Source organism: Sorangium sp. So ce321, from assembly GCF_051530195.1.
In the GTDB taxonomy this organism is placed as follows: Bacteria; Myxococcota_A; Polyangia; order Polyangiales; family Polyangiaceae; genus Sorangium.
In genome coordinates this window covers 13252197-13309867 of sequence record NZ_CP150329.1, presented here as the reverse complement: position 1 = coordinate 13309867, position 57671 = coordinate 13252197, and the positions used below count along the sequence as shown (strand labels likewise).

40 protein-coding genes and 1 pseudogene (2 of these 41 cut by a window edge) are annotated in these 57671 nt (G+C 70.0%); 18 read left to right on the top strand and 23 right to left on the bottom strand.

Annotated elements, in window-relative coordinates; translation table 11 throughout:
- A protein-coding gene (locus WME89_RS49475) for a non-ribosomal peptide synthetase (protein ID WP_438006474.1) crosses the window boundary here: on the top strand, positions 1-2266 show its 3' portion. 1700 nt of this gene lie to the left of the window's left edge; only the last 2266 of its 3966 coding nucleotides appear in the window; its start codon lies off the left edge, out of view; the stop codon is at positions 2264-2266.
- A 10-nt stretch (positions 2267-2276) separates the two neighbouring features.
- A complete protein-coding gene (locus WME89_RS49470; protein ID WP_438006473.1) occupies positions 2277-3734 on the top strand; it encodes a diaminobutyrate--2-oxoglutarate transaminase in 1458 nt (485 codons plus the stop codon).
- 408 nt (positions 3735-4142) lie between these two features.
- On the opposite strand, the gene WME89_RS49465 is transcribed toward WME89_RS49470, so the two are convergent.
- From WME89_RS49465 to WME89_RS49440, 6 genes are all read right to left on the bottom strand, one after another.
- Positions 4143-5222: a hypothetical protein gene (locus WME89_RS49465; protein ID WP_438006472.1), complete on the bottom strand. Its 1080-nt coding sequence runs from the start codon at positions 5220-5222 to the stop codon at positions 4143-4145.
- 19 nt (positions 5223-5241) lie between these two features.
- Complete coding sequence (locus WME89_RS49460; RefSeq protein ID WP_438006471.1) at positions 5242-6792, bottom strand: glucuronyl esterase domain-containing protein; 1551 nt, start codon at positions 6790-6792, stop codon at positions 5242-5244.
- Positions 6793-7549: 757 nt separating this feature from the next.
- Positions 7550-8023 (bottom strand): nucleoside 2-deoxyribosyltransferase domain-containing protein, encoded by a 474-nt coding sequence (locus WME89_RS49455; protein WP_438006470.1) that lies wholly within the window; start codon positions 8021-8023, stop codon positions 7550-7552.
- A 57-nt stretch (positions 8024-8080) separates the two neighbouring features.
- Positions 8081-10732 (bottom strand): helicase HerA-like domain-containing protein, encoded by a 2652-nt coding sequence (locus WME89_RS49450; protein ID WP_438006469.1) that lies wholly within the window; start codon positions 10730-10732, stop codon positions 8081-8083.
- Positions 10729-12924, bottom strand: a complete 2196-nt coding sequence (locus tag WME89_RS49445) for a hypothetical protein (RefSeq protein WP_438006468.1) — start codon at positions 12922-12924, stop codon at positions 10729-10731. The genes WME89_RS49450 and WME89_RS49445 overlap by 4 nt, the downstream gene beginning before the upstream one ends.
- Positions 12921-13937, bottom strand: coding sequence for a hypothetical protein (locus WME89_RS49440; RefSeq protein ID WP_438006467.1), 1017 nt, complete (start codon positions 13935-13937; stop codon positions 12921-12923). Before WME89_RS49440 ends, WME89_RS49445 begins: the two co-directional genes overlap by 4 nt.
- A gap of 520 nt (positions 13938-14457) precedes the next feature.
- Here WME89_RS49440 and WME89_RS49435 point away from each other — a divergent pair.
- Together WME89_RS49435 and WME89_RS49430 are read left to right on the top strand one after the other, a co-directional pair.
- Positions 14458-14691, top strand: a pseudogene (locus WME89_RS49435) (transposase); the annotation flags it as partial.
- Positions 14628-14948, top strand: a complete 321-nt coding sequence (locus tag WME89_RS49430) for a tyrosine-type recombinase/integrase (RefSeq protein WP_438006466.1) — start codon at positions 14628-14630, stop codon at positions 14946-14948. The pseudogene WME89_RS49435 and the gene WME89_RS49430, both read left to right, overlap by 64 nt.
- A gap of 602 nt (positions 14949-15550) precedes the next feature.
- Here WME89_RS49430 and WME89_RS49425 read toward each other — a convergent pair.
- The gene (locus WME89_RS49425) at positions 15551-15688 is read right to left on the bottom strand and encodes a hypothetical protein (protein ID WP_438006465.1); all 138 of its coding nucleotides are present in this window, start codon (positions 15686-15688) and stop codon (positions 15551-15553) included.
- Between the two features lie 141 nt (positions 15689-15829).
- On the opposite strand from WME89_RS49425, the gene WME89_RS49420 reads away from it, so the two are divergent.
- The 6 genes from WME89_RS49420 (at position 15830) to WME89_RS49395 (ending at position 25539) form a co-directional block, all read left to right on the top strand.
- Positions 15830-19672 carry an RHS repeat-associated core domain-containing protein gene (locus WME89_RS49420; RefSeq protein WP_438006464.1) on the top strand — a complete coding sequence of 1281 codons (3843 nt, stop codon included), beginning with the start codon at positions 15830-15832 and terminating at the stop codon, positions 19670-19672.
- Positions 19673-19725: 53 nt separating this feature from the next.
- Entirely contained in the window at positions 19726-20064 is a 339-nt protein-coding gene (locus WME89_RS49415) for a hypothetical protein (RefSeq protein WP_438006463.1), read from the top strand.
- A gap of 463 nt (positions 20065-20527) precedes the next feature.
- On the top strand, positions 20528-21502 hold the full coding sequence (locus WME89_RS49410) for a hypothetical protein (RefSeq protein WP_438006462.1): 975 nt from the start codon (positions 20528-20530) through the stop codon (positions 21500-21502).
- A 131-nt stretch (positions 21503-21633) separates the two neighbouring features.
- Entirely contained in the window at positions 21634-22914 is a 1281-nt protein-coding gene (locus WME89_RS49405; protein WP_438006461.1) for a winged helix-turn-helix domain-containing protein, read from the top strand.
- Positions 22915-23081: 167 nt separating this feature from the next.
- The gene (locus WME89_RS49400) at positions 23082-24458 is read left to right on the top strand and encodes a glycoside hydrolase family 16 protein (RefSeq protein ID WP_438006460.1); all 1377 of its coding nucleotides are present in this window, start codon (positions 23082-23084) and stop codon (positions 24456-24458) included.
- A gap of 340 nt (positions 24459-24798) precedes the next feature.
- Positions 24799-25539, top strand: coding sequence for a hypothetical protein (locus tag WME89_RS49395; RefSeq protein WP_438006459.1), 741 nt, complete (start codon positions 24799-24801; stop codon positions 25537-25539).
- 329 nt (positions 25540-25868) lie between these two features.
- On the opposite strand, the gene WME89_RS49390 is transcribed toward WME89_RS49395, so the two are convergent.
- Complete coding sequence (locus WME89_RS49390) at positions 25869-26078, bottom strand: hypothetical protein (RefSeq protein WP_438006458.1); 210 nt, start codon at positions 26076-26078, stop codon at positions 25869-25871.
- An 830-nt stretch (positions 26079-26908) separates the two neighbouring features.
- On the opposite strand from WME89_RS49390, the gene WME89_RS49385 reads away from it, so the two are divergent.
- Complete coding sequence (locus WME89_RS49385) at positions 26909-27544, top strand: hypothetical protein (protein WP_438006457.1); 636 nt, start codon at positions 26909-26911, stop codon at positions 27542-27544.
- A 1054-nt stretch (positions 27545-28598) separates the two neighbouring features.
- Positions 28599-29009 (top strand): hypothetical protein, encoded by a 411-nt coding sequence (locus tag WME89_RS49380; protein ID WP_438006456.1) that lies wholly within the window; start codon positions 28599-28601, stop codon positions 29007-29009.
- A 378-nt stretch (positions 29010-29387) separates the two neighbouring features.
- On the opposite strand, the gene WME89_RS49375 is transcribed toward WME89_RS49380, so the two are convergent.
- Complete coding sequence (locus tag WME89_RS49375; protein WP_438006455.1) at positions 29388-31448, bottom strand: right-handed parallel beta-helix repeat-containing protein; 2061 nt, start codon at positions 31446-31448, stop codon at positions 29388-29390.
- Positions 31449-31992: 544 nt separating this feature from the next.
- Between WME89_RS49375 and WME89_RS49370 the strand changes: the two genes are divergently transcribed.
- The gene (locus tag WME89_RS49370; RefSeq protein WP_438006454.1) at positions 31993-32595 is read left to right on the top strand and encodes a hypothetical protein; all 603 of its coding nucleotides are present in this window, start codon (positions 31993-31995) and stop codon (positions 32593-32595) included.
- 12 nt (positions 32596-32607) lie between these two features.
- Here WME89_RS49370 and WME89_RS49365 read toward each other — a convergent pair whose 3' ends face one another.
- Complete coding sequence (locus WME89_RS49365) at positions 32608-32805, bottom strand: addiction module protein (protein ID WP_438012068.1); 198 nt, start codon at positions 32803-32805, stop codon at positions 32608-32610.
- A gap of 249 nt (positions 32806-33054) precedes the next feature.
- Here WME89_RS49365 and WME89_RS49360 point away from each other — a divergent pair, with 249 nt between their 5' ends.
- Positions 33055-34203 carry a hypothetical protein gene (locus WME89_RS49360; protein ID WP_438006453.1) on the top strand — a complete coding sequence of 383 codons (1149 nt, stop codon included), beginning with the start codon at positions 33055-33057 and terminating at the stop codon, positions 34201-34203.
- Between the two features lie 6 nt (positions 34204-34209).
- On the opposite strand, the gene WME89_RS49355 is transcribed toward WME89_RS49360, so the two are convergent.
- Entirely contained in the window at positions 34210-36522 is a 2313-nt protein-coding gene (locus WME89_RS49355) for a heavy metal translocating P-type ATPase (RefSeq protein WP_438006452.1), read from the bottom strand.
- A 239-nt stretch (positions 36523-36761) separates the two neighbouring features.
- Here WME89_RS49355 and WME89_RS49350 point away from each other — a divergent pair, with 239 nt between their 5' ends.
- The 3 genes from WME89_RS49350 to WME89_RS49340 all read left to right on the top strand — a co-directional run bounded on the left by WME89_RS49350 (position 36762) and on the right by WME89_RS49340 (position 38450).
- On the top strand, positions 36762-36980 hold the full coding sequence (locus WME89_RS49350; protein ID WP_438006451.1) for a heavy-metal-associated domain-containing protein: 219 nt from the start codon (positions 36762-36764) through the stop codon (positions 36978-36980).
- A gap of 203 nt (positions 36981-37183) precedes the next feature.
- The gene (locus WME89_RS49345; RefSeq protein WP_438006450.1) at positions 37184-37909 is read left to right on the top strand and encodes a tail fiber domain-containing protein; all 726 of its coding nucleotides are present in this window, start codon (positions 37184-37186) and stop codon (positions 37907-37909) included.
- A 70-nt stretch (positions 37910-37979) separates the two neighbouring features.
- Complete coding sequence (locus tag WME89_RS49340) at positions 37980-38450, top strand: DoxX family protein (protein ID WP_438006449.1); 471 nt, start codon at positions 37980-37982, stop codon at positions 38448-38450.
- A gap of 15 nt (positions 38451-38465) precedes the next feature.
- Here WME89_RS49340 and WME89_RS49335 read toward each other — a convergent pair whose 3' ends face one another.
- From WME89_RS49335 to WME89_RS49325, 3 genes are read right to left on the bottom strand one after another with little or no spacing between them, the layout of a single operon-like run.
- On the bottom strand, positions 38466-41633 hold the full coding sequence (locus tag WME89_RS49335) for an efflux RND transporter permease subunit (protein ID WP_438006448.1): 3168 nt from the start codon (positions 41631-41633) through the stop codon (positions 38466-38468).
- Positions 41634-41640: 7 nt separating this feature from the next.
- Positions 41641-42726, bottom strand: a complete 1086-nt coding sequence (locus WME89_RS49330; protein ID WP_438006447.1) for an efflux RND transporter periplasmic adaptor subunit — start codon at positions 42724-42726, stop codon at positions 41641-41643.
- Positions 42727-42748: 22 nt separating this feature from the next.
- Complete coding sequence (locus tag WME89_RS49325) at positions 42749-42940, bottom strand: hypothetical protein (protein WP_438006446.1); 192 nt, start codon at positions 42938-42940, stop codon at positions 42749-42751.
- Between the two features lie 146 nt (positions 42941-43086).
- Here WME89_RS49325 and WME89_RS49320 point away from each other — a divergent pair, with 146 nt between their 5' ends.
- Positions 43087-43719 (top strand): TetR/AcrR family transcriptional regulator, encoded by a 633-nt coding sequence (locus WME89_RS49320; RefSeq protein ID WP_438006445.1) that lies wholly within the window; start codon positions 43087-43089, stop codon positions 43717-43719.
- A 34-nt stretch (positions 43720-43753) separates the two neighbouring features.
- Here the strand turns inward: WME89_RS49320 and WME89_RS49315 are convergent, their stop codons facing one another.
- The 9 genes from WME89_RS49315 to WME89_RS49275 form a co-directional block, all read right to left on the bottom strand.
- Complete coding sequence (locus tag WME89_RS49315; RefSeq protein ID WP_438006444.1) at positions 43754-45172, bottom strand: MATE family efflux transporter; 1419 nt, start codon at positions 45170-45172, stop codon at positions 43754-43756.
- Between the two features lie 177 nt (positions 45173-45349).
- Entirely contained in the window at positions 45350-45910 is a 561-nt protein-coding gene (locus tag WME89_RS49310; protein WP_438006443.1) for an NADPH-dependent FMN reductase, read from the bottom strand.
- Between the two features lie 205 nt (positions 45911-46115).
- Entirely contained in the window at positions 46116-47588 is a 1473-nt protein-coding gene (locus WME89_RS49305) for a phospholipase D-like domain-containing protein (RefSeq protein ID WP_438006442.1), read from the bottom strand.
- Positions 47589-47967: 379 nt separating this feature from the next.
- The gene (locus WME89_RS49300; RefSeq protein ID WP_438006441.1) at positions 47968-48933 is read right to left on the bottom strand and encodes a hypothetical protein; all 966 of its coding nucleotides are present in this window, start codon (positions 48931-48933) and stop codon (positions 47968-47970) included.
- Entirely contained in the window at positions 48930-50294 is a 1365-nt protein-coding gene (locus WME89_RS49295; protein WP_438006440.1) for a restriction endonuclease, read from the bottom strand. Before WME89_RS49295 ends, WME89_RS49300 begins: the two co-directional genes overlap by 4 nt.
- Positions 50295-50346: 52 nt before the next feature.
- A complete protein-coding gene (locus tag WME89_RS49290) occupies positions 50347-51288 on the bottom strand; it encodes a phospholipase D family protein (protein ID WP_438006439.1) in 942 nt (313 codons plus the stop codon).
- A gap of 361 nt (positions 51289-51649) precedes the next feature.
- Complete coding sequence (locus tag WME89_RS49285) at positions 51650-55864, bottom strand: hypothetical protein (RefSeq protein WP_438006438.1); 4215 nt, start codon at positions 55862-55864, stop codon at positions 51650-51652.
- A gap of 465 nt (positions 55865-56329) precedes the next feature.
- Positions 56330-57106, bottom strand: coding sequence for a hypothetical protein (locus WME89_RS49280; protein WP_438006437.1), 777 nt, complete (start codon positions 57104-57106; stop codon positions 56330-56332).
- A gap of 155 nt (positions 57107-57261) precedes the next feature.
- Positions 57262-57671, bottom strand: partial view of a tyrosine-type recombinase/integrase gene (locus tag WME89_RS49275; protein ID WP_438006436.1) — the 3' portion only. Its footprint extends 667 nt past the window's final position; the window shows 410 of its 1077 coding nt (coding positions 668-1077); the start codon falls outside the window, past its right edge — the gene reads right to left on this strand; its stop codon occupies positions 57262-57264.

Sequence of the window (57671 nt, the reverse complement as noted above, 5' to 3'; positions counted from 1 at the left end):
CCTCTCGCTGGACGACGCGGCGCTGCTCGACGGGGAGCCCTCCGAGGACCCGGCCGCGCCGGTGCTGCTCGACGATCTCGCGTCGGTCGTCTTCACGTCGGGCTCGACGGGCGAGCCCAAGGGCGTCGCGGTCACGCACCGCGGGGTCGCCACCTACACCCGCTCGGTGTGCGAGGCGCTCGGGATCGAGGCCGGGCTGCACTTCGCGACCGTCTCGACGCTGAGCGCGGATCTCGGCAACACGAGCATCTTCGCCTCGCTCGCCACCGGCGGGTGCCTCCACGTGATCGGCTACGAGACGGCCACCGACGGCAGGCTCTTCTCGGAGTACTACCGGCGCTGGCCGATCGACGTGCTCAAGATCGTGCCGTCGCACCTGAGCGCGCTGCTCGAGACGGGCGAGGGCGCGGCGGTGCTGCCGCGGCGGCTGCTGGTGCTGGGCGGCGAGGCGCTGCCGTTCGCGCTCGTCGAGCGGATCGCGGCGCTGTCGAGCGGCTGCGCCGTGGCCAACCACTACGGGCCGACCGAGACGACGGTGGGCGCGCTGGTGATGCCGCTGCGCGCGCTCGGCGACCGGCGCGGGTGCGCCTCGGTGCCGATCGGCCGCCCGCTCGCCGACGCCGAGGCGTACGTCCTCGACGAGCGCCTGGAGCCGGCGCCGGCGGGCACGGTGGGCGAGCTGTACCTGGGCGGGGCCGGGATGGCGCGCGGGTACCTCGATCAGCCGGATCTGACCGCGGAGCGGTTCGTGCCGCACCCCTTCGGCGTGGGCGCGCGCCTCTACCGGACGGGTGATCGGGCGCGGTACCGGCCCGACGGCGCGATCGAGTTCATGGGCCGGCGCGACCATCAGGTGAAGATCCGCGGCTATCGCGTGGAGATCGGCGAGATCGAGGCGCGCGTCCGGGAGCACCCCGCGGTCGGGCAGGCGGTGGTCGTCGCCCGGGAGGACGGCGCGGGCGGGCGCGCGATCGTCGCCTACGTCGTCCCCCGCGAGGGAGCGCTCGACGAGGCCGCGCTGCGCGGGTTCCTCCGGGAGCGGCTCCCCGAGTACATGCACCCGAGCGCCTTCGTGCTGCTGCACGCGCTGCCGCTCACCGCCAACGGCAAGGTGGATCGAAGGGCGCTGCCCGCCCCTGCCGCGCGCCGGCGGCGGGAGTACGTCGCGCCGCGCACGCAGGTCGAGGAGGCGCTCGCGGCGATCTGGGCCGACGTCCTGGGGCGCCCGCAGGTGGGCGTCGAGGACGACTTCTTCGACCTCGGCGGGCACTCGCTGATGGCGATCCCGCTGATGCACCGGATCCAGCAGGCGCTCGGCGGCTCCTTGTCGTTGATGGCGATCTTCGAGGCGCCGACCGTGGCGGGGCTCGCCCGGCTCATCGACCCGGGGCGCCCGGCGTCGAGCGTCGTGGCGCTCCGCGCGGCCGGGTCGCGCCCGCCGCTCTTCTGCGTGGACCCCACGGGCCGGCACGTCACCGCCTACGAGGGCCTCGCCGGCGCCCTCGGCGACGACCAGCCCGTGCTCGGGCTCGAGCTCGGCCCGGCGCTCGCGCGCGAGGCCGGCGCGCCGTCGATCCGGCGGATCGCCGAGCACCTGGCGCGCGAGATCCGGGAGCGGCAGCCCCGCGGGCCTTACCGCCTCCTCGGGTGGTCTCTCGGCGGCGTGCTGGCGCTCGTCGTCGCGCGGGTGCTGGAGGAGCAGGGCGAGCCGGTCGCCTTCCTTGGCATCCTGGACACGCAGCCGCGCACGCGCGTCTACGCGGCGGGCGAGCCCGACGTCGTGGAGGAGCTCGCGGAGTATGTGGCGCCGGACCGCCGGGCGGCGCTCTTCGCGCTCTCGCCGGCGGAGCTGGACGCGCTGCGGGAGCGGCTGCGGGGGCTCTGCGATGTCGACCGGGTGAACGAGGCGGTGCGGTGGGCGCAGGCACACGGCCTCGTGCCGGGCGACCTGCCGCCCGCCGCGTTCCACCACCGGTATGCGCTGCTCCGGGACGCGGCCCTGCTCCTGAACGGCCTGCCGCCGCGGTGCCTCGGCGCGCCGATCCACGTGTGGTGGAGCGAGGAGACGATCGAGCGCCACGGCGGGCCGCCCGTGGACTGGCAGCAATACACGGCTGGAGCGGTCCATACAGCCATGGTTTCCGGCGATCACCTCGCCGCGGTGCAAGGGGCTGACGTGCATGTGCGCGTCCGCGAGACCCTGGAGGTCCTGGCCCTCGCGGAGCGCGCCTCGGAGCGCGCGGAGTCAACCCATCCTTCTCACTAGGGAGTACCCGATGAGCCTATCTGCAGTTTCCAGTTCGCCTGCATTGGACCAGTTCCCGGCGGCGTCCAGATCGCCTCTCCATGCGGGCCTCGCCATCGAGCTCGGCGAGCGCCACCGGCGGCGCGCGCTGTACGAGCTGGGGGATCACCCCTTGCTCGAGCGGCAGCGACAGCGCGAATCGAACGCCCGCTCGTATCCGCGGCGGCTGCCCCTGGCGCTCGCGCGCGCGCAGGGGGTGTACGTGGAGGACGTCGAGGGGCGCGTGTTCATCGATTGTCTGGCCGGGGCCGGCACCCTGGCGCTCGGGCACAACCACCCGGCGGTGCTCGATGTCATGGTGCGGACGCTGCACTCCGGTCTGCCGTTGCACACGCTCGACCTCACCACGCCCGTCAAGGATCGCTTCATGCAGGACGTGCTCGGCGCGCTGCCGGCGACCTTTGCCCGCCATGCGCGCATCCAGTTCTGCGGCCCCACCGGGGCCGACGGCGTGGAAGCAGCGCTGAAGCTGGCCAGGACCGCGACCGGGCGCGGCACGGTGATCGCCTTCCAGGGCGCTTACCATGGCATGACGCAAGGCGCGCTCACCCTGATGGGCAATCTCGGGCCGAAGGTGGCGCTCGGCTCCAGCCTGCACGGCGTCCAGTTCATGCCGTATCCGTACGATTACCGCTGCCCGTTCGGTCTCGGCGGCGACGCCGGCGTCGCGGCCTCGCTCGCGTACATGGACAACCTGCTGTCCGACCCGGAGGGCGGCGTGCCCAGGCCTGCCGCCATCATCCTCGAAGCGGTGCAGGGCGAGGGGGGCGTGATCCCGGCGCCCGTGGCCTGGCTGAAGGGGCTGCGGGGGCTGGCGACGCGCCATGACATCCCGCTGATCCTCGACGAGGTGCAGACGGGCTTTGGCCGCACGGGGCGCATGTTCGCCTTCGAGCACGCCGGCATCGAGCCGGACGTGCTGGTCCTGTCGAAGGCGCTGGGCGGCGGACTGCCGCTCTCGGTGGTCGTGTATCACGAGCGACTCGACACCTGGCGCCCGGGCGCCCACGCGGGCACGTTCCGCGGCAACCAGCTGGCGATGGCGGCGGGCTCGGCCACGCTCGCGGTCCTGCGCGCCGAGCGCCTGGACGCGGCGGCCGCGGAGCTCGGCGCGCGGCTCCAGCTGGAGCTCGCGGCGCTCGCGAGGGAGTTTGCGTGCATCGGCGAGGTGCGCGGGCGCGGCCTGATGCTCGGCGTGGAGCTCGTGGACGCGGGGGCGATGCCCGACGCGCTCGGCGCGCGCCCTGCCCACCCCGAGCTCGCCGTGCGCGTGCAGCGCGAGTGCCTGCGGCGGGGGCTGATCGTGGAGCTCGGCGGGCGCCACGGGAGCGTGGTGCGGTTCCTGCCGCCGCTGATCATCACGGCGGCGCAGATCGACGAGGTGGCGCGGATCTTCGGGCAAGCGCTGGCGGCGGCCACGACGAACTGAGATCGCATGACCGGGCGGGCTGCGCGGCGCCAGATCGGCCCGGGGCGACTCCGTCCGCCTCGATCCGCTGGGCCAGGGTGACGAGGTCACTGTCGCGAGCGCTGTAGCGGGAGCCCAGCACCCGGGGCGCAACCACGAATGTCCACGCGGCTCCGCTTCATGTCCTCCTCGACCTCCGCCCGCCAGAGCCGTGCCGCCGAGTGGAAGCATGTCTCATGGGTATGACGGGCGAACAGCGTCCATTTCAGCAAGGATGCCTTGGCGTCGCAGGACGCATGCGGTCGTCGCCGCTGCCGGCCTGCGATTTCCGCGATGTAGCACCAAGCGGAAGGCGTCCTACCGTATAGCTGTACCCTGCTGAGCGTCAGCTGGGCGGCGGTTCGACGCGCGCGGCGAGGGAGGTCGCCATCACTGCCAGCCGGACACGCCGTTCGTGTCGCGCAGGATGGCGTGGACGGCGTGCACCTCACCGCCGGACATCTTGATCATATGCATGTCCAGATGCCCGTCCGTCATGAAGTCGAACATGGTGAGACCGATGGCGATGCCGCGCACCTCGTCGGCCAGGATGACGCGCGGGATGAAGGTGCCGCCGGACCCAGGATCGCCGGCGCTGCAGGATGCTCCGGTGCGGCAAGAGAAATTGCCGCCCCCGTTCTCCAGGCGCTTGCAGGCTGCCGTGACATCGCAGACGCCGGCGGGGAACGCGCGGAAGTACTTGTCGATCCAGCTCGTCAGCGCTTCCCGGGTGGCCCGCTCGGCCTCCGGGACCTCGTCGTGCCAACCGATGTCGTCCGAGATGGCGATGATCGCGGCGGGATCCGAAGCGACCGCGAAGGATGCCGTGTAGTCGCCCGGGCGGACGACGATCGTCTCGATCTCCGTGATCTCCGAACCTTCCACCTTGATGCGGAGGGCGACGGGAAGATCCTCCCCGCCTTCCGGAATCACCGCCTGAGCGCCGGCGCTGCACGCCTCGGTGTCCAGGGCACGCTGCGAATGCTTCACCTCGCCAGCGTTCCTCCAGAAGTCCGTCGTGCCGATCTCGGCCTGCATGGCGTTTTCGGTGAACTTCACGCCTTCTGCCAGGGGTAGGCTGGAAGGATCCCCGACGGCGAGGGCGGCGAAGTAGTCGTCCAGGAGGCCATCCAGGAGCTCGCGCGTGCAGTCGCCACCCGGAGCGCCGCCCGACCCCGACGCTCCGCCGGTGGTCGCGCCGGGTCCACCGCCGCTGGAGGTGCCGCCGCTCGGCCCCGCCCCGCCGGTCGGCGTCGCGCCGCCGCTGGCGCCGCCCGATGAGGCGCCGCCGGTCTCTTGCGGCGTGCCGCCGGCGCCTCCCGCGGGGCTCTGGCCGCCCGAGCCCACCGCGCTGCCCGAGGCTCCACCACCTCCGGTGCCGCCCGCGGCGTCGCTGTTTTGGCCAGGGCCGCAAGCGCCCAGCGTCAGGGCCAGAGCGACCCCGAGAGAGCGGAACGAGTTATGATTCATGTGCTACCTCCGCGCTGGATCAAAGCTCGCCGGTGAGCGTCGGCGGTGTCCAGTCGATGTGGTCCAGGTGGTTGGTCCGGTTGGGCAGGTCCGTGGCGAAATTGCCCGTCGCCGTAGCGTCGTTGCCCTTCAGAAACTTGTCGATCATGGCGTTGAGGGACGCAGTGTACTGCGAGCGCCAGCTGCAGTGGCCCCCACCTGCGCCCGTGTAGGCCATGTGATCTCCGACGCCGAGCGCCTCGAAGATCATCTTGCCGACGTTGGCGGTGACCCAGGCCGAGTTCCGATCGAGCCCGTTGTACGTGGTGCTCGGGTTGTCCACGATGTAGAGGCCGCGTGGAGCGATGAGGCCCATCATCTCGTGCATGTCGACGGGCAGCTTGTTCGTGTTGTCGGCCCCAGCGTTATTGCCCGTGGTGAACTGACCGAGCGCCGCCTCCGAAAGCCAGCGGACGTAGCTGATGCCATGATAGGGCCATTCGGCGCCGCTGTAGCTATCGAGCACCTCGACGAGGCGCAGGCCAACCGTGCCCCCGAGACCCGACTCCACCGGGATGGTCAAGGCGATGCGGTTGTCGAGCACGCCGGCGACGAAGGCACCCTTGCCCCAGCGTGAGCAACCCGTCACACCCACCCGGTACGGATCGATGACGCCGGGGTTCTGCTCCAAGACGTCGAGGACGCGGCTGATCTGCCAGGCCTGCGCCGTGAGGTAACCCGCGGGATGGTCCGGACCGTACACGCTGTAGAACGGCCCGTTCTTCGCGCCGCTGCCGCCCGTCGACTCGACCGCGGTGAAGGTGATCGTCGCGACGCCTCTCGGAACTGGCATGCCGCTCAGGCCGCCGTAGCCGATGATGGCCGGGGCGGGCGCCGTCGCCCCGTTCATGTTCACGGTGAGGTTGAACGAGGTGCTGCCGCCGCCATCGTTGACCTCGACCGTGATCCGGCTGTCGCTCACGGAACCCGACACGGATCCCTCGGCCGGGACGGGCTTGTCGCCGTAGATGAACTTGTAGGCTTGCTGGAGGATCTCTTCGCGCCGGCAAGCCCACTCGCTCTTGTCGGCGATGCGGGTGCCGTCCATCTTCTTGAAGGGGTCCGGCAGCTTCGCGTTCGCCGTGAGCGAAGCGACGCTCGGCATCGGTCCGACGGTGCACCCGGCTCCAGGGTTTTCTACCTGGCCCCACTCGCCGCTCGCGGCGCTGCCGCCGCCGCCACTGCCGTCGGTACCACCGGTTCCCGGCGCTCCGCCCGTTCCGACCGGGCCCCCACCACCGGTGCTGGCGCCCGTCGCCACGTCGCCGCCCGTCCCGGTCGGGGCACCGCCCGTCCCGGTCGGGGCACCGCCCGTCCCGGTCGGGGCACCGCCCGTGCCGGTCGGGGCACCGCCCGTCCCGGTCGAGGCACCGCCCGAAGAGGACGCTCCACCAGTGACCGACGGCGCCCCTCCGGTGCCGCTGCCGCCGACGCCCCCCGTGCCGGCTGCAGGGCTTCCTCCCGAACCGACAGGATCCGGTCCGCCTCCGGTGCCGCAGGCGGCGAGCGCCCAGGGCAGCGCTGCGAACAAGGCCAAAGAGATCGTGGGACGTGCAGTGCCTAGACGCATGTTGAGCGCTCCTCGTGAGGGGGTCGTGGAGCAGGATCCCGCCGGGACCGGGCAATGGGATGGCGGACGCCAGCGCCGAACGTCGGACAGCAATTCAGTGAATGCCCGCGCGGCGGCGCCATGATCACGAGCCCGTCAGAAATCCGACGACCGCCGGCGCGCGCGGTGTACCAGGCACGGGCTGCCCTCTTCGCCTCGCCTATCCTCTTCCGGTTCCGGTTCCGGTTCCGGTACCAGGGGCGGGCCTGGACGCGCCAGCGCCTCGGAGGTCCGGACGCTGTCGACGACGCCGACCCTCGGGAGCGTCAACACGCGATCTCAGACCTCGATGATGAGCGTCGAGAGGGCGCGAATGACCTGCTGCTGAGCGTTGATCATGTCGAGCTTCGCCCGGAGCTCGCGCTCTCGCTGCTCGACCATCCGTGACGTCGAAGGTCACCGTGACCGCGCCGTTCGGAGCGCCGCGCTCGTCCAGCGCGGGGAGCAGCCACCACGCCAGATCACGCCATGAGACTCGGTGCTGTTCTCCGGGGCCTCTCCCGCCAGCGCGCGCCGCATCGACTCCTCGCGGCCGGATCCTGCCCGTAGAGATCGAAGACGTTCTTTCCGATCAGCTGCCCAGGCTTCGCGCCCGAGCCCTGGAGCCCCTTGCCGTCATGGAAGGTGAAACGGATCGCGCCGGTTCGCTTCCGCAAATTCGCCCTTGGGCAACAACGTACTAGCCGCCAGCCTTGCGCTGGAGCGCGCCCCGCACCGCGCGCAGGCCCTCGGCCAGCGTCGCATAGCGCGGGATCGCGTACCGCTCACATACGACGTCCACGTTGCCTTTCCGCCAGAACCCCTCCGGACAGACGACATGCATCTTCCCGGAGCGGCCGAACAGGCCGAGCTCCAGCAGGCTGATCGGCGCCTTCGAGCCCGCCGCGAAGTACATCAGGATGACGTCCGCTTCCTCGAGCCCGCGGAGCTCCCACGTGACCTGCTCGACGAAGCTCGGGTTGTCGAGGCTCTGCGCCCAGTCAGGCTCCCACCGCTCGCGCCGCGGGTTGAGGATCACCACGTCGAGATCGGCGAGCTCCTGCGCGACGCTCGCCTGCCACATCTCGGCCTGGCCGTTGTCGATGGATCCGGCCAGGAAGAGCTTCGGACCTGTCGCGCCCTCGAACGGCCGCGGCGCCAGCACCTCGATCATGGGGAGACCCTCGCTGGTGAGATCACGTAACCTCGCCTCACCCCCGCCCTCGCTCCGTCACCCCCCCGCGCTCCGTCCCCCGCCCTCACCCGCGCCCCTCCCCTCACCCGCCGTCACCCCGCCCGTCCCGCGGAGCCCCGCCTCGGTGACGGCCCGCTCCACCCGGTCGGGCGACCACGCGCCGGCGTGCCGCGTGAACAGCGTCCTTCCCTTGAACGCGCGCCCCGAGAGCTCCGCGGGCATGTCGGGCCAGCGCGCCACGAAGCTCCCCTTCGGCGCCCCTTTGCGCGCGGCGACCCAGGAGGGGGCCCCGCCCTCGTTCGTGAACCAGTCGATCACGCGGTCCACGTCCTGGGCCGCCTCGAGCCGCCCGATGAGCTTCGTGCTCGTGTTGCCGAAGACGTTGTAGTCCACCGAGCGAGGGCTCTGGGTGCAGAGCAGGCAGCCCACGCCGTACTTCCTGCCCTGCGTGAAGAGCCGGATGAGCGGCTGCTTGGCGGGCGGCTTGCTGCCGCCGGCCGGGATCCAGTCGCGCGCCTCGTCGATGTAGAAGAGCAGGTTCACCCCGCCGCCGGTGCTCGCGTCGACCGTGGTGATCATCCAGCGGTACAGCTCGGTCGCGAGCGCCGCGAGGAAGAAGTGCTTCTCGTCGTCGTTGCTGAGCGCGTTCAGGTAAACGATGTTGAGCGGGACGCGCCCGGGCTTCGAAGGCCGGAGCAGCTCGGTGAAGTCGAGGCGCGTGCCCCCCGTGAACAGCCGCGCGGAAGGGCCCTGCACGAACGTGTTGAGGCGGCGCGCGAGCCGCTCGCGCTCGGACTTGCGGATCAAGGTATCCGCCTCGTCGATGCCCAGGTCCTCCGGGGCGGTGACGGCGGCGACGATGTCTCTCAGCCGGACCGGCGCCGCGCGCGGCAGCTGCCGCAGCACCTGGTAGAGGAACGTCCGCTGCGACTCCTCCTCGCCGCCGCACGCGCACAGGCTGACGAGGTTGGCCGCCACGGCGACGAGCAGGCCCTCCTCCTCCTCGGCGCGGAGCGCGGGGTTGGCGATGTGCGACAGCTCGCTCGCGCTCGGGAGCCGCAGCGGATCGAGGCAGAGCCGGAGGCCGTGCGAGGACCCCGGCGTGAGGATGCGCGGCTCCATCCGCTCCTGGAGCTCCTCCCACGCGCGGTGCAGCTCCGCCGGCATGTCCGCGCGCGGGCGCGCCTCCATCATCTGGACGAGATCGCCCTGCGGATCGATCGCGAGCACGGGGACGCCGGCGCGCAGCGCCTCCTCCGCGATGACCTTGGCCATCCAGGTCTTGCCGCTCCCCGCCGCGCCGACGACCGAGACGTGCGTCCGCAGCACCGCGGGATCCATGCAGACGGGCGCGCCGCCGTCGTCGAACCCGAGGAGCATGCCGGTGACGTTCGCGGTCCGGGCCTCCGGCGGCGTCGCTTTCGTGTCGCCCGCCGCGGGCGTCGAGGGCTCACCCGCCGGCGGCGCCTCCGCCGGCTTCGCGCGCGCAGCGCCCGGCGGCGCCTTCTGCCCACGGCTCGGCGGCGCCTCCGCCGGCTTCGCGCGCGCACCGCCCCGCGGCGCCTCCGCCGGCGCCTCCTGCCCCCGGCTCGGCCCCGCCGCCGGCCTCGCGCGCTCGGCGGCCGGCTTCACCACCGCCAGCGCCTCTTCGAGCTCGGGATCTTCGTCCACCATCGGCTCGTCCGCCACCGGCTCGCCGGTCGCCACCTGCGCGGCGGCCGCGACCCGCTCGCGCTCCCCCGGCGCGCCGCCGCCGCCGGTGGTCGCCTCGAGCGCCGTCCAGCGCCGGTCCCACGCGCCCCTGTCCTTGGGGCCGAGCTCCGCGACGCAGGCCCCGGAGCGCTCGTGCTTGCAGCCGTCGCAGTACGCGCGGTCGCCAGGCGGCAGCAGCCCCCCGGCCCCCAGCGCGTGGTCGGACCAGGCCACCATGCTGGCGATGAGCTCGTGGACCTTGCCGCGCTTCGCCTCGACCTCCTCCCAGCGCGCCTCCCGGACGCTGCGCGTGGGATGCAGATAGAACACCGCCACGTCCGGCCGGGTGCCGTGCTGGTGGTGGTGCATCAGCGCGTACGTGAAGACCTGGAACAGATCGCTGTTCGGGGAGGTCGCGGGCGTGAGCTTGTAGTCGACGATGCGGTGCTTCCCGAGCCGCGGATCGAAGTACACGTAGTCGATCGCGCCGGTCACGTGGACGTGGACGTCCTCCCCCACGTGGAACGTCACGTCGACCCGCTTGCGCGAGTCCCCGAAGAGCTGACCCCGCAGCTCCGCCGCGGGCAGGCCGGCCGCCCTCGCGTGCACCGCCAGCCGCGCGAGCTCCTCCATGTAGACCTGCACCGCCGAGATGAAGCCCAGCCGCAGCGGCACCGGGCGCGCCGCGAGCGCGTCGAGGTCCAGGCAGGAGGCGTTGAACCAGCGCATCAGCGCCTGCTGGAGGCCGGCGACGTCGCGGGCGGCCTCCAGCGCCGACAGCACCTCGTCCGAGCTCGCCGCGGCGGCGTTGAAGCGCTCCACCGCGGTGTGGAACAGCGCGCCGCAGCCGGGCGCCTCCCCGCCCTTGCGCCAGATGCGGCTCACGACCTTCTGCCCGTCGCGCCGCGCGGCCGTCGCGCGCGTGTCGAACCAGTGGAGCCTCGGGCACGTCGCCGCGACGCGGAGCTGGGTCACGTTGACGTGGACGAGCCTCACTTCCTGCCCCGCAGCTGCACGAAGAGGTCGTCGTCCGTCGCCGTCGCGTGGACGTGGCCCTCGTCATGGAGCGCCTGCGCCGTCTTCTTGATGTGCGCCCAGACCTCCGGGAAGCGCTTCTCCGACAGCTTCTTCCTGCTCGCGAAGATCTGCGCGAGCTCCCTCGTCATCATGCCGAGGCGCCACGACAGCTCGGCCATGATGTGCTCCCGCGTCTGCTGCGGATCCCACGCCGGGGGCGGCACCGTGTCCGTGCCGCTCTTCACGATCTCCTCGGTGAGCAGCTCGCGCAGCAGCGGGTGCGCGAGCAAGAGGCTCTGGCGCTGGAAGGACGCGATCACCTCGGCTTCGGTCACCTTGCGGTACTGCCCGCGCGGGTGCTCGATCTCGAGGTCCTGGCTCCTCGCGGCGCCGAGGAGCCCCACCAGCGAGTCGAGCTCCGCGTGCCCGGCGAAGTCGAGGTGGAGGTGGAGGAAGCGCTGGCGGCCCAGCTTGCAGAGCGCGTCGTACGCGGCCTTGCCGGCGCCGCCGAGGCGCAGCGGCCGGCGCTCCTCGTCGGTGACCAGGATGCGCTTGTCCGTGTGCTTCGTGTCCTCGGCCATGCGCTGGAGCGGCAGCCGGGCGCCGTGCCCGCTCGGCGCGCAGAGGAAGGTCACGCCCGTGGTCACGACCACGCCGTCCGCGCGCTTCTCCTTGGCGAGGAGGTGATACGCCGGGGTCTTGCCCCGCCTCTTCGCGGTGAGGTGCTCGATGCTCAGGAGCGTCGCGCCGCCCTGGCCGGCGCACCGCGCGAGCAGGTGGTACGTCAGGCTCGCGAGGTTGTCCTCGTCGGGCGGCAGCGACGCCTGCTGCAGCCGGCGGCGGGTCGTGCCCTCGACGAGCTTCTTCTTCACCTCGGCGTCGACGACGTCCTCGAGCTTCTCCCCGTCCGGCTTCGGTTCGACGCCGGGGCCGGGCCACTCCCGGAGCCAGCGCTTGCCGCCGGCGGCCGCGAGCCGGTCCTGCTGCGCTTCCCAGCGGTCGCGCGCCCAGAGGATCGCGTCGCGCGGCCGGAGCTCCTGCACGTCGTGGAGGCGGTGCGCGAGCCACCCGCTGCCGAGCGGGAACAGCTTGTCGAGCTTGCGCGCGGCGATGACCTCCTCGATCTCCTTCTCCTCGAAGCCGGAGAGCGCGGCGTCGAGCCGCCCCTCGAGGATGGCGCGGGCTTCCTCGGGCGAGATCATGTGCAGCTCGAGGATGCGCTCCGCGATCCGGTCCCACGCGGCCGCCGGGATCACCTCGCCGGTGCGCAGGGAGAGCATGGACTGCTTCACGCCGGAGACGATCAGGACGAGGTGCTTTGCCCGGTCGAGCAGCGCGTGCGCGTACGACATCAGGGCGCGCACGGCGTCCGGATCGAGGTTGTCGACCTGGTCGAGGCAGAGCACGAGCGGGAGCTCGGCGAGCGCGCACAGGTGCGCGAGGACGTGGAGGACGCGCTCCACGGCCGCGTCGTCCGCGAGGGCGAGGCCTTCCTCGCCGGCGGCCTGGTCGAGCAGGCGCGCCTCGTCGGGCCCGAGCGTCTCGCCGGAGAGCCAGAGCACCGCCGCGTCGGCGCGCTTCTCGGCGCTGGCGTCGCCGAGGCTCGCGTGCGACGTCCCGGTGAGGAACGCGTTGAGCACGGGGACGACGGTGTTCTGCGGGTCGATCTTGGCGCCGAGCCGGGTGAGGGCCTCCTTGCGCGCCTCGATCTCCTTGGGCCCTGTCATCATCTTGCGGCCCTTGAACGAGCCTGTCTTGATGAGGGCGCGGTTGAGGATGGTGTAGAGGCGCGACTGCGTGTAGTCGCTCCCGCGGTGCCCGGCGAGGTCGCTGACGGTCGCGTTGAGCACGTACCGGAGCATCCGCTCGGGCGAGGCGAGGATGTTGTGCAGGTAGACGACCGTGGCCTTGTCTTCGCCGGCCCACTGGAACAGCCGCGCGAGCAGGTGGCTCTTGCCGACGCCGGGCGCGCCGATGAGCAGCGCGCCGATGCTGACTGGCTCCTTCGCGGCGTCCTGCACGACGCGCGTGAGCCTGTTGAAGGCGTTCTTGTGGATCGACTCGACCGTGGCCTCGCCGCTCCCGACGTCGGTGATGCGGTGGCTGCGGAACGGGTTGGTGCCCCGGACCGCCGCGAGGAAGCGCTCGAACGTCGGCTCCTCGCTGCTCATGCGTCGTGCCTCCGCGCGACGTAGACGAGCAGGTTGCCTGCCTCCATGATGCCGGCCTCGCGCTCGGCGTCGGCCATCTGGTGGTGGCGGCCGTCGGACGGATCGAGCGAGTAGCGCCGCTGGCGACGGAGGGCGGCGAGCTCCGCGTCGAAGACGGCGCGCGGGACGTCGGGGAGCGCCGCGCGGAGGGCGCGGAGGGTGACGTAGTTGTGGCCGCCGGCGTCGCGGTCGAGGGCGGTGAAGGCGGCGTCGAAGCGATCGGCGAACGAGACGGCCGGGGCGGCAGCGGGGGCGGGGGTGGCGTCGCGGGAGGGGACGGGGGGCGGCTGGGCGGCGCCGTTGGAGGTAGTAGAGGCGCGGGCGCCGTTGGGGGATGCGGGGCGGGCGCCGTTGGGGGATGCGGGGCGGGCGCCGTTGGACGCCGTGTCGCGGGCGCCATGGGAGGCCGCGTCGGGTGCGCCATGGGAGGCCGTGTCGCGGGCGCCGTTGGAGGCCGAGGGGCGCGGAGCGCCGTCGGGCGCCGCCGCAGCGGGGAGCGCCGGCGCGCCGGCGGCCGGGAGGACGGCGTCTGCGATGAAGAAGAACAGCGGTTTCTTGCCGGTCAGGACGCCGATGGTCCGCGGAACCCGGCGCTCGGCGATGCGCTGCTCGAGCGCCGCCTTGAACGCGCGGCTCAGGGCAGGGAAGAGGCCCTTGGGGAGCTGCGCCAGATCGACCGCGGGCGCGTCGGCCTTGCGCGCTGACTGGAGCTGCAGCTCCAGGAGCCGATCGGACTGCGCGACCGCCTGGAGGTCGTCCGCGAGCAGCACGAGCGTGGTGCCGGGCGCTGGCTTCTTCTTGCCGCCTGCGGCGCGGGAGAGCAGCACGCGCCCCTTCGCGTCCTTGTGATTCAGCGCCTTGCTCGTCTCCGCGGGCTTCTCACCGGTCAGCTCCGCGAGCCGCTCGAGCGTCGGCGGGTACGACGCGCCGCCGAGCTGCCGCTGCGACTCGAGGACGCCGAGGAGCCTCGGCACCGGCGAGGGCGGCGGCTCCTTCTTGCGCGGCGCAGCTTTCGGCTTCGCGGCGGCCTTCGCCTTCGGCGCGGCGGCCTTTCGGGGCGCGGCGGCCTTCTTCGGCTCCTCGGCGCTGCTCTTCCTGGCTGCCGTGGACTTCGTTGTCGTCGCCCGCGCGCGCGGGCTCGATGCGCTGTTCTTGTTCGTGACCCACCTCCCGAGCGTCCGAGATTACCCAGGCGCCCAGCCATGGGAAGAGGCTCCGCGGCGCCGCGCCGCTGCCGAGGGCGAGCGCCTCGCGTGTCGCTGGCTCAGGGCGATGAGGTGTAAGGCCCCGGCACACTCCGCGACGGGAGCGGGCTCGTCCGTGGAAGCGCAACGGCTTTCGAGCAATGCAGGCCGCCCGGCTCACGCATCGTTCACCTCCTCGCGGGACCCGAGCGGGCTTGCCCGCGATCCGCGCAGCCGGTCCAGGCGCGATCCGGAATGGGCGGTCCCTGACGCTCGCCCGGCGCCGGCTTCATGTGCTCTTTCTGAGCTTGTGCAAGATGACGGTGTTGCCTTCGGTATCTTGCATGACCGCCGGCCGAAGCCGCAGGGGGACCGACCGAGTACGCCTGATGAAATCGCCCCAACCGGGACCTTGTTTGTTCTCAAAACAGAGATGCCTTGGGAATATCTCCCGCAGGAGCTCGGCGGCAGCGGCATGACGTGCTGGCGCAGGCTGCGCGACTGGCAGCAGGATGGCGTCTCGGATCGGCTCCACCAAGCCTTGCGCGACGAATCCTCTACCACCTGCACGAATCGGCATTGCAGAGGGTCGTGCACGGTGCCGGACGCGCGGCGGGGCTCGCCGAGGGCGCGACGTGCCATACCCTCCGCCACAGCTCCGCGACCCACTTGCTGGAGGCGGGCACCGACATCCGGACGATTCAGACGCTGCTCGGGCACAAAGATATGCGGATCACGATAATCTGCACCGACATCATCGATCGCGGTCCTCTCTCCGTCATTAGCCCCCCGGGCCGCTGACCGCCGCCCCAGCGTGGAGCGCCTTGAACTCCGACTCCACCACGTCTTACCGCCCCCACTCATCGTGGCAAAGTAGCGTATCTGACAGCTACCCCGCCGTGTCAAGGAGACCAGCGCAGGGGCGTGCCTGCTCCACGCCCCATGAAGGCGCGAGCCGACCCTCGATGTGCTGCCCCTCCGAGCCGAAGAAGTGGCCCTGCGATGGCCCGGCCGATCAGCGGCCGGATTGTTCAAATGGCCGCAGCTTGCCGAGTCCATCACCACACGGACAGCGTCCGCGGCAAAGCGTGCCAATTCTGAGCCAAGAGGCGGCGCCCGCTCATCCGCCGCTTCCTCCGCGCCCGCGGCGTTCTCCCCGCCGATCTCGACGACCTCACGGAGGATCGTCCTCGGCGCGTGGCGCAGCATGCGCGCCGGTCGCTTCCGCCCCTCCCCCGCTCTGGCTCCCGCCGACGGCCCCCGCCCCTGGCTCGCCGGGGTCGCCTCGCGACAGGCTTCGCACTACCGCGACAAGGCCAACGGCCGGCGCGCAGCGCTGTTGCTCCCGAGGCCGACGGTGGCCACCCGCCTCCGCTTCGCTCGCCGCCTCTTCGCCCGCTTGCTCACCCGCTCTCGGAGGTGGCCGCGATGATCCGCGCCGCGCACAGCGCCGCCGCGACGGCGCTCGCGGCCGTCCCCCCGGCCCTCGCGCCGCCGTGCAGCCCCACCCGCCCCGGGGGCGCCATGAGCGACACGGCCAACTGCCCCTCCACTGCCCCGCTCGCCTCAGCCTGGCTTCTGATCCGCTCCGCAAGCTCAAGAACGCGAGCCATGAAAACCACTCTCGTTGCATCCTTCGCGCTCAGGCTTGACGCCTTGCAGCATCCAGCCATCATGCCCCCATGGCGCGCACGGCACCGGTCCCGAATATCCCCGCCATCCCCGGAATGAACCCGGGAGTCTTCATTCTCGGCGGCGGCGCTGGTGGCGGCGGCTCGGACGGCGCCGGAGGCCGCGGCGGCAAGGGCAGGCAAGGCGCGGGAGGCAGCAACGGCGGAAAGAGCGCCTCGGGCGGCGGCAAGGGAGCGCTCGATCCGCAGCGTTATCCGCTGTGCGGCACCAAGTCGCATCCCGTCGACGTCGCCACCGGCCGCGCCTTCACCCAGCCGAGCGTGATCGTGGAGCTGCCAGGCCCGCTGCCCCTGCGGCTCACGCGCTCCTACAGCTCCACGGCATGCGATCGCGACGTCGGCCTCGGCTGGGGCTGGGCACATGATCTCGGGTGGCATATCGAAGAGCGCCGCCGCACGCTCATCGTCTGGACAGGGCTGGGCACCAGCGTCGCCTTCCCGAAGGATCTCCGCCCAGGGGACGACGTCGTCGGGCGCTTCGGCGTCCGCCTCCGCCGCGAAGCCTGGGGATACATCCTCGACCCCAACGACGGCCGGCTCTACGCGTTCTCGGAGAGGCGTGGCGAGCATGTGTGGCTTTGCACGGCGATCGAGGACCGCAACAGGAACCGGATCTCGCTCACCTATGAGTCCGGCCGCCTCGCCGAGGTGGTGGACAGCGCCGGGAGAACCCTCCGGTTCCGCGCGGACCGCGAAGCGCGTGTCGCCGCGATCGAGGTGAAGAACGCGTTGTCAGGTGGGCGATGGGTTACCTGCGAGTCGTACGAGTACGACGCTGCAGGTCACCTCGTGACCGCCACAGACGCGGACGGTTTTTCCGCGCACTACGAGTACGACGAAGAGCACCGGCTCATCGGAGATAGCGATCGGATTGGCCTCTGCTTCCACTTCCGCTATGACGCGCAGGGTCGGTGTATCGAGTCTTGGGGCGACTACCCCGGACGCATCGACCCGAGCCTCGATCAGAACGTCCCCGAGCGGCTCGCCTCAGGACGCCATCGCGCAAATGGAGTTCACCACTGCGTTTTCGAGTACGTGGACGACGACTTCACCCACGTCATCGACTCGACGCACGTCGGTCACTTCGAGCACAACGAGCACGGGCTGCTCACGAACGCGCACGACAGCGGACCGAACCCGATGCGCGCCGCCTACACGAGCGAAGGGTTCCTCAAGGCGCTGGAGCATCCGGACGGCGGCATCGACAGATACGAGTGGGACGGTCGTGGCAACGTCCTCTCGCACACCGACCCGCTCGGCGCCACGACGTCGATCGCGCGCGATGCGATGGGGCTTGCCGTCGAGATCGTAGACCCGCTCGGTGGCGTGACGTGCATCACGCGCGACGCACGGGGCAACCCCGAAGCCGTCGCCGATCCGCTCGGGCAGGTGACGTCTTATCGTTACGACCAGCGAGGTCTCATCACCGAGCACGTCGACCCCGGTGGCGGGAAGACGAGCTATACGTACGACGCGCAAGGAAACCTTGCCGCGATGTCGCTGCCGAACGGCGCCTCGTGGCGCTTCCGTCACGATCATCTTGGCCGGCTCGTCGAGCGTATCGACCCGTCGGGCAGCGCGACGCGCCTTCTCTATTCGCACCGAGGCGATCTGATCCAGGTGACGGACGCGCTCGGCGGCGTCACACGCTACCAGTACGACGGCGAGCGACATCTCGTGCATGTTCAGAACCCGAGCGGCCATGGAACTACGTTCGGCTGGGGAGGCTATCATCGCCTCTGCTGGCGGAAGGATGCGAACGGGAACGTCCTGCAGTTGCGCTACAACCGCGAGGGGGAGCTCACCGCGGTCGTCAACGAGCACGGCGAGCAGCATCTGCTCAAGTACGATGTCTATGGCCGCCTCATCGAGGAGAGAACGTTCTTCGGTTCCGTGCTCCAGTACCGTCTCGACGCCATGGGGCGGCCGAGCCGGATCACGGCGACGTGGACCCCGGGCGACCTGAGCCATCGTGAGGTCGGCCTGAACGGCGGCGCGACGCAGGTCGAGCTAGTGTACGACATCGCCGGGCAGCTCGTCGAGCGGGCTTTCTCCGAAGAAAATGAGCGTTTCATCTACGACGCGCTCGGCAATCTCATCGAGGCCGAGTGGTCCGGAGGGCGCCTCGAATTCGTGCGCGACCCGCTCGGGCGTGTCGTGAGGGAGACCCAGTCTTTGACAGGCGCGGCGCCGGTCGTCGTCGAGGCCCGGCATGACGTGCTCGGTGCGCGCACCGAGCGGCGGACGTCGCTCGGGCACACGGAACGGATCTCTCGCGACGTGCTGGGCGCACGCATCCGGACGGTGCTCGACGACAGCGTGTCGATCGAGCACGAAGTAGACCCAACTGCGCGAGAGGTCGCGCGACGGCTGGCGGGCGGGGGCGTGATCGAGAGCGCGTTCGACCCGCTCGGTCGTCTCGTGCAGAGGCGCGTCACCGGCGCCCCGAGCGCCGTCACGGTCGGGCGGGGCCAGCCGGCCTGGGTGGGGCCGCTACCCGACGCGACCACGGCGCTCTCGAGCTACCGGTACGATGATGCAGGTGAGCTCGTGGCCAGAATCGACCGTGGAGGTGTGATGACCGAGCTCCGCTATGACCCGCTCGGGCAGTTGCTGGCGATGGTTCCTGCGAACGCGCCACGGGAGCTGTTTCGCTACGACGCTGCCGGGAACCTGTATGAGGCCGATGAGACACCGCCACGGGAGTACGCACCGAGCGGCCGTCTGCTACGCAAGGGTGGCACGGAGTACCGTTGGGATGCCGAGGGGCGGCTCGTGGAGAAGCGCGAGCATGGCGAAGGCGGAGCGGCACGGATCTGGCGGTACGCGTGGAACTCTGCAAAGTTGCTAGCGAGGGTGGACACGCCTGAGCAAGAGCGGATCGAGTTCGATTACGACCCTTTCGCGCGGCGGGTCAGGAAGCGCGTTTACGCTCGGGACCGAACGGCGCACGCCTGGCACCTCGCGCGGGATGTCCGCTTCGTCTGGGATGGGGATACCATCGCGCATGAAGTGACGAGCCGCTCCACAGGGACGGGCGATCCGGACGTGGAAGTGCGGACGTATTGCTTCGAGGATGAGGCGTTCGTCCCAGAGGCGCACCGGGAAGCGGACGGACGGTGGGTACATTACACCAACGACCCGATCGGCACTCCGGAGCGGCTCGTGGACGATACCGGAGCCGTGGTATGCGAGCTCTCGCGCCGTGCGTGGGCGCTCGACGTGCCGGCCGGAGCGCGAGTGAGTACGCCGATACGCTTCCAGGGGCAGTACGAGGATAGCGACACGGGGCTCTATTACAACAGGTTCCGCTACTACGACCCCGATTCAAGCAGATACATCAGCGCTGACCCGCTCGGCCTCGGTGGTGGCATCCAGATCTGGGCGTACGGTCGGAATCCGATCGTGTGGTTCGACCCATTCGGGTTGATCTCGATGGACCACGATCGGATTGCACATGGAGGATACTACACGCGCAAAGCTCAGCGGCGCGCGGCGTATCAGGGCAGGATTGCGCCCTATCCGAAGCACCGGAGGGCCCGGAGCTGCGACGAGGCAGCGGCCATGAGCGCGCGGGGTGGGCCTGCGCAGTACGATCCTTCAGTCAACGCCGACGCCCTGGAGCGAGAGGCAATTCGCCGAGGTACGGTATCACGAGGCAACCCCATGACGGACCATAATTTCCACACGTTGCATCGATTCGACTCGCCGGTCGGATACGCCAACGGCGAGCCCACCCGCTGGCTGAGAGCGGAGTACGCATCTGGAAGCATCCACGGTCACCCGCGGCCTCTGTCGGAGGTTCGCAAGTTCATCCCGGACGCCGAGCCATGAGAGCTTTCAGAATCGCCCCCCTCCAGTCGTTGCGCATCCCGACCGGGTGGAGTGTGGTAGTGAACAATCTATGCGAGATCGACCCGTCGCAGATCGAAGCGCGGGACGATCCACGGTGGGAGTACCTCGAGGAGGACCTGCTCGCTCTGAAGCACGAGCCGCTCGGCGCCACGGTGAACGCAGGCTGGTATCCGTCGATGGATCCCGACGGCTCATTCAAGGCGGAGCTCTTGATCGGCGATGACTGGCAGTCGCCACTCTCGACGCTAGAGACGCGCAGCCTTTCCGAGCTCGTCGCTTGGATGGAGGCGCGGCTTCAGGACACACGCGCGATCGAGGCGGAGGTGGCTCGCAGGCGCAAGCTTGAATCAAAGGGTCATTCGCGGCGATAGTGCCTCCTGTTCACCCGCTCCCTCACCCGTCGTCGCCGCTGGGCGCTTCTCCTCCGTGTTCCGCCGCTGACACCAGTCCTGTCCCGCCGCTAGGCCTGCGCGACGCCAACCAAGGTCGGCTACCGCCGCCGTTGCGGATACCATCCTTACGTACGGCAAGGCCATCGCATCACGGTGGTTGATGTCCGCGCCGTCGGTGGGGCGCACATACCCCCTCAGCCTCGGTACCGGTCCCCAGGTCTGGCGTGGCGCTCATTACCCCCAGGCCGACGGAAACATCACGTCATCGACAACGATTCCCCCACGCTTGCCTCCCCTTGTCAGCAAGCGCCTGTCGTTCATTGCGCCGACACGGCGCAGCGCGATGAACAGATCGCGACGAGGAGCGACGATTCTCCCATTCGTCTCTTCTCGTCGATCCAGGGTGGCGCATCATGCGATGATGGATTAGATGCGTTCGTCGATGCACAACCGCTCTGACCAGTTCGCGAAGAGCTTGCTGCGCGACGGGCTGAGCCTCGTCTCGGCGGCGGAGACCGAGGTCGAGGTCCTGGCGGCGACGCAGAAGATCGATGTCTACAGCGTGCCTGATCCAGCTCGGGAGGCCGAGCGCGCCGGCATGGGCCTGCTCGGCGAGCTCTCGGCGGAGCCGAGCCTCTTCGAGCCGTTTCACCGCACGCCGAGCCTTCGTCATGTCCGGCAGTGCCTGCGCAAGCAGCTGACGTGGCACCACGAGCTCGAACGCCGCGCCCGCGCCGCAGCCGGCTCCGCCGCGCCGGACGCGGACGCCGACGCGCCGCCGCAGCCGGCGGTGCACTTCCCGGCGCTGGTCGTCATCAGCCCGGGGCGTCCCGAGACGGTGCTCGACGCCTACCGGTGCGAGCCGGTGCAACCAGGCGTCTACCAGTCCGTGCCGGGCCTGGCGATGCGCGTGGTCGTGCTCGCGGAGCTGCCCCGGACGCGTGCCACACTGCTTCTGCGGCTGCTCGGCTCGGGCCGTCTCCTTCGCGAGGCGCTGGCCGATCTGGCGGCGCTGCCGGACGACGCCTGGGAGAAGAGCATCGCCAAGCCGCTGCTGGTACACTTCCGGCTCGGAACCCAGGAGCCGGCCGACGGGAAGGAGGACGAGGTGAGCGCAGAGATCCGGGCGTGGTTCGAGGAGTACGAGCAGAAGCTTCGTGCTGAGGCGCGGAAGGAAGGCCGCCGGGAAGGCCTCAACGAGGGGCGCAACGAGGGGCGCAACGAGGGGCGCAACGAGGGGCGCGCCGAGGAGGCGGCGCGTGCCGTGCTCATCGCGCTCCGGGGTCGCGGCATCGCCGTACCGGACGTCGCGCGGGAGCGCATCCTCGCCGAGAAGGATCCGGAGACGCTGGAACGATGGCTTGAGCGGGCCGTCGTCGCCGCGTCGCTCGCCGAGGTGCTCGATGGGCTGAGCTGAGCCACGCTGGCCAACGACGGCGGGCGATACGGTCCACCGAGCATCGTCGACGCCAGCGCAAGCCGCAAGGGTCGGGCCCATGGCGAGGTCGGACGCTCGGGTCCGGGATGACCAGCTAGAGTTCGGGCCCGATGAAGGACACCCTCACCGCCGCCGCGGCGCGGCGCATCGCGCTGGCGGCGCAAGGCTTCGGTGGACCGCGGCCGGGCCCCGACACGACCAGACGCCAGCTGGCGCGGCTGATCGAGCGGCTCGGCGTCGTGCAGATCGACTCCGTGAACGTCGTCTCGCGCACCCACTACCTGCCGGCCTTTTCGCGGCTGGGCCCTTATCCGCGCCCGATGCTCGAGGAGCTGGCCTGGGCCCGGAAGCGGCCGCTGTTCGAGTACTGGGCCCACGAGGCCTCGCTGCTGCCGCTCAGCGCGCAGCCGCTGCTGCGCTGGCGAATGGCCGACGCCCGCGACGGGGTCGGCGTGTGGAAGGGCGTCGCCCGCTTCCTGCGCGAGCACCGGCCCGTGGTCGATCGCGCCCTGGAGCAGATCCGCGAGCGGGGTCCCCTCGCCGCCTCCGAGCTGGAGATCAGCAAGAAGGGCCAGGGCGGCTGGTGGGGCTGGAGCGACGCGAAGCGCGCCGCCGAGTGCCTGTTCTGGACCGGCGAGCTGACCACCGCCACCCGGCGCGGCGCCTTCGAGCGGGTCTACGGGCTGCCGGAGAAGGTGCTGCCCGGGGCCGTCATCGAGGCGCCGACGCCGGCGCGCGAGGATGCTCAGCGCGAGCTGATCCGCATCGCCGCCCGGGCGATGGGGATCGCCACCGAGCGCGACCTGCGCGACTACTTCCGCATGGGCGTGGCCGAGACCAGGGCCCGGGTGAGCGAGCTGGTGGAAGCCGGGGAGCTGCTGCCTGTGAGCGTGGAGGGCTGGCGCGAGGCCGCCTTCCTCGATCCCGCCGCGCGCCGGCCGCGCCGGGTCGAGGGCGACGCCCTGCTCTCGCCGTTCGACAACGCGATCTGGTTCCGCCAGCGGACAGAACGGATGTTCGGCGTGCGGGTACGGCTGGAGATCTACACCCCCGCGCAGAAGCGCACCCACGGCTACTACGTCCTGCCCTTCCTGCAGGGCGAGGCGATCACCGCCCGCGTCGACCTGAAGGCCGACCGCAAGGCCGGCGTGCTGGTCGTCCAGGCCAGCCACGCCGAACCCTGGGCGAACGACGAGACGCCGGCGCGGCTGGCGGCGGAGCTCGAGCGGATGGCGAGCTGGCTCGGCCTGGAGAAGGTGCGGGTCGAGCCGAAGGGAGACCTGGCCGCGAGCCTTGCAGTCGCCCTTCCTCAGGGCCGCTACGGGTCCGTGCCCATCGGCCCGGGGCTCCACCGCACCCCGGGGCGATCCCCCGGATCGCCCCGGGGGTGATCTGCCGGATCGCCCGAGCGCGCGCGGTCGACCCAACTCCCGCCCTGATTCGACCTCGGCCCTGGTCGCGCGTGGAATTGTTCACCCTCACGGACGGGCACGGACGCTGCAAGTCGCAGGGACACGGGCGACGCACGGTGATCGCCGTGGAAACCAGAGGAGGACGCATGGATCGGAGAGATGGTTGCACAGCGCTGCTGACCGTGGCTTGCCTCGGCGCTGTCGCGGGGTGCATCACCGCGGCCGACGAGCCGGGAGGCGCGGAGGACACGACCAGCCAGGGGTACGCCGAAGTGTCCTACGGCCCCGGCTCGGGGTGGAACCTCGTGTGGTCGGACGAGTTCGACGGATCGAGCCTGAACACAGCCAACTGGAACGTGCTCACGAGCAACCACGATCCGGTGACCAACAACTGCAACTTCGGCACAGGAGAGCTCGAGTATCCGCGCGCCTCGAACGTAGGCGTCCGCGATGGCAAGCTGATCCTCTCCGCGCAGCGCACGAGCGACAACCCGGCCGCGCCCCAGTGTACCGGGTACGGTGGGCGCTCCTTCTATTCCGGGCGCATCCACACGAAGGGCAAGGTCGAGCGACGGTACGGCAAGATCGCCGCGAGCATCAAGGTGCCCTCCGGCTACGGGATGTGGCCGGCGTTCTGGACCCTGGGCGCCAACATCGACTCCGGCGCCAACGCGTGGCCGCGCTCGGGCGAGATCGACATCCTCGAATGGAGATCCACCGAGCCCACCTGGATGCAGTCCGCGGCCCACTGGTGGAACGGCGGGGCGGCGCACTGGGGGACCGGGGCGAACCGCGGCTCGAGCCTCGCCGACTCCTTCCACGTCTACGAGGTCGAGTGGTCGTCGAGCAGCATGATCTTCAGGCTCGACGGCGACATCGTGGCGAACAACACGTACTACCACGGCGAGACGGAGTTCCAGCAGAACCACTACATCCTCTTGAACCTCGCCATCGGGGGCAACTGGTATGGCGACCCGAGCCCCGCGAGCATCGATCTGCCGTCGGGCACCACGAAGACCATGGAAGTCGAGTGGGTGCGCTGGTACCAGCAGGGCGGCGGCGGCGGCGGCTCGAGCGGCATCTCCCTCACCAACCCGAGCTTCGAGTCCGGGTTGACCGGCTGGACCAGCTGGAGCCCGAACGGCACCGGGGCAGCGAGCTTCAGCGAGACGTACAACGGCGCGCAATCCGGCTCCTACCACCTCACCCACTGGACCAACGGAGCTCCGTTCGAGGTGTGGACGTACCAGACGCGCTCGGGGCTCGCGACGGGCGACTACAAGGTCCGAGCGTGGGTGAAGAAGGGCGGCAGCCACGACTTCAGCCGGCTCCAGGCCAAGACGTGCGGCGCGTGCTCGCCCACCTACACGACGGTCGGGACCTACGGGAGCTGGACGCAGATCGAGACGCCGGCCATCCATGTCACGGGCGGTTATCTGGAGTTCGGCTTCCACACGAAGGCCACCTCCGGCAACCCGGCCAACTTCATCCACATGGACAGCGTCGAGCTGATCCGCCTCTGACCGCCCGGCGCCGCCCCTACCGCGAGGCGTGACGCCGCGCCGGCCCCGGACGCCGACAGGACACGACGCTCGCCGTGACGCCTGCCCGGCTCCGGGTCGGACGAGCGCGCCGCCGGATAGAGCCGTGGGTCCAGGCCGGGTGCCGATCGAGCCGGGCCGAGGGTGCCCTCGTAAAAGGCGCGCGTCGTGTCCTTCACCGGAGGCTACGCCCAGACCGACGGCGAAATCACGCCATCGACAACGATTTTCATACGATTACCTCCCCTTGTCGGCAAGCGCCTGTCGTTCATTGCGCCGACACGGCGCAGCGCGATGAACAGATCGAGACGAGAAGCGACGATTGAGCCTCTTCGAGCCGTTTCACCGCACGCCGAGCCTTCGTCATGTCCGGCAGTGCCTGCGCAAGCAGCTGACGTGGCACCACGAGCTCGAACGCCGCGCCCGCGCCGCAGCCGGCTCCGCCGCGCCGGACGCGGACGCCGACGCGCCGCCGCAGCCGGCGGTGGACTTCCCGGCGCTGGTCGTCATCAGCCCCGGGCGTCCCGAGACGGTGCTCGACGCCTACCGGTGCGAGCCGGCGCAACCAGGCGTCTACCAGGCGGTGCCGAACCTGGTGATGCGCGTCGTGGTGCTCGCGGAGCTGCCCCGGACGCGTGCGACGCTGCTCTTGCGGCTGCTCGGCTCGGGCCGCCTCCTGCGCGAGGCGCTGGCCGATCTGGCGGCGCTGCCGGACGACGCCTGGGAGAAGAGCATCGCCAAGCCGCTGCTGGTACACTTCCGGCTCGGAATCCAGGAGCCGGCCGACGGGAAGGAGGACGAGGTGAGCGCAGAGATCCGGGCGTGGTTCGAGGACTACGAGCAGAAGCTTCGGGCCGAGGCGCGGAAGGAAGGCCTCAACGAGGGGCGCGCCGAGGAGGCGGCGCGTGCCGTGCTGATCGCGCTCCGGGGTCGCGGCATCGCCGTACCGGACGTCGCGCGGGAGCGCATCCTCGCCGAGAAGGATCCGGAGACGCTGGAACGATGGCTTGAGCGGGCCGTCGTCGCCGCGTCGCTCGCCGAGGTGCTCGACGGGCTGAGCTGAGCCACGCCGGCGAGAGCGGGCTACCCAGCTCGTCAGGCATCAGCCATGGCGTCCCTGGTGCTCGGCATCCCCGCAGGCACAGCCACGCCCCGTCCACGCCGTCGAGGATGTCTGCCGATCGCAGCGGGACAGACGGCATCCAGTGACGCCGCTTTCACCAGAGCGCCGGCGAGACGGACTGGCCAAGGGATCGCTGGGTCGGAGGGAGGCATCTCCAGCGCGGAGATGGGTGCCACCCGTCTTTTGCTGGAGGCACGTCCACCGAGAGACGGGTGCCACCCGTCTTTTGTTGGAGGAACGAATTTGCGGTGCCGAACCGTCGCTCTCCGTCACTTCACCCGGGATTTTGGGGGCACCTGACCACCGATCGTACCCATTCGGAAGGCATCGACCCAACCCCGGCCCAGCCGCCGACGCTTGAGCTTGGCGAGCTCGCGCCAGCCGACCCGTCGGCTCGGGCCGCCGTGGTCGCCTCGCTCGCCGGCACCCTGAGCCGTGCCGTCGCCCTCGGCGATGAGGACGCGGCCCGTGTCGTCCACGAGGCGATCGGTCGGCTTCTCGGGCTGTCGGCGATACCGAAGGGGTGAGCGCGCTCGCGCCGGTAGCACGCGCAACGCCTACCGCCGGCGGGAGGTGGCCTTCGCGGATCCTCACCACATGGCGGAGGAGCAGGCGCCTTCCCGCCCCACGAGCCCCCCCACGGGCCCGTCGGGTGGTGCGATCTGCTGAACCAGCTCCTGCTGAGCTCGCCCCGGGAGCGCCTCGTCATCCTCCTGGCCGAAGAGCGCGCGCAGGTCGGCCAGGTCGCCCGGATCCCGAAGATGTCCATCGAAACCGCGTTCCCTCAGCTCCGCCTGGAGCGCAAGCACCTCGCACACGTGCTCAAGCGCTGGAATCGCTCGCAGTAGACGCCTACGCCAAGGCGCTGGGCGAGGCGCTCCGACCGCTCGAGCAGGAGCCCTTTGAGATAGCGATCCATGACAACAGGGTACAGTTCGAGCAGACAGGAAAGCGCCTCGTATCCAGAATCGTTGGCCGAGAGAAGTCTAATAGACTCACTGCACAGGTTGAAGCTGCCTCTCATGGCCCATGCCTTCAACTTGGCCGGGGACCCTCCGCCGTCGCCCACGCCCCCGTGCAGGCACCGCGCGCAGCGCGGGTCCAGGCCGCCGAAGGCGCCCGCGCAGCGGGGCGAAGCGCCTTTCGGCGCGCGAGCACGGTGCCACCCTCGCCAGGCGACGGCGGAGCTCCTCCGACGTGTCCGGTTGCACGGCCACGGTCGGCAGGTGCGGGAACCAGCAGGGTCGACGTTGCGGACGACCCGTTCCCATGATGCCTGGCCCTCGCCCCCGGTGGCAACGTGGGCGACATGGGTCACTCACGCCGCTTCCTCGCCGCAGCCCTGATCCCCGCGGCCGCTGCGGTCGCCGCAGCGTGCGGCGCGCCGGTCGAAGGCCCCCAGGGCTCCTCGCAGACCGTGGGCTCGAGCGGGAGCGGCGCCGGCGGCGTGAGCACCGGCAGCACAGAGGCCGGTGGCGCGGGCACCGATGGTACGGGGGCTGCGGGCGCTGGGGTCGGCGGAGCTGGGGCCGGCGGCAGCTGCATTCCCTTCTCCGAACCGCCGGGAGCCGAGTGTTCGCCGAGCCTGCAGTGCAAGAGCACAGCGATGTCGTGCGTGTGCAGCGGCACGGACACGCTCTGCTCCTCGTCCCAGACCGGTCAGCAGAACGACGTGCACCCGCCGAAATCCCCCCCACCCGAGGGCGGCAGCTGCGACACCGAGGACCTGGTCTGCGGCTACGAGACCTGTGGGCCGATCTGCCGGTGCACGAACGGCGCGTGGTCGTGCCAGGCGCCCGACGTCTGCCCGCCGTTCGAGTGCCCGGCCGATCCCTCGCTGCTCGACGGCCAGCACTGCGAACAGTTCCTTGGGCAGGTCTGCGCTCGATGCTCCCCGCCCTGGAGCTGCACCTGCGAGCTCCAGCCCACGGGGGCTGCCCTGTGAGAGTGCGTCACGATCCCGTGCTGAGCGGCCGCTCCGGCGGCCGGCACCCGACGTCGTCCCGGGGGCAGCTCGCGAAGCGCGTGAAAACGCGGACCAACAATCCCACCGGCCGGATGATCAGCACCAAGGGCGAGGCCGCGATGGTGTTCTAAGCTGTCGCGATGCGGCGCTCTCCCCAATTCGCGCTCCGCCCTCTCCTCCTGCTGCTTGTCCTCCTGGAGCCCGCGTGCGGAGCCTCCGGAGGGCCGGCGAGCCGGGCCCGCGCCCCTGGCCCGCCGACCTCGGTGGATCGGCCGCCGTCGCATAGCTCGCTCCCTCCGCCGCCGGCCGAAGAACCCAAACCTGCCGGGCCGGTCGCTTGCTTCGCGACGCCCGTCACTTTCGGCAAGGGCCGCGGCCTGGATCGCTTCGCGCGGCCGGGAGAAGGAGGGGGTCATGCGGGTTCGAATACTTTTAGGTGCGGCAGCGCCTCCTCGACTTGCCGGAGGAGATGGCGCGCGCCGATCTCAAGCGTTGTGAGCGCCGCGTGCGCGAGGCCCGCTCGTCCGGCGTCACTTTTCCAGGAAGGATGCGGATCGCGTAAGGTTCTCTATGTCAACCAGCGCGTGCAGCGTAGCTGTACGGTGGAACGGCCGCTACGAGGAGCTTGACTTTCGAATCGCGTTTGGATTTCCTAACCCCAAATTCGATGACCAAGTTCGGTGACCAAGTTCGGTAAAGGAGTGGGCACTTGGAAGGCGCGACAGCCACCGGCTTGCACAATGCGCACATCGAATGCCCGTTTACAGCGGGAAGCATCCAACTGGCAGGCATTACCCTTTGCGACAATTGTTTCTCGCGGCTTCCGTTCGGTGCGCGCCAGGGTGTTCTCGGTTGGCGACCTCCCACGGCGTGCGACGCTTGTGGCCTGCCGCTCGCATCGCTCATCGGTAAGCCGGTGCGGTTGGACGATGGGCGGTGGACGATTCGTTGCGACTGTGGGGAGTTCCTGCGAGGCTCACACCGTCGCGGCGCATTGTTCGGCACCTGGGCTTTCGTGGGAGTGCTGCCATCGGTGGAGCTCAACGTTGGTGACGGGCTCGTACCCGAGGCCGTCAGGAACTCGAGTGACCTGGGAGCAACCTGGCGATCGACCGTGATGAACGGGCTCGACGTGGCTGACCTGGTCACGTGGCGATCAGGCACAATCAATCATCTGGAATTCTCTGACGGATCGGCTCACAGGTTTCTGCTCCAGTTCAGGCGGGAGAATCCCGCCAGCTGGGTCGCATACGGTGGCGCAGGTGTCGACGGCGCAGGCATATCTCTCTGGGCGCCGCTCATGAGGGATTCCGAGCTTGAGCGGAGGATTGCAGCCATGCTCGACAGAGCGATTCGCTGGAGGCAATCGGCTCTGGCGGGCGGCAAGCGGGAAGTGGTCGAGCCGCTTCGCGCCCTCGGGAACTTCTACGCATATCTCTGCTGACAGGTCCTCGATGAGTGCGGGACAGGCGGCAGCCACTGAGGCTGCTTACACCAGAGCGCCGGCGAGACGGACTGGCCAAGGAATCGCTGGGTCGGAGGGAGGCCTCTCCATCGCGGAGATGGGTGCGACCCATCTTTTCCTGGAGGCACGTCCACCGAGAGACGGGTGCCACCCGTCTTTTGGTGGAGGCACGTCCACCGGGAGACGGGTGCCACCCATCTCCCGCGTGGACGCGCCAGCTCACCCGGATGGGTTCACGGCATGCCGCCAGCCTCGGGCAGGGGCGCCGCGACGGCTTCTGGCTTCCTGGCGGACGCCTGGACGCGGCACCTCTCGGCTCAGAGGTGCAAGAGGTGATCGAGCCCGGACGTTACCCGGTCAGTCCTCGCTCGCAGGCAGAGGCGGCGGCGGCGGCAGCGCGCGCGGGGGCTCGATGCTCGTCGGCTCCGCCCTGCATTCGATGGTGCGGCCCTCACAGCCACAGACGTTCCCGCCCAGATCCTCGTAGACCGCCAGGGAGGCCTCATCGACGTACCTCACGATGTCGAGCGGCTCGCACGTGAAGGTCGTCGACGCGATCTGCACCGTCGCGCCGAGGTTGTAGATGCCGGCCGCGGCGCTCCGCTCGATCGCGCTGTCCCGGACAACGACGTTCGCCTGACCCGTCTCGTTGTTGTAGGCGAGGATGCCGCAGCCGTTCATGCCCTCGGGCGTGGGCCCCAGCGTGTCCGCGATCCTGGTCGACTCGACGGTCGCGTCCGAGTCGCTGAGGAAGACGCCGACATTGCTGTTCCGCTCGATCAGGACGTTGTTCAGGCGCGCGCTCCCGCGCTCGCCGAGGTCGGGCACCGACTGGACATTGACGCCCCGGCCGAACTCCTGGTTCGGCAGCGGCCTCGTGTCGCGCACAACGGTCGAGTCCAGGTCCGCGTCGGCCCCGAAGACGGCGATCCCGGTCCCGTAACTGCCCTCCACCGCGCTGCCGCGCACCCGGACGCTCGCCCGTCGCTGCTCGTGCGTGATCTCGATCCCGGCGCCGTAGTCCGGCGCGCCGAGCACGACCTCCCGCACGAGGAGGCCGTCGATCTCGCCGTCGGAGCCGTTGACGACGACCCCCCTCTCGCGGCTCCGCTCGACGAGGACGTGCCGGAGCGCCACGCGCGAGGGGCGCCCGTCGACGCGGCTCGCCTCGGCGTAGAGGCCCACGCCGTGGAGCGGATCGCCCTCGCCGGCCCCGGCGCCCGTGTCGCGCACGACCGTCGCCTCGATGGTCGCCTCCGCGCCGATCACCGCGATCGCGGCATTGTGGTTCCGCTCCAGGACGCTGCCCCGGACCGTGAGCGTCCCCGGATCCAAGCTCGGGATGTGGGTCACCGCGAGCCCGGTGCCCGGGAGGTCGTCCGCGAGCCAGGCGACGTCGCGGACCACGCTGTCCTCGACGACGCCATCCGCCCCGGAGAACCTGATCCCGAGCCCCCCGACGCGCTCGATGACGACGGATCGCACCGTCACGCTCGCGCGGCGCCCGGACGACTCGACCTGCATCGCCATCGCATGGCCGTCGAACGGGTGCTCCCGGTCCCCGGTGACGCGATCGATGTCGCGCAGGACCGTGCCCTCCAGCGTCACGGCGGCGTCCGCCACGACGACGCCCGCGCCCCTTGTGCGCTCCACGAGCGCCCCGCGCACGGTCAGGCTCGTTTCGGACCCCATGCCTGCGACGAGGAGGCCGACGTCGCTCGTGTCGTGGATCCAGACCCGCTCGATCACGACGTCGCGCGCGTTGCCCACACCGAGGCCGATGCCCCGCCCGCGGACAGCGAGGTCGTGGATCTCCGTGGCGCTCGCGCCCCTGTCGACCTGGACGGCGATCGCCGCGGGCGGCCCGACGATCTCGACGCGCGAGGGGCACCGGCCCCAGAGCCGCACGGGCTGCCCTGAGATCAGGAGCTCTTCGACGTAGCTGCCCTCCGCGATCGCGATCAAGGCGCCCTCGCCCGCACGGTCGATCGCGTCCTGGATCGTCGTCCACGGCCTGGCCTCCGTGCCGTCGCTGTCCGCCCCGGCGTAGGCCGCATCGACGAACTCGGTCGTCTCATCGATCGGCGCGCCGCCCCACCGGCCCGTCCCGCACGGCGCGACCTCACGCCACGCCGTTTCGCCGGGGATGGCCATCAGGCCTGGCGGGCCCGCCTCCTCCGGCAGGACGGGCACGCAGCCCTGCGCTCCGTCGGACGCGAAGCCGCTCCCGCACCGCCCGGGCGGGACCCCCGCCGACTCGCAGCCCGTGCCGACCTCCACCGCGCCAGGCGGGCACGGGAACGTGGGCCCGGCGTCCGTCCCTGCGCCGCCGACCGGGTCAGGAGGCTCAGGGCGCTGCGCGCACGCCGCGAGCAGGGCGATCGGCAGGAGAGAGAGGGCGAGTCGGTGCTGGCGCATGGAGCTTCGGTGCCTCGTGGGAACGATACGATACCCCCAGAACGATACGATATCCCCAGGAGGAATGCGCGCGCATGTTGAGGGAGCCCTCCCTCACTTGCGCGCGCCGCTCATCGACGAGCGCCGCGTGACGCGGGCGAGAGACAACGTCTCTCGATCGACCTCCAATGCCCCTGCTGGAATGCAGCCTCCCGCGCGCCGAGCGCCGCGCGAGCCGGTCGTGCCGGGTGCACGTCATGACGCCTCCCCGCACGACGTCCGCGCAAGTTGCGCGAGGCCTCGCTCATCCGCTGAGCGAGGCGCTGCGCAACGACGCCCGCGCGCCAGGCCGACGCGCGTGCGCCCGCCCTGATTCGGGCCTTTCTGGCGCGATGCTGGGGCGGGGCCGGGCCCGACTGCGATGGTATGCACCTTGCTCATACCCTGGAGCGCGGGCGTTGAAGCCTCGATACCCGCGCCAGGACCAAGAACTCCAATTCCATGAGGCGCGACCGTGCCACCGACGTCAGGCCGGCTCGTGCGCTGTTGCGCCATGAGGTTCATCATGAAGATCACATCCACGCTGTCGCTCGTTTCGCTCCTCGGATCGACCCTGTTGATGGTCGTCGGCTGCATGGCTCCGCCGGTCGACGGCGAGAGCGACGCCGACATCGACGCCGACGTCGACGCCGACGTCGAGGGGGGTGAGGAAGTCGGAACGGCGGCCGAGGCCATCACGAATGGATGGACGGCCGAGACGTCCGACGGCTGGTCGCCCGTCTCGTGCGACAGCGGCAATGCCATGAGCGCGTTCCGGTGCCGCGGCTCCGACTGTGACAACATCAAGGGCTACTGCGCTTCGCTCGGGACCTACAACACGTCCAACTACTGGACCTCCTACTTCTCCGAGGAGGGCACCGGCCGGCAGACGTGCAACTACGGGGATTTCGTCACGGGCCTCGCGTGCACGGGCTCCTACTGCGACAACGTGTCGCTCCAGTGCTCCCATCTCAGCGGGAAGACCTGGGGCAGCTGCTACTGGAGCGGATTCATCTCCGAGGAGAACGGCGGGACGATCTATTTCCCGCCGGGCTACTACATCGCAGGCGCGGAGTGCGACGGAGATCACTGCGACAACATGTCGTTCTATTACTGCCAGGCTTACTGAGCGCCGCGGCGCTCATCCTAAGCGGAACAGGCCCGGAACAGCAGGCCACGGGCCCGCCGCGATCGCGCTGAGCACGCGATCGGCCTCGGCCAGCAGCTCGTCGCCGACGCCCCCCTCGGCGAGCCAGGCAGCCTCGACGTCCTCGTCTGCGGGTCCGTCGAGGCTCGCGATCAACCGCTTCGCGACGTCGGCTCGCTCCTCCGGCGGAATTTGCCCGCGGGCTCACCCGGCTCCCGCGCGAGCGCCTCGCGAGCTCAGCCGCGGCGCTGCTCCTCGCGCGCGAGCGGCGGCCCACGCAGCGCAGCAGCGCGCATGGCGCCCTGACGCGCCGCGCGCCTTCGTCATGGCCGCATGGTTCGTCCGAGAACGGAGCGACTCCGCACCTCATCGGGGTGGCCAGCGCGTCCCGCCGGGTCACAATGCCTCCATCACCGGGAGGCAGACGCGATGCTTCGTAAAATGATCTTCCTATCCAGCGTGGGGCTCGTGTCGGCCTGCTCAGGGGCAGAGCCGGAGGCCCCTCCAGCGCTGGCTTGCAAGGCATCGCCGGACTGCGCCTCCGCGCCCGAGACGCCGCTGTGCGACCAGGCGATCGGCGCGTGCGTCGAGCTCCCGCCCGGCTACCCCATCGGCGTGAAGGACGGCAGCCCGTCCTCCGTCGCGCTCGTGACCGTGTTCGAACCGGACAGAAAGCGCGAGCCGACCGATCTCGACTTCAACCCGGAGCGCCCGGACGAGCTCTGGGTCGTCAACCGCCGGGACGACAGCGTGACCATCATCTCGAAGCCGGGGGCGCCGGACGGCCAGGCGGTCCGCCTCCGCGACCCTGCCGCCGACCACTTCATGGCCCGGCCGCCGGCGATCGCCTTCGGCCACGCGGGCACGTTCGGTGTCTGCGGCGACAACGACAACGGGGGCAACTACTTCATGGGGCCGACGCTCTTCTCGTCGGATCTCGCGATCTTCGCGGAGGAGACGCCCGACGGCCTCGGGTCGCACCTCGACATGCTCCACTCGAGCCCCTTCTGCAAGGGCATCGCGCACGAGCAGGGCAACGTCTACTGGGTCTTCAACGGCTACGACCTCGCGATCGACCGGTACGACTTCGCCCACGATCACGGCCCCGGGAACGACGATCACGCCGACGGCGAGATCTACCGCTATGGTTCGGGCGAGGTGCTCGGCATCGACGAGGCGCCGAGCCATATCTTCTACAGCGCCGAGGACCGCCACCTCTACATCGCCGATACCGGTCACAAGCGGCTGCTGAAGCTGGACACCGCCAGCGGCACGCCCGGAGCGAGCTTCGACGGACAGGAGCCGGTCAAGGCGCGCAGGCACATCGACGGGGCCACGCTGACCGAGATCGTCCCCCCGGGGACGCTCGAGACGCCGAGCGGGCTCGAGGTCCACGAGGGCCTGGTCTACGTCACCGATCACGCGACGAGCCGGATCCACGCCTTCGACCCGACAGGGCGGCCGGTCCGCACCCTGGACACGGGGCTCCCGGCGGGCTCGCTCGCCGGGATCACCTTCGGGCCGGACGGCAAGCTCTACCTCGTCGACCTGCTGTCGGGCCGGGTCTACCGGGTCGATCCGATCCTGTGAAGCGACTCAGCCCGCCGGCCGGAACCGGCGGAGCCGGAGGGAGCTGAGCAGCACCGAGACGCTCGACAGGCTCATGGCCGCGCTCGCGAGCACCGGCGACAGGAGCCAGCCGGTCAGCGGGTAGAGCGCGCCGGCCGCGATCGGGATGCCGATCACATTGTAGATGAACGCCCAGAAGAGGTTCTGGCGGATGGTCCGCAGCGTCGCGCGCGCGAGCCCGAGCGCGGCGGGCAAGGCGGCGATCCCCCCGCGGAGCAGCGCGATGTCGGCCGCGGCGACCGCGATGTCGGTGCCGCTCGCGACAGCGATCCCCACGTGGGCGCCGGCGAGGGCGGGCGCGTCGTTGATGCCGTCGCCGACCATCGCGACCACGCGCCCGCGCTCGCGCTCCTCGCGCACGATGCGCGCCTTGTCCTCGGGGCGGACCTCGGCGAACACCTCGTCGATCCCGAGCTGCCGCGCCACCGCGCGCGCCGTCGCCTCGCGGTCGCCCGTCACCATCGCGACGCGCACGCCGAGCCGGCGCAGCGCGGCGACCGCCTGCGCGGCCTCCGGGGTCGGCAGGTCGGCGACCGCCACGAGCCCGGCGAGGCGGCCGTCGACGGCGACGAACGACGGGGTGTCCCCGTGCCCGGCGAGGCCCTGGGCGAGCTCCTCGAGCGGCGCCGTGTCGATCCCGAGCTCGGCGAGGTACCGGGCCGTGCCGATGCGCACCTCCCGCCCTTCGACGCGCGCGCGGACGCCGCCGCCGGCGTCGGCGCGGAAGCCCTCGGGCGCGGCGAGCGGGACGCTGCTGGCACGCGCACGCGCGCCCTCGACAAGCGCCCTCGCGACAGGGTGCTCGCTGCCGAGCTCCGCCGACCCGACGAGGCGCAGGAGCTCCTCCTCGGCGATCCCCGGCAGCGCCTTCACGGCCGCGAGCTGCGGGCGCCCCGCCGTGAGGGTGCCCGTCTTGTCGACGAGGACCGTGTCGACGCGGCTCGCTGCCTCGAGCGCCGTGCCGCCCTTCACGAGCACGCCGAGCTCGGCGCCGCGGCCGGTGCCCACCGCCACGGCGGCGGGCGTCGCCAGGCCCAGGGCGCAGGGGCAGGCGATCACGAGGACGGCGACGAACCGCTCGACCGCGGCGGCGAGCCCCGCCGCGCTCGGATCGGCCGCGGCCCAGGCGACGAACGCGACCGCGGCGATGCCGAGCACCACCGGGACGAAGACGCCGCTCACCGTGTCGGCGAGGCGCGCGATCGGCGCCTTCGAGCCCTGCGCCTGCTCGACGGCCTCGACGATGCGGGCGAGCGCGGTCCCGGCGCCGGTCCTCGTGATGCGCACGGTGAGCTGCCCGCTCTGGTTGAGCGTGCCGCCGAACACCGCCGCTCCGGCGCCCTTGTCGACAGGGAGGCCCTCGCCGGTGAGCATCGACTCGTCGACCGCCGAGGCGCCGGAGACGACCTCGCCGTCGCTCGGCATCCGCTCTCCCGGCCGGACGCGGACGAGATCGCCGGGCGAGAGCGCGGCGGCCGGGATCTCCTCCTCCAGGTCGCCGCGCAGGCGCCGCGCCGTCCTGGGCTGGAGCGCGACGAGGCCGCGCACGGCGTCGGTGAGGCGCTTGCGGGCGCGCGTCTCGAGGAGCTTGCCGAGCAGGACGAAGCTGATGATCGCGCCGGCGGCCTCGAAGTAGACGTGCGGCCGCGCGCCGTGCTCGGCGTGGGGGAAGAGCTGCGGCGCGAGGACGGCGACGGCCGAGTAACCCCACGCGGCGCCCGTGCCGAGGGCCACGAGGGTGTTCATGTCGGCCGCCCGGTGCCGGAGCGCGGCCCAGGCGAGCCGGAAGAACCTGCGGCCCGGGCCGGCGACCACCGCGGTCGCGAGGGCGAGCTGGACGAGCCGGCCGATCGCGCCGTCCGCGCCCGGGATGCGGCCGTGCGACATCCCGAGGACGAGCAGCGGGACGGACAGGGCGAGCGAGATCGCGAGGTCGCGCCGGAGGGCGCGCCGCTCGCCGTCGAGGCCCTCGTCGGCGGCGGCCGCCCGGTCGGCCGGGGCGGCGGCGCTGTCCGGCGCGGCGCGGCGCTCCGGGACGCTGTAGCCAGCGCGCTCGACGGCGGCGACGAGCGCGCTGGTGGACGCGGCGGCCGGGTCGAACGTGATCGTGGCCGAGCGGGTCACGAGGTTGACCTTCGCGTCGCGGACGCCGCCTGTCGCGAGCAGGGCGCGCTCGATGCGCCGGACGCAGGCGGCGCACGTCATGCCCTCGATCGGCAGGTCGACGCGGCGGGCGCCGGCGTCCTCGGTGTCCTGGGGGGCGGGAACGGAAACAGTCATCGTCGACATGGTCACCTCGCTATCGACGGTGCAGACGCGGGACCGCCCCGCGGATTACGGCGATACCGCCGGGCTCATCGCGCGGGGACCGCGGCGCAGCCGGCTGGGCCCGGGAGCGGGCTCGGCGCGCGTGGCCGGACGAAGCGGGATGAACGCGGCGGCGCCGGCGCGGTGTAATGAAGCGCGGCGGCTGCGTCTTCAGGGGTGAGCGGCCAGCGGGTCGCCGAAAGGAAGACGTCATGAAAGAGACCATCCTCCAGGTCGACGGGATGAGCTGCCCGTCCTGCATTCGCCACATCGACAGCGCGCTGCGCGAGCTCGACGGCGTCGAGAAGATCGACGTGCGCCTGCGCGAGGGCACCGTCGTGGTGCGGCACGACCCGGCGAGCGCCCCCGTGGACGCGCTCGTCGAGGCCGTGCGCGGGGCCGGCTACGCCGTGCGCTCCCGCGCCGCCTGAACGCCCACCGCCGGGGCTCGCGGCCGCGGTCCGAGAGGGCGCAGCGTCGCGAGCCCGGCGCGCCGACGCGGCGCAAAAACGGAATGGCGGAACGGCGCGGGATTCTTCTCCTCGCCCGCCCCCGTGTGATTTCTCTGCAGAGCGTCACGATGAAGGACGCTCGAAGAACGGAGGTTCACATGCTGGCTGAGGTGACCCGGATCATGGCACTCCTCTGCGCGCCGCTGCTCGCCGCCACCGCGGCGGGCTGCGGCTCCAGCGTCGGCGGGGGCGGCGGCGGCGACGCAGACGCGGGCAGCGGCGGGGCTGACGCGGGCAGCGGCGGGGCTGACGCGGGCAGCGGCGGGGGAGCAGCCCTGCGGTGGTACGTCACGTGCGGCGACCCGGTATGCGGAGGCCATCGGCCCAATCCCGAGGTCGCGCCGTGCACCGATCAGAAGGAGGGAGCCTCGTGCGTTGCGCTGGATGCGGCGTGCGACCCGGGAAATGACTGCAACTCTCACCTGCTCTGTACCACCTCCGATCCCACGCTGGCGGGCTGCCCCAGATCGCGCGCCCGGTACAAGCACGATATCCAGTACCTGCCGGCATCCGAGCTGGCGCGCGTCCACGACGAGCTCGTCCGCATGCCGCTCGCCACGTGGCGCTACAACCACGAGGGCGAGCGCGGGCGCGAGCACCTCGGCTTCATCATCGACGATGACCCCGCGAGCCCGGCGGTGGCCGGCGATGGCGACCACGTCGACCTGTACGGGTACACGAGCATGGCTGTCGCGGCCGTCCAGGTGCAAGAGAAGCAGATCGCCGCCCTCCAGCAGGAGATCGCGGCGCTGCGCCGGGAGCTCGAGTCGATGCGTCAGGCCGGGCGGTCGCCCGCGCGCCCCGCGCCGAAGGCGGAGCGCCGCAAGACAGGAGCCACGGCGCCCTGAGCAGCGTTGCCGGGCCGCCGGGCGAGAGCGAGAGCAGGAATGAAGCCCAGGGCCGGGTTACCATGCCGCCATGAGCGACGCGCCCCGCCGGAACCCGCTTGGCTGGATCACCGAGACGAAGGCCCCTGCGGCGGCGCTCTTGATCCGCCTCATCGTGGGCACCGTCTTCCTGTCCGAGGGGATCCAGAAGTTCCTCTTCCCGGCGGAGATCGGCGCCGGCCGCTTCGCCAAGATCGGCCTCCCTTCGCCGGAGGTCCTCGCCCCCTTCGTCGGCGTGGTCGAGATCTCCTGCGGAGCCCTCGTCCTCCTCGGCCTGGCGACGCGCCTCGCGGCCGCGCCCCTGATCGGCGTCATGCTTGTCGCGATCGCGACGACGAAGATCCCCATCCTCGTGAACCGCGGGTTCTGGGCCATGGCGCACGAGGCGCGCACGGACTGGTCGATGCTGCTCGGGGCGCTGTTCCTGCTGCTCGTCGGGGCGGGCCCGCTGTCCCTCGACGCGCGGCTCGCCCGGCGGGAAGCCTCGCAGCGCCCCCGGTAGGGCTGGCCGCGCGCCTCACTCCCCGCCCGCGGCCGCGCCGGCTTCTGGCCGGCCGAGCATCGCGTCGAGCTCGGCCTCGCCCCTGTCCTCCACTCCCCTGCCCTTGCGGCGGCGGAGCCACTCGGCCGCGTCGTCGAAGAGCGAGTAGGCCACCGGCACCGCGAGCAGCGTGAGGGCGAGGGACAGCGACTGCCCGCCGAGCACGATCGCCCCCGTCGTCCGGTTCTGGCCCGAGCCGACGCCGTGCGACAGCACGAGCGGGATCATGCCGGCGACGAAGGCGATCGTCGTCATGAGGATCGGGCGGAGCCGGTCCTTGTTCGCCTGGAGGATCGCCTGGAGCCGCGGCATCCCCTCCGCCCGCAGGTGGTTCGTGTGATCGATCTGGAGGATCGCGTTCTTCTTCACCACGCCGAAGAGGACGAGCAGGCCGAGCCCCGAGAAGAGGTTCAGCGACTGGCCGAAGAGCTTGAGCGAGATCAGCGCGAAGGGGACCGTGAGCGGCAGCGACAGCAGGATCGTGATCGGGTGCAGCCACGACTCGAACTGCGCCGCGAGGATCAGGTACATGAACACGAACGCGAGGCCGATGACGACGGCGAAGCTCGTCGCCGTGCTCGCCGTGTTCTTGGAGCTCCCCACCGCCTGCGTGGAGTAGCCCGCCGGCATCCGCTGCTCGGCGATGATCCGGTCGAGCGCCGCCTGCACCGCCGTGTCGCCGACACCAGGGGCGGCGTTCGCGCTGATCGTGATCTGCCGGCGCCGGCCGAGGCGGCCGATCGACGAGGGCCCGCTGTCGGGCTCCAGCGTGACCACGCTGTGGAGCGGGACGGCGCCGTACTTGGACGAGGGCACCGTGAGGAACGAGAGGCTCTCCGCGTCGGCGCGGTACCTCGCCTCGGCGCGCATGCGCACGTCGTACTGCTCGCCGCCCTCCGAGTACGTCGAGACCTTGAGCCCGCCGACGAAGAGCTGGAGCGCGCCGGCCACGTCGGCCACCTGGACGCCGAGATCCGCGGCGCGGTCGCGATCGATGATCGCGCGCAGCTCGGGCTTGCCGACGACGAGGCTGTTGTCGACGTCGACGGCGCCGGGGACCTTGCGCAGCTCCTCGGTGATGCGCGTCGCGTACTCGGCCAGGCGGTCGAGATCCGGCCCCTGGAGCGCCACCTGGGTCCGCGCCGACGACTGGCCGCCGGACGAGATCGCCTGCACCTCGCCGGCCGTGACGCGCAGCTCGGGCGGCAGCTTCGCGAGGATCTCCGCGCGCGCCTTCTGCATGATCTGGAGCTGCCCGAGCTCGCGCTGCTCCGGGTCGACGAGCATCACGTAGACCTTGGCGACGTTCGCGGCCTGCTGCTCCCCCTCGCCGACGGTCATCAGCGTGCTGGTCACGCCCGGGAGCCGGCGCACGTCGTCGGCGATCCGCTCGGCGATGAGGCGGGTCGCGGTGAGGCTCGTCCCCTCCGGCGCGCGCATGTTGATCTCGAACTGCGCCTGGTCGTCCTCCGGGAGGAAGCCGGCCGGCAGCGTCCTGGCGACCGGGAGGCACGAGCCGAGCGCGGCCGCGGAGGCGACGACCACCACCCAGCGGCGCTTCATCACCCACGCGAGCGCGGCCATGTAGGCGCGCTCGATCGGCCGGTAGAAGACGTCGACGGCACGCTCGAGGACCGAGGGCTCCGCGCCCTCGCCGCTCCGCCGGTGCCCCGAGAGCCACCGCGCGGCGAGCGAGGGCGTGAGGGAGAAGCTGACGATGAGCGAGACCCCGATCGCGAACGCCATCGTGAGGCCGAAGCTCTTCAGGAAGCGCCCCACGATGCCGGGCATGAACGCGACAGGGATGAACACCGCCATCAGCGAGAGCGTCGTCGCGAGCACCGCGAGGCCGATCTCCCTTGTCGCCAGGACGGCGGCGGGGAACGGCTTCATGCCCTTGTCGTCGATGTAGCGGACGATGTTCTCGAGCACGACGATGGCGTCGTCGATCACGATGCCGACGGCGAGCGCGAGCGCGAGGAGCGTGAGGAAGTTGAGCGTGAAGCCGGCGAGCCACATCACCGCGAACGTCCCGATGACCGAGATCGGGATCGCGAGCGCCGCGATCAGGGTGCTGCGGGCGTTGCCGAGGAAGAGGAGCACCACCACCGCGGCGAGGAGGGCGCCGAGGACGAGGTGCTCCTTCACGGCGGCGATGCCGGTGCGGATCACCCGCGAGCCGTCGCGCACGACCTCGATCTTCGTCCCCTCGGGCAGCGAGCGCTGCACCTCGGCGAGGCGCGACGTCACCGTGTCGACGACGGTGACGGTGTTCTGGCCCGATTGTTTGACCACCGACAGGAGGACGGTGCGCCGCTTGTCGAGCTGGGCCCACGTCTTCTCCTCCGCGCGGTCGTCCTCGACGCGGGCGACGTCCGAGAGGCGCACCGCGTGCCCGTCCTTCTCCCGGAGCACGATGCGGCCGAGGGCCTCGGGCGAGTCGACGCGCCCCATCACGCGCAGGGTGAGGTCCTCGGGGCCGGTCTCGACGCTGCCGCCCGGCGTCATCAGGTTCTGCGCCGCGATCGCGCGCTGCACGTCGGCCGCGGTGATCCCCTGCGCCCGCAGGGCGATCGGGTCGAGCCAGACGTTGAGCTGCCGGCTCTGCGCGCCGATCAGCGTGACCTGACCGACGCCCGAGATGCCCTCGATCTGCCGGCGCACCTGCTTGTCGGCGATCTCGCTGAGCTCGCGGATGGACCGGTCCGACTCGACGGACACGAGCAGGACCGGGGCCGCGCCGAGGTCGATCCGGCTCACGATCGGCGGGTCGATGCCCTTCGGCAGGCTGGGCAGGACGGCGTTGATCTTGTCGCGCACCTCCTGGGCCGCGACGTCGGCGTCCTTCTCCAGCGTGAAGCCGACGACGACCTGGCTCACGCCCTGGGTCGACGTCGAGCGGAGCTCCTCGATGCCGCTGATGGTGTTCACCGCGCCCTCGATGCGGTCGGAGATCTCGGCCTCGACCTCCTCGGGCGCCGCGCCGTCGAGGCGCGTCGTGACGACGACGTACGGGACGTCGATGTCGGGGAACTGGTCGAGGCCGAGCCGGGTGTACCCGGCGGCGCCGACGACGACGATGATCAGCATGAGGACCGACGCGAAGACCGGCCTCTTGACGCAGACGCGAGCGAGCCACTGCATGACGACCTCACTCCACGGCTTGGCCGTTCTGGAGCTGCTCGGACGGTTGGATCACGATGGTCTCGCCGGCGCGGACGCCGCGGAGGACGGCCACGGCGTCGCCCTTCTCCACGCCTGTCTGCACGACGCGCTCCTCGATCCGGCGATCGACGACGGTGAAGAGGTGCGCGCGCCCCGCCCGGGGGACGATGGCCGACCTCGGCACGACCGGGCTGGGCGCCTCCCCTGTCGCGAGCGCGATGGACGCGAACATGCCCGGCCGCAGCGCGCCGTCGGGGTCCTGCACCTCGGCCTCGGCGACGAGGTCGCGCGTCGTCTCGCGGACCGCCGCGCCGATCCAGCGCACGGTGCCCGGGAACGAGCGCTCCGGGTACGCCGGCACGGTGAAGGTCAGCGCGCCGCCGGGCTTGACGGCCGCGAGGCTCGCCTCCGGCACGGTGAACTCGAGGCGCAGCGCGCCCTTCGAGACGAGCGCGACGACCCTGGAGTCGTGGCGGACGTACTCGCCCACGTCGACGAAGCGCTCGGCGACCACCCCGTCGAAGGGCGCGCGGATCTGGCCGTCGCCGACGCTCTGCGAGGCGGCGCGCGCGCGGGCGGCGGCGGCCGCGACCGAGAGCGGGGCGCTCCGGCACTGGTCGGCGATGCGGTCGTGCTCGGCCCGGGAGATCGCGCCGTTCTCGAGCAGCGCCCGGTAGCGGTCGCACTCGCGCCGCGCCGTCTCCTCCTGCGCGCGGGTCAGCGCCGCGTTCGCCTGCGCCTCCGCGGCGGTGAGCGCCGCGGCGCGGACGTCGAGGCGCGCGAGCAGGTCGCCCTTCTTCACCTCCGCGCCGCGCTCGACGAAGGTCTCGAGCACGCGGCCGATCGCGTTGGCGGCCAGGTCGGTCTCCCGGTCCCCGCGCAGCGTGCCGGTGAGCGCGAGGCTGCGCGGCATCGGCGCCTCGCGCACCGCCGCGGTCTCGACGCGCACCCGCGGCGCGGCCGCCTCGGTCGCGTCGGAGGCGCTGGCCTTTGTCGCGCAGCCCGCCGCGGAGGCGGCGAGCGCGAGGAGGAGGAGGCTTCTGGCGGGGCTTACCGTGGTGAAGTAGCTCAAGGGTCCCTCGGGGCGGTGTGGGTCACGGGGCGGCCTGGTCCGGGCGCAGCACGACGTCGCGCGCGGCGGCGCGCCGCGCCGTCCGCCCGTTCCGCTGCTCATTCACCCGCTCGTTCAACTGCGCGTCTGCGCGTCTGCGCGTCTGCGCGTTCGCGCGTTCCAGCGTCGCCCAGTGTTGGGCCTCGCCTTCAGGGCGCGCCGGCACGTCGGCCATCGCAACCGATAGTTGCAATCGGATATAACACGGCCCCCGTCGACCGCAACAGGTAGTTGCGGTGATCGCAACAAAGAGGTGCGATGGTGAGCGCGTCGTGAAATTGCGCTGGCGTGTGGCGCGTGGCGGAACTTCAATGACGGCCGATGCAGGCGACGACGGCGAAGCGGACGGCGAAGCGAGGCTCCGCGAAGAGGCGCGCGCTCGTGCGCGGCGAGCCGGTCGTGCGCGGCATCCTCACCGCGACGCTGGAGGAGCTCGCGAGCGCGGGCTACCGCGCGCTCCGGATCGAGGACGTGGCGACGCGCGCGGGGGTCAACAAGACCACCGTCTACCGGCGCTGGCCGACGAAGGAGGAGCTGGTGCGCGCCGCGCTCCTGTCGGTCACGGACGAGAAGATCATCCCCCCGAACACGGGCTCGCTCCGCGAGGATCTCATCGCGTTCGGGCGCGCGATCATCGAGATCCAGACGTCACCGGTGGGGCAGAGCCTCTTGCACGTGTGCCTCGCGGAGGGCCCCGACTCGGAGCTGATGGCCATCGCCCGCTCGCTGCGCGCCGTCCAGGAGGCCGGGGTGCGGGCGATCGTCGAGGGCGCCGTCGCGCGCGGCGAGCTCGCGCCTGGCGCGGATCCGCTGCTCCCGTGCGAGCTCCTCGCCGCCTATCTCCAGCACAAGATGATCGCGGATCGCGCGAGCGTCGAGGAGGCCCAGCTCGCTCGCGTGGTCGACGTGATCCTGCTCGGGGTGCTGCACCCGGACCGGCGGAAGCAGGGCTGAGGCGCGGGGGCGTCGGGGCGCGCGAGCTCGCGGCTCACACGGCGAGGCCCTTCCAGCGGCCGCGCGCGTAGGCGAGGCCGAGGAGCGCGCTGCGGCAGATCCAGTCGGCGGTGCTGCCCATCCAGACGCCGACGAGCCCGTAGCCGAGGGTCACCGCGAACAGCCAGGTCCCCCCGACGCGCATGAGCAGCGAGGAGACGAGCGTCACGGCGAGCACGGTCCGGGTGTCGCCCGCGCCCCGGAGCCCCATCCCCATGACGGTCGCGAGCGCCATGAACGGCTGCGCCACGGCGGCCACGGGGAGCGCGCGCTCTCCAAGGGCGAGGAGCTCGGGGTCGCTCGAGAAAGCGAGCAGGAGCGGGCGCGGGACGAGCGCGAAGAGGACGCCGAAGGCGGAGAGGGCGACGATCGCCATGAGGGCCGCGAGGAGCGCGACCCGCGCGGCGTCGTCGGGCCTGCGCGCGCCGAGGCGCTGCGCCATGAGCGAGCCGGCGGCGATGCCGAACCCCTCCGCGGAGAGGAAGCAGACCGACTCGACGGCGATGAGCGCCTGGTTCGCGGCCATCGCCGTGGCCCCGAGCAGCCCGATGATGGCGACGAACCCCATGTAGCCGGCGTGGTAGGCGGAGCGCTCGGCGAACGTCGGCGCCGCGATCCGCAGGACGCGCGCGAGCGCGGCGGCGTCGGCCTTCCGGGCGGTGCGCTGGTCGGGGGCCGCGGCGGCGTCCGGCGCGGCGGTGGAGGGCGACGGCGCGGCCCGGAGGGGCAGCGGGCCCGAGCGCGACAGCAGCGCCGCCGTGAGCAGCAGCGCCTCGGTCGCCATGGTGCACGCCACGCCGACGGCCGCGCCGCGCACGCCGAGCGCGGGCAGCCCGAGGTGGCCGAAGATCAGCACGGCGCTCACCGCCACGTTGACGAGGTTGCCGAGGGTGGCCACGACGAGCGGCGTCTTCGTGTCCCCCACCCCTTGAAGCGCCGCCGCCGCGACCGCCTCGACGAACGCGAGCGGCAGGACCGGCAGCACGATCCCGAGGTACGCGATCGCCTGGTCGAGGACCGCCGCGCCGGCCTGCGGGAAGAGCGCGCGGAGCAGCGGGCCGCAGGCGGCGAGCACCGGCAGCGCGACAGCCGCCCCGAGCGCGAGCGCGAAGGTGAGCGACACGCGCGCGGCCGCGGCGGCGCCGGCGCGGTCGCCCGCGCCCACGCTGCGCGCGACGACGGCGAGCGTGCCGGCGGAGGTGGCGCTGAAGATCGAGACGATCGTCCAGGTGAGCGTCCCGCAGATCTGCATCGAGGCGAGCGCTGTCGTGGAGTAGCGCCCGACCATGCCGCGGCCGACGAGGAAGACGAGCGTCAGCAGCAGCATGTGCGCGATCGCGGGCCAGGCGAGCCGCCACACCTGCAGGGCGAGCGCCGTGGCCTCGCGCAGCGCGGGGGGAGCGGGGTGGGTCATCCGGAGAGGCGATGCTGCCACGCGGCCAGCGCCGGGCCAGGCGGGCGATAGAGGGGGGGAGTCCCTCGTTGCCGCTGTCACCGCCATCCAGCCGGACAGGCGGGCTCTGCACTCCGATGATGCATCCCGTGGAGCGTCACGCCGTCTTCCGCGTGAGGCTCCACGAGCGCTTGCTGCTCACTTCTGACGAAGGGTCTTCATCGCGCCTCCCCAGGCGAGGAGCTGGTCGAGCAAGCCGCCGACAGACTTCTCGTGGCGCGGGTGGGGCTTGAACACGCTGTAGTTCTCGAAGTCATCGTGCAGCGAGAGCATGACCTGCGCGCGCACGTCCGCGATCTGGAGCTCGGCCATCACGAGCCGGAGCTGCTCGACGGCGCGGGCGCCTCCCGCGCTGCCATAGCTCACGAAGCCAGCCGCCTTGTTGTTCCATTCCTTGTACAGGAAATCGAGCGCGTTCTTGAGCGCGCCCGAGGTGCCGTGGTTGTACTCCGGCGTGACGAACACGAAGGCATCGAAGGAGTCGATCTTCGCCGCCCACGCCTTGGTGTGAGGCTTGGAGTACTGTCCCATCGACGGCGGCACAGGCTCGTCGAGCAGCGGCAGGTCGAAGTCCTTGAGGTCGACGAGCTCGTACTCGGCGCCACCATGCTTCGTCGCCACGCCGTGGACCCACTTCGCGACGGCCTCGCCGTTCCGTCCAGGCCGCGTGCTCCCCAGAATGATCGCCACCTTCAGCATGTCTGCGCTCCAGTCGATGGTCCCTCTCCGGTCGGGCGAACGGGCGGCAGGATGCACGTTCCGCTGACATCCCGGTGGTCAGGAGGGGCCTTTCGAGGTTGCTACGAGCTGCGTATCGAGCGCGTGTACATCCCGTACCGCGCACGCGTCAAGTGGGCCAGCCAGTCCTGGAGGTCGCTCGGCGACGTCGGCGAGCTCGACCACGTCATGGCACGTGAGGCGATTGAGGCGATGAAGAGGGAGCCGCGGCCCTGGCCCTGGCCCTGCGGGCGAGGGCCACATACCTGATGATCAGGCTGACAGCTGACCACAGCGCGAGCACGGCGAGCGGCCAGGCGAGCAATCGCGGAAAGTACAGGGCGAGCGCCGCGCTGCCGAGGAGCAAGAGCGCTCCGCCGAGCAGGATGCCGCCCTCGGCCGCGCCGAGGACACGGCGGTTCGTGATCGCCGCGCCCACCGTGTTCGCGAGGCGCAAGGCGCCCGCGGCGGAGCGCCCGGTCCCGGCTTCCTGCGGGGGGCGCGTTCTCGCGTGGCCAGCGCGGCGTCGCGCGTGGAGGACGATCTCGGTCGAGCCGCGGAGATCTTCCTCGAACTGCGCCTGCATGCGCCCGGCGAACTCCTCGTCCTCGATCGCCACGTCGATCTCGCAGTTCTCCAGCCAGCTCGCGACGTTGAGGTTGCTCGATCCCACGCGCGCCCAGCGGCCGTCGGCCACCGCTGTCTTCGCGTGGAGCATCGAGCCATTCCACTCGTAGACGCGAATGCCGGCTTCGAGCAGCGGGCGATAGCCGGCCCGCGACAGCGTACCGACGGCCGGGACATCGCTCGTGCCCGGGACGAGCAGGCGCACGTCGACGCCATCGCGGGCTGCCGCCGCGAGCGCCTGGACGTACGGCGCGACGCCGACGAAATAGGCATCCGTCAGCCAGAGTGATCGCTGCGCCAGCGCGGCGATCAGCTGATCGAGCCGGTAGAGCCCGGTCGTGCTCGGCAGCTTCGCCACGACGCGCACGTGCACGTGGCCTGTCGCCGCGGGGACCCCGGCGAGGACGGGCAGGTCGGCGGGCAGCTCTTCGCCGAGGCTCGCCCAGTTGTCGGCGAAGGCGACGGCGAGCGAGTGCACTGCGGGCCCTCGCACGGCGACGCCCGTGTCGCGCCACGGCGGCACGCGGTGCGCCGGATTGCCGAGCCATTTGGCGCTGACGCAGATGCCGGAGACGAAGCCGACCTCGGAGTCGACGACGAGCAGCTTGCGATGATCGCGCGTCACCCAGCCGAACGGGCTGGTGAAGCTGAACGGATTGTAGGTGCGGACCTCGCCGCCCGCCGCGCGGAGCTTGCTCCAGAACTGGTCGGATGACGCGGCCAGGCACCCGAACCAGTCGCGGACCACGCTGACGTGGACGCCCGCCGCGGCGCGCTCGCTGAGCGCCTCGCGGAACTCGCGCGCCAGCTCGTCGTCGGCGAAGATGTAGTTCTCGAGCAGGATCGAGCTGCGCGCTGCCCTGATCGCGTCGAGCCAGGCGTCGAAGTTCGCTCGCCCGTCGATCAGCAGATCGACCGTGTTCCCGCCGACGAGCGGCGCGCCGGCGACGCGGCTGAAGGTCTGCCGCGCGAGGGGGCGCAGCGGCGCGTTCGTCGGCAGGGAGATGCGTGCGGGGGCGCGGGCGGCGGCCATGGGACTCGATCACGTATATGTGACACAGATCCGCCGTGGACTCATCTTGCCAGGAGCTCGCCAGCTCTCGGCGGGTTGCCGCCCGAGTCGCACGCGAGCATGGCGCCCTCGGCCTGGTTCGATGAGACCGTCGATCTGGTCGATGAACACTCAATCAAGCAGCGGAGGAGAAGGGATTCGAACCCCTGGTCGAGTTGCCCCCACGGCGGTTTTCAAAACGATGGGTTTGGGGCCCTCCAGCGGAATATTCACGAGGAATGTCAACCGTTTGCGCGTGACACAAAACCGCTGGAGGCTCGCCGTGCCAAAAGTTTGCCAGATCTCGGACGAGTACCTGCGAAGTGGTGCGCGCCGAGGTGACGCGCCGCTGGAGGTCAAGTCAAGGCAGGCCAAGGATCCACCCTTCCTCCTCGACGCAGTCCTGCACCACGGGGTCGGGCAGGTCCGCTGGCCTGTCGAAGAACCGACCGAGCTCGCCCGCGGCGTCCGTGCGCTCGGCCCATGCGCACAGGGCTCGGACCTGCGCCTGATCGAGGATGTCGAGCTCGCGATCGGCCGCGATCTGGGCCTCCACCTCGGTGCCGAACAGCACCGGCCAGACCTCGGCGTGCAGCACGAACGGGCCGGTGGCGGGGCCTGGCGCGGGCCCGAAGCCCGTCTCGAAAGGCCACACCTTGCTGAACGGGGCGAGGACCGCGTCGTGACGGATCCGCGCCACGCGGGGGATCCCGACGAGCGCCTGGCTCCCGACGCTCCCGGAGGTGAACAGCTTCCAGGTCGACTGGACGCTCGGGTTCTTGCTGCGGGCTCGCGCCTCCGCGTGCCGCCACTCGGGCAACGAACGGCCGGACCGCGAGAGGAACGGAAACGCGAGCTTCCCCTCCCGCTTGCTCGCCTTCAGCATGGCCGTCGCAGCGCCCGGAGGGCAGCTCCAGAACGGCCCCACCGGACTCGCGGCGGGCATCAGCGCCCGGTTCAGCTCCGACGCCACACGCCAGCGGTTGCTCCCGTTGTTCGCGCCGTCGGTGATCTTCGATGCGAGGACGTCCCACGTCCTCGCCCATGGAGCGGCGTTCGAGGATAGACCGAGCGCATCGGCGAGCCCTCGCGGGTATCCGTATGCGAAGTCGAACCCGATGAGCACGCGCAACCCATCGGCGGCGAGCGCGCGGACCCGCCTCAGGAGGTCGTCGATGCAGGCCGAGCGTGTCCGGTGATAACGCTCCGCCGGTGGTGCGCCACGAACGAGCTCGCCGAGCCACACCGCGTCCTTCTTCGGCTTGCGTCGCGTGGGCGCGCTGCTCGCGCTCCAGTCCACGAAGAAGTAGGCGTCGAACAAGGTCATCGCGCCAGCTCCAGGGTCAAGTCCAAGCGCGACGTGCTCGTTCCCGAGCCCGCGTTGTAGCTCGCTTCGGTCTGCCGCCCTCGAGCTTGTGGAGCAAGTCGCTCGAGGTACGCCGCGACGTCCCGTGCCGCCTGGTCCGCGGTGCCCTCTGCTGCCTCGCGCGGCAGCTCCACGCGGACCAGATGAACGCCGCCTCCGCGGTTCTGGTGAAACACGCGCAGCCCCGCGCGCTGCACCTTCGACATGGGGATCTGTTGTAGCTCCTCGTAGACCCGATCCGTGATCGGCGTGCTCTCCAGCAGCTCGGAGGTGACCGTGCTCCTCTGCAACAAGTCGACGACGTCGGCGCGCACGTTCGCCTTGGCCTTGCCGAGGTGCGCCATCACGAGCTCGACGAACTCGTCGCGGTCCACGAGGCGGATGTCGATCCCGAGCTCTTCCTCGAGCGCCTCGCGCCTCGCCTGGAACGCCTCGCTCATCTGTTCCGCTGTCGTCACCACGACGCCCGCATCGACCTTGTGGTACTCGCGGGCTTGCTTGATCTGCGAGAGCGCTGTCGTGTCGTCCTCCGTTCCCTGATGCAGCTTCACCTGTACGGCGATCTTGTACTCGATGCCGAGCGGATCGCGGGTGAAGACGATGAGGTCCGCGCCCTTCTCGCCCGCACCGCCCCAGTGCTCGACGCGGCCGTCCTTGTAGATGCACTCGAGCAAGCGGCGGACGAGGTGCTCGAACTCCGCGCCCTCGTACTTCTGGTTGATGTGCTGCCACGCGGCTTGGCGAATCGCCTCGAAGAAGCCTTCGGCTTTCTGGACTTCGGGCTCGGGCGTGTGCGTGTCCTTCCCCGCCCCGATGGCGTCAATGAGCGCCTCGACGGCCGCGCCGAGCGCGTCGATCGCCCACATCCGCGACGGGTTGCGCATCGTGGCTCGCGGCCTCGCGTCGACGTGCTCGTTGTCGGCTTCGACGACGGCGATCTTCCCACTGGGCTCCCGGATGGGGCTCACAGTAACGATGTGACCGTAGTCGGGCCCGGCGCCCTCTTGGACTCGGATGGGCGAGAAGTCGTACCCGCCGGTCACCCGCGCAAGGACCCAGCGGCCCTGCTCGGGGAGGTTGGGGATGACGATCACGTCGCCCTTCTTGAGGCCGTCCGGTTCTGTATCGAGTAGCCGTCGGTTGCGCCAGACGCGCGCCTCCTCGTCGCTCATCTTCCTCGACCGGACCTGCCGTGCGAGGAGCCGCAGGTCGTGGTCACGCTTCCACCCCCACCCCTGCCGTAGCCGGCCCTGCTCGAGCTCGCGGAGGATGAAGTCTCGCCGGGTTCGATCTGTTCGGATGACGAGGTAGCGACGGGCCATGCTCGAAGGCTACGGCGAGAGCGCTGGCAGCAGAAGGACGCACGGCGCCGGCCTACTTCGGCCACGCTGTGCGCAGCTGCTCGAGAAGCTCGACCGGCATCTTACGGGTCGACCTGACGCCGGGCGGCCGGCTCGACGTCGTCCTCCGCCACAGGCGCGAGAACTCGGTCCACGAGATCCTGGTGTCCTCGCGGTCCGCATACTCCTCGACGAAGAGGTGCGTCACCCCGTGCTGGTCCTTCCGTCCCAGCAGAGGCTCCGGTGCGAATACGTGCGCCCGTGACGACTTCGCGTTGGGGCGCCAGATCGCGATGACCAAGTCGCCCGGCTTGGCGGACCGACGGAAGCTCGAGGTCCCCGTGAACCGGATGTAGCCGGGCTCGCTGTCGGAGAACTGCGTCTCCTCCCCTGCCTTCGCGCGCTCGCTCTCGACGACCAAGTCTTCGTCCGCGTGCTTGTCCCCCTCGAGCGGCACGACGCTGATCAACCAGGCCCTCGGTTCCGCGAGTCGGACCGACCGCCGGCGTCGACTTCCCCGCTGGGCCTGCACGACGGGCAACTTCTCGATCCGGCGGAGGAACCTCTCGTCGATCTCGTCGGCCGCCTGCACGAGGTTCTCGATCAGGAGGCGCACGCCCGACACGGCGCGGGCATCGTCGGAAATCAGCGCCGCCTCCTCGAGCTCGTTCACCGACGTCGCCGAGAGGTTCGCCGACCCGACGACGGCGACGCGCCCGAGGAGGAAGACCTTCGCGTGCAGCCCGGGGGATGAGAAGAGCCGAGCCCCGCGGTCATGCGCACGGCGAAGAACGGCCGCCGAGGTCTGGCCCGACCTGATCGCGGCGTCGGTCGCGTCGCATATGAGGGTGTCGCCCTTCCCGAACTTCACCCTCTCGTCGGACGTGACGTAGGCGACCGCGCCGAGGTGCGGACGGCTCTTCTTCGCAAGCTGGTGCAGCTCTGTCCACAGTCCTCCGCTCACGACACGCAGCACCGCCCACCTCCTCGTCGCGCTCCACCTCGACGCTCCAGGGTCGCCAGCGTACCCGTACACCCCTCCAGTGTGCGCGCTTCGAGCGCCGAAGGGCCCACCGAACCGCCTTGCCCCGCCTCCCCGCTCGCACCCGAGTGCCGTCCCGGCCCTCGATCCCTAGCCTAGCTGCCGCCGGCCTTGATCTAAACGCGCGAAACCGCTTTGCTTGTCCTCGCCTCACGGGAGGCTGCACGATGAGCGAGCGGAAGGGCGAGACGAAGCGCCAGCACTACGCGCCCCGCATGATCCTTCAGAACTTTTAATGCGGGCGAACGGAGCCGGGAGAGCACTACGCTCGAACACGTATGTCATGTTTGTAGACTCACTCGAGTCCTGCAAAGTGAAATGTGGTCAAAAGCGGAACCCCTTCGATCAGCTCGCCATTCCGAAAATCATCGCACTTGAGTTCTTGAATCAGTGCGCCGCGCGGTGAATGTGCCAGCAGGTGCCTTAGGACCGCATGGACGGGCGTCGAGTTACGAATACGCTCAAGCCAGGATTGAGCCCCCTCGTCGCCAGCGAGCCGACGCTTCCAAGCTTCATCATCGGTCTCTTGCTCCCAGCACCATGCGAGCAATCTCCGCGCGGGGTGCGTGGAAGGCAAACTGCCCCCGAGGAGCTCGTCGGGTGTCGATTGTTGACCAAACCGTGCGCCGGCCTCGATCAACGTGACCCGCTCCTCCGTCATCAATTCGCCGCCGAGCAACTGTTCGATTTGCGCGCAGCTCCGCTTCCAAATCAACCCCATTGCGAGCAACGCAGGCGCCGCCAGCCTCTCGTCCGAGTGTCCGGCAGCGTCAGCAAGAGTCGTCACGGCAACGCGCTCTCCTTCGTTCGGAAAGCGAAGAATACGCGCCACCCAGCCCCATGCCGCAGCATAGCGCAGCGGAAATGCCTCAGTGACATGCGCGCTGTTCCACATCGAAATTCTGTTCTCCGCAGGCCCAATACTCCAATCACTCATGAGGCAATCGTGCAGAAGATTCGGAACCGCTGGGTCGCTCTGGACGGCAGCCACTCCGAGAAGCTTGTGATGCACGCCGGGGTCGTCGCACGCTCCTTTCGCACGACGCAGAATCTCGAGAACTTGGCACGTTGCTTCCTTTGACAGCGGCGCTTTGAAGCGACCGAGCGCTTCTGCCGCTCTGCGAGCCACGTGGTAGTCGGGCACGCCGCCCGTGAAGCTGCTGTTCGCGCTCCGATCTCGTCGATCGGCAAGAAGTTCCAAAACCGTTCCTAGCCCGTCCTGCCACTGATGATCGCCGATGAGCCTAGCGCATGCCTCGCGTACAGGTGCGCTCGGATCCTTTGCCATTGCAAAGATCGCGCGCTGCTCCTCTGGAGAGGCATCCTTCGACAGCGCCCACATTGCGAAGCGTCGGCATTGATAGTATCCGTCGTTCAAGGTCGAGAGAAAAATCTTTCTCGGCAACGGCTCCACTTTGGCTAGCGCGCGGAGCGAATGAAGACGCGTCATCTTATCGTCAGACGAGAGGAGGCGCTGTGCGGCATCCGTGACTGGGTAGCGGTGGTGTACGAGGACAACACAGGCGAGAGCGGCAAGCTTCTGGTCCTCTCCAGAAGACAAGAGTGCAATCTTCTCCAATACCTGTTCATCCAGCGGCGAGCCAGTATACTGCTGTTCTCCGCTATCGGATGCTGCACAGGCGACCATCGCATTCGCCTCGACCTCACCGAGGAGGCTGTACACAGCCCGTCGGTGCATTTCAGGATCGCGATGCATATGATCACCTGGATCCGGAATACCCGCGCCCCGCACAGCGGCTATCAACGCAGCACGACGAGGCCAAGCGAGGTCCCTCAATGTAGGCTCAAGTATCACACCAATCTCTTCAGGAGCGTACATTCCAAAAAGGGCCGAGAGGCAGCAAGTCATTTGATTATTCGGAGCAGACGCAATCTCTTTCAACACGAGGTTGACTAGCGCTCGACATCGCGTTCGGCCAATGGCTTTCCATAGCGATGCTCGAGAATGAGCCGGACAAATACCCGCGAGCGCACGCAACTCTTCTTCGTGTTTGCCTCCGGAGTTGCTCGGCATTGCATCCGCCCAAGCATCCATCAGATCGAGCTTTCGCGGATGCTCCAAGAACCACTGATACCCCTCACGTTCACGACGCGAGGCCACGATCTGTCGCAGTGCACTTTCCGGCGCATAAAACTGCTCGCTCGGATCGTCAAGCACGTGACCTGCGTACTCCGCGTCGAGTTCTCCCTCCTCCGCCCGGTCCTGCAACAGGCGACCGCTAGTCTCAAAATGCCGCACGGCGCTGTCGTATGCAGCGAGCACTTCCGTCATCAGGTCCTCATAAGGAGGAGACACGCCGGAGAGCGCACCCTTCCATAGCAGATCGCTGTAGCTACCCTCCCGCTCCAGGGCTTCCAATGCCGCATCGGCGAACTCCTTTGAAAGATCCCAATTCAAGGAGCTGAGGAACGCGAGGAGTTTATCTTCGCCTACAAATATCCGGGCCTCAACGTAAACCAATCGAACATATCGGCGCGCAAGAAGCTCAGCTTGAGGTGAACTGCGAACCGTGTCCAGTTCCTCCGGTGACCAGGAAGGTGGCTCCCACGTCTCGACGGCGCTCGAGTGCTCCCGGACGGTGCTCAGCGCCCGCGCGATCATGCTCACGGGATCCATCGCCCGCGACAGGCGGGAGAGCCTGTCCACAGCACCTGGAAACACTCTATCATCAGCATTGAGAGCTGCAGTACGCAGGTACGCGTCGATCGCCTCCTGCACTTGTGCAGGAACTGGCAGCCGTCTTCCCTGAAGGCCCAGCATGATCTGCGTCGCCATCCGCATGTGGCTGTTGCGTACTAGTACCTCGAGCAGCGACCGGAGCACGCGATCGCTCTTCGCTTTCTCCGCATCGAGGGTCTTCTCGAGTCCAGCGATAACGTTAGGATGAGCCTTGATTCGATCGCTCTCACGCGAAAGCCAGCCTGATGCGACCAGGAACGAGATGAGACGTGGCACATCGACGTCCAACCCTGCCTCTTCGCCGAGCCAAACGGACAGATCCCGTGCAAGTGCATCCGTCAGCTTCGTACTGGTCGTAAGAAACGCCCAGAGGACGACCGCGGACATGGTGGCATCGAGTTCTCGCACCTGACGCGCGACGACACCGCCGAGAGCTTCAACCTGCGATTCCTCGAGTAGCGCATCGAGATTTATATCTTGATCGGAATCACTATGCTTCAACCGATCAGTGAAACTGACGATGGCTTGTGGCACGGTCAGCCTGCCGATAATGGTCGCTGCCCGGTCGCCTACCCAGTCCCTTTGCCGGCGGTGGCCTCCGCGCATTCGTCGCTTTAAAATTTCGAGACGAGCCGCAGCGTCGAAGTGTTCCTCGTTGATGGATGCTACATAGGCGCCGAGTGTTTGCTGCACTTTCTCGCGTTCCTGCTCGCTCCCGAGCAGTCCTACGGCATCGACCAATAAACCGGTTCGTGAGGTAATCAGGAATCGTTTGTCTGGGTTTCCACGAGCACCCGCGATCAACCTGGGCAGCTCGTCCGTCCACAGGTTGGCATCCTGCTCAAGCTTGTATCTGCCCCATGGATCTTCCAGGTACACGAGCACGCGACCGCTACGGCGCAGGGCAGCCCGCACCTCGTGGGGCCGCGGCGACTCCAGTACTTCGAACGGACGTTCCTTACGACGGTGCGTGTCGATGAGTTGATATGCGACCGTAGTCTTCCCTATGCCTGGCGACCCGACAAGGAGCAGCGCATGCGGAGGAGCTTCGAGACGCCCCTCCAGCTCCGCATAATTGGCGGGCTTTACGAAGTCATAACCGCTGCCCTGCGGGCGCCCACCGCACCGCTCGATAATCGACTCCACCTCGAGCAATGGGAGTTGCGACTCCCGCTCGCCCAGCAAGCGCTTTCTTATCGCCTGAACAAGTTCTTCGCGACATGCCGGTGCACGGCCGGCCGGAACAAAGCCTACTTGCTCGAGGATGTCGTCAATATCCTTTTCGACGTAGCGCATCACGCGTTTTTCCAAGATTCCGACACGAGAGGCCTCATCGGGCACACTGGTAAGGTCATCGATGCGTACAGCGGAAGAACGCTCGCCGATCTCGACGACGATAAGGCTTTTCAGGTTCGGGTGGACCTCGGCGTCGGTAATGAGGAGATAGCGCAGTGATTTCTCCGCCTGCAGTCTGGCGAGGGCGCGCTCACGCGGCTGCGGTCCGCGCGTCCCCCGCTTTTCGCGCGTCTTTAGGAGCGCAACGAAATCCCCTTCATTCCAGAAGCTCGAGCGGTGCTTGATCTGGATGTAGATGGGCCCTTCAAGCCCCTTAGCAATGAGGCTGGTGTCAGCGCTCTCGGCCGGCACCTCCAGCTTGGCAGCCACGTCTTCCTGGGACGCGGGTTCGACATCAATGGCACTGCACAATCCGCGCCGAAGCATGAGCTCTAGCGCAACCCACGCAGAAACGATTATTTGATACTCATAGCCCCGGTACGACGCGACGCCGCCAGTTTGGGAGGAAGACATATGTGGATCCTTTTCCGGCCATTCAGCATGCTAGCAAAGAGGTCGCGCGCATGTCACCATCGAACGCGGAGCTTGCCGTCCTTGCATGAGCCTCCCCACCGTGCGCTCCGGTACGTGCTCTGGAAGTCCCGCTTGCCAGAAGTTGCCAGAAACTGCGTCCAGACCTGTCTGAGCCTGTCGACGTCCCGAACCGCGCTACACGATATTTTTACAGAGGCTGGCGGAGGAGAAGGGATTCGAACCCCTGGTTGAGTTGCCCCAACGGCGGTTTTCAAGAGCTATGGTCCTGGGGCCCTCCGGCAAATTCGCGATGTACATCAAAGACCTACGTGTGACACAGCATCGCCGGATACCCACCCACCTCGCCAAAGGTGTGCCGAATCTCGGCGGGCGTTCGTGGTGCGTACCCTTCCGTCGAGGCTCCAGATGACGCCCGCTCGGCCCGAGCCCCGGGGGCCCAGCGGCTCATGCGTCGGTCGGCCTCCCCTGGCTCTGCAGCACGTTGCCCACGATGTCGCCCTCGCCGTAAACGCGGCCGTTGATCCGGACGACGCGGCTCCCCGAACTCATTGCCGCGCGTAACTCGTTCGCGCCGTCCTGGAGAACGTTGACGAGGAACTCCGCCCCGCATGCGAGCAACGTCTCGTCCGACGGCCAGTGGTCCCCCTCCTTCTCTGCGGCGGCCTGCTCTGCTAGCGGTAGCACACAGACGAGCTCGGCCCGGGCGTCCTCCTCGTCGTAACCCTCTGCATCCTCGTGGAACGCCCGAGCGTCGTCGGCGTTCCGGGCGACCACGAACCAATCCTCGTCGTGGTCGTCGGTCTCGCACCAGTAGAGCTTCCACTTCGACGCGTACACGTCGACACCGCTCCAGAACGGAGGCACCGTCCCCGACTCTTCCCCCTTCGTCTCGTCATGCAGGAAGTGCGCCTCGTCACCGGCGAGCCCCTGCGTGGGCAGGTAGTCGTAGGCGAGGACGTCCCCAAGGCTTTGGTGGTTAACGAGCACGCCTCGGGCGAGGTTGCCGCGCGAGACCTCGACGAAGGCGTTGTCGAAGACAATGACCGGCCCGAGGATGTCGGTAGTCCTCGCGATCTCGTCGAGCCGATCCCGACACCTCGCCGCAGCCTCGGCGACATCACGCGCCTCGACGACGATCTGGAAGGTGCCCTCCTCGTCGGTCTCGTCGTGGATGAAGTCGAAGCACCCGATGAAGAGGACTGCCCCGTTCTCGTTGGCCATCGATGACCCTCCTGCGCGTGCGCGCCTCAGCGACCCGGACCCACTTGCTGGCGAAGGCGCGGCCCAGGATAGTCGCCGCCCGACATACCTCAAGCCTCACGGTGCCGCTGGATGGGCTAGAAAGAGCGGCCTATCTCGGCGCGCTCTCCCCCATGTTAGCGCGGGAGGAACTCGTGCCCCGTGGAGTCGGTCTCGAAGATCCGGATGTACCGCTCCGTTACCTGGACGGCGCAGTGCCCCAGCCAGACGCTGACCTGCTTGATGCTCGCGCCGTTCTTGTGCATGGCGCTGGCCCATGCCCGCCGCAGGTCGTGGATGGAGAACTTCGGCAGCCTCGCCACCTGGCGGACGCGCTGGATCTCGTTCCACACGGCCTTGTCGTCGAACGCGATGTTGTCGCGAACGCCGACGAAGGCGAGCAAGGCGTCGATCGTGTTCTTCGAGACCGGGATGTCGCGGTAGCGGTACCCCTTCGTGGTCCAGTTCTTCTTCGGCGTGATCGTCAAGATGCCGCGCTGCACGTCGATGTCACGGGGCTCATAGTGGCGCGCCTCGTCGATGCGGA

Coding starts and splice junctions, on each gene's coding strand:
- WME89_RS49470 (WP_438006473.1), top strand. CDS start 2,277: ATGAGCCTATCTGCAGTTTCCAGTTCGCCTGCATTGGACCAGTTCCCG.
- WME89_RS49465 (WP_438006472.1), bottom strand. CDS start 5,222: ATGAATCATAACTCGTTCCGCTCTCTCGGGGTCGCTCTGGCCCTGACG.
- WME89_RS49455 (WP_438006470.1), bottom strand. CDS start 8,023: ATGATCGAGGTGCTGGCGCCGCGGCCGTTCGAGGGCGCGACAGGTCCG.
- WME89_RS49445 (WP_438006468.1), bottom strand. CDS start 12,924: ATGAGCAGCGAGGAGCCGACGTTCGAGCGCTTCCTCGCGGCGGTCCGG.
- WME89_RS49420 (WP_438006464.1), top strand. CDS start 15,830: ATGGCGCGCACGGCACCGGTCCCGAATATCCCCGCCATCCCCGGAATG.
- WME89_RS49410 (WP_438006462.1), top strand. CDS start 20,528: ATGCACAACCGCTCTGACCAGTTCGCGAAGAGCTTGCTGCGCGACGGG.
- WME89_RS49405 (WP_438006461.1), top strand. CDS start 21,634: ATGAAGGACACCCTCACCGCCGCCGCGGCGCGGCGCATCGCGCTGGCG.
- WME89_RS49400 (WP_438006460.1), top strand. CDS start 23,082: ATGGATCGGAGAGATGGTTGCACAGCGCTGCTGACCGTGGCTTGCCTC.
- WME89_RS49385 (WP_438006457.1), top strand. CDS start 26,909: ATGGGTCACTCACGCCGCTTCCTCGCCGCAGCCCTGATCCCCGCGGCC.
- WME89_RS49375 (WP_438006455.1), bottom strand. CDS start 31,448: ATGCGCCAGCACCGACTCGCCCTCTCTCTCCTGCCGATCGCCCTGCTC.
- WME89_RS49370 (WP_438006454.1), top strand. CDS start 31,993: ATGAAGATCACATCCACGCTGTCGCTCGTTTCGCTCCTCGGATCGACC.
- WME89_RS49360 (WP_438006453.1), top strand. CDS start 33,055: ATGATCTTCCTATCCAGCGTGGGGCTCGTGTCGGCCTGCTCAGGGGCA.
- WME89_RS49355 (WP_438006452.1), bottom strand. CDS start 36,522: ATGACTGTTTCCGTTCCCGCCCCCCAGGACACCGAGGACGCCGGCGCC.
- WME89_RS49350 (WP_438006451.1), top strand. CDS start 36,762: ATGAAAGAGACCATCCTCCAGGTCGACGGGATGAGCTGCCCGTCCTGC.
- WME89_RS49345 (WP_438006450.1), top strand. CDS start 37,184: ATGGCACTCCTCTGCGCGCCGCTGCTCGCCGCCACCGCGGCGGGCTGC.
- WME89_RS49340 (WP_438006449.1), top strand. CDS start 37,980: ATGAGCGACGCGCCCCGCCGGAACCCGCTTGGCTGGATCACCGAGACG.
- WME89_RS49335 (WP_438006448.1), bottom strand. CDS start 41,633: ATGCAGTGGCTCGCTCGCGTCTGCGTCAAGAGGCCGGTCTTCGCGTCG.
- WME89_RS49325 (WP_438006446.1), bottom strand. CDS start 42,940: ATGGCCGACGTGCCGGCGCGCCCTGAAGGCGAGGCCCAACACTGGGCG.
- WME89_RS49320 (WP_438006445.1), top strand. CDS start 43,087: ATGCAGGCGACGACGGCGAAGCGGACGGCGAAGCGAGGCTCCGCGAAG.
- WME89_RS49315 (WP_438006444.1), bottom strand. CDS start 45,172: ATGACCCACCCCGCTCCCCCCGCGCTGCGCGAGGCCACGGCGCTCGCC.
- WME89_RS49310 (WP_438006443.1), bottom strand. CDS start 45,910: ATGCTGAAGGTGGCGATCATTCTGGGGAGCACGCGGCCTGGACGGAAC.
- WME89_RS49305 (WP_438006442.1), bottom strand. CDS start 47,588: ATGGCCGCCGCCCGCGCCCCCGCACGCATCTCCCTGCCGACGAACGCG.
- WME89_RS49300 (WP_438006441.1), bottom strand. CDS start 48,933: ATGACCTTGTTCGACGCCTACTTCTTCGTGGACTGGAGCGCGAGCAGC.
- WME89_RS49295 (WP_438006440.1), bottom strand. CDS start 50,294: ATGGCCCGTCGCTACCTCGTCATCCGAACAGATCGAACCCGGCGAGAC.
- WME89_RS49285 (WP_438006438.1), bottom strand. CDS start 55,864: ATGTCTTCCTCCCAAACTGGCGGCGTCGCGTCGTACCGGGGCTATGAG.
- WME89_RS49280 (WP_438006437.1), bottom strand. CDS start 57,106: ATGGCCAACGAGAACGGGGCAGTCCTCTTCATCGGGTGCTTCGACTTC.